Annotated in this window: 44 protein-coding genes; 28 read left to right on the top strand and 16 right to left on the bottom strand. The window is 72.4% G+C overall.

The genetic code is table 11. The features are described 5' to 3' along the window. Positions 1-2: 2 nt before the first annotated feature. Positions 3-1,232 (bottom strand): acyl-CoA dehydrogenase family protein, encoded by a 1,230-nt coding sequence (locus tag ACWGDE_RS07950; RefSeq protein ID WP_453388128.1) that lies wholly within the window; start codon positions 1,230-1,232, stop codon positions 3-5. 183 nt (positions 1,233-1,415) lie between these two features. Between ACWGDE_RS07950 and ACWGDE_RS07945 the strand changes: the two genes are divergently transcribed. Then, entirely contained in the window at positions 1,416-2,060 is a 645-nt protein-coding gene (locus tag ACWGDE_RS07945) for a TetR family transcriptional regulator (RefSeq protein ID WP_453388127.1), read from the top strand. A gap of 74 nt (positions 2,061-2,134) precedes the next feature. Here the strand turns inward: ACWGDE_RS07945 and def are convergent, their stop codons facing one another. Then, positions 2,135-2,698 (bottom strand): peptide deformylase, encoded by a 564-nt coding sequence (def, locus tag ACWGDE_RS07940; RefSeq protein ID WP_453388126.1) that lies wholly within the window; start codon positions 2,696-2,698, stop codon positions 2,135-2,137. Positions 2,699-2,821: 123 nt separating this feature from the next. On the opposite strand from def, the gene ACWGDE_RS07935 reads away from it, so the two are divergent. From ACWGDE_RS07935 to ACWGDE_RS07910, 6 genes are all read left to right on the top strand, one after another. Continuing rightward, complete coding sequence (locus tag ACWGDE_RS07935) at positions 2,822-4,060, top strand: MurT ligase domain-containing protein (protein WP_453388125.1); 1,239 nt, start codon at positions 2,822-2,824, stop codon at positions 4,058-4,060. Between the two features lie 19 nt (positions 4,061-4,079). Next, positions 4,080-4,808 carry a type 1 glutamine amidotransferase gene (locus tag ACWGDE_RS07930; protein ID WP_453388124.1) on the top strand — a complete coding sequence of 243 codons (729 nt, stop codon included), beginning with the start codon at positions 4,080-4,082 and terminating at the stop codon, positions 4,806-4,808. 190 nt (positions 4,809-4,998) lie between these two features. Beyond that, the gene (locus ACWGDE_RS07925; RefSeq protein WP_453388123.1) at positions 4,999-6,027 is read left to right on the top strand and encodes a 6-phosphofructokinase; all 1,029 of its coding nucleotides are present in this window, start codon (positions 4,999-5,001) and stop codon (positions 6,025-6,027) included. A gap of 138 nt (positions 6,028-6,165) precedes the next feature. Next, complete coding sequence (locus tag ACWGDE_RS07920) at positions 6,166-7,095, top strand: cytochrome c oxidase assembly protein (RefSeq protein ID WP_453388131.1); 930 nt, start codon at positions 6,166-6,168, stop codon at positions 7,093-7,095. A gap of 32 nt (positions 7,096-7,127) precedes the next feature. After that, the gene (locus ACWGDE_RS07915) at positions 7,128-7,286 is read left to right on the top strand and encodes a hypothetical protein (RefSeq protein ID WP_453388122.1); all 159 of its coding nucleotides are present in this window, start codon (positions 7,128-7,130) and stop codon (positions 7,284-7,286) included. 110 nt (positions 7,287-7,396) lie between these two features. Beyond that, positions 7,397-8,107: a lysophospholipid acyltransferase family protein gene (locus ACWGDE_RS07910; RefSeq protein ID WP_453388121.1), complete on the top strand. Its 711-nt coding sequence runs from the start codon at positions 7,397-7,399 to the stop codon at positions 8,105-8,107. Between the two features lie 66 nt (positions 8,108-8,173). On the opposite strand, the gene ACWGDE_RS07905 is transcribed toward ACWGDE_RS07910, so the two are convergent. The 7 genes from ACWGDE_RS07905 to ACWGDE_RS07875 all read right to left on the bottom strand — a co-directional run bounded on the left by ACWGDE_RS07905 (position 8,174) and on the right by ACWGDE_RS07875 (position 14,719). Further along, positions 8,174-9,856: an alpha/beta hydrolase gene (locus tag ACWGDE_RS07905; protein ID WP_453388120.1), complete on the bottom strand. Its 1,683-nt coding sequence runs from the start codon at positions 9,854-9,856 to the stop codon at positions 8,174-8,176. A 208-nt stretch (positions 9,857-10,064) separates the two neighbouring features. Further along, positions 10,065-10,883, bottom strand: coding sequence for an urease accessory protein UreD (locus tag ACWGDE_RS07900; protein WP_453388119.1), 819 nt, complete (start codon positions 10,881-10,883; stop codon positions 10,065-10,067). Beyond that, positions 10,880-11,575 (bottom strand): urease accessory protein UreG, encoded by a 696-nt coding sequence (gene ureG / locus ACWGDE_RS07895; RefSeq protein WP_453388118.1) that lies wholly within the window; start codon positions 11,573-11,575, stop codon positions 10,880-10,882. The genes ACWGDE_RS07900 and ureG overlap by 4 nt, the downstream gene beginning before the upstream one ends. A 109-nt stretch (positions 11,576-11,684) precedes the next feature. After that, on the bottom strand, positions 11,685-12,359 hold the full coding sequence (locus ACWGDE_RS07890) for an urease accessory protein UreF (RefSeq protein WP_453388117.1): 675 nt from the start codon (positions 12,357-12,359) through the stop codon (positions 11,685-11,687). Positions 12,360-12,375: 16 nt separating this feature from the next. Then, positions 12,376-14,097, bottom strand: coding sequence for an urease subunit alpha (locus ACWGDE_RS07885; protein ID WP_453388116.1), 1,722 nt, complete (start codon positions 14,095-14,097; stop codon positions 12,376-12,378). Continuing rightward, positions 14,090-14,401 carry an urease subunit beta gene (locus ACWGDE_RS07880; RefSeq protein WP_453388115.1) on the bottom strand — a complete coding sequence of 104 codons (312 nt, stop codon included), beginning with the start codon at positions 14,399-14,401 and terminating at the stop codon, positions 14,090-14,092. The genes ACWGDE_RS07885 and ACWGDE_RS07880 overlap by 8 nt, the downstream gene beginning before the upstream one ends. A 15-nt stretch (positions 14,402-14,416) precedes the next feature. Further along, positions 14,417-14,719 carry an urease subunit gamma gene (locus ACWGDE_RS07875; protein WP_453388114.1) on the bottom strand — a complete coding sequence of 101 codons (303 nt, stop codon included), beginning with the start codon at positions 14,717-14,719 and terminating at the stop codon, positions 14,417-14,419. A 305-nt stretch (positions 14,720-15,024) separates the two neighbouring features. Between ACWGDE_RS07875 and ACWGDE_RS07870 the strand changes: the two genes are divergently transcribed. Further along, positions 15,025-15,414, top strand: a complete 390-nt coding sequence (locus ACWGDE_RS07870) for a VOC family protein (RefSeq protein WP_453388113.1) — start codon at positions 15,025-15,027, stop codon at positions 15,412-15,414. 6 nt (positions 15,415-15,420) lie between these two features. Here the strand turns inward: ACWGDE_RS07870 and ACWGDE_RS07865 are convergent, their stop codons facing one another. Further along, positions 15,421-15,876, bottom strand: a complete 456-nt coding sequence (locus tag ACWGDE_RS07865) for an ATP-binding protein (protein WP_453388112.1) — start codon at positions 15,874-15,876, stop codon at positions 15,421-15,423. A 196-nt stretch (positions 15,877-16,072) separates the two neighbouring features. Between ACWGDE_RS07865 and ACWGDE_RS07860 the strand changes: the two genes are divergently transcribed. Beyond that, entirely contained in the window at positions 16,073-16,957 is an 885-nt protein-coding gene (locus ACWGDE_RS07860; protein ID WP_453388111.1) for a helix-turn-helix domain-containing protein, read from the top strand. A gap of 12 nt (positions 16,958-16,969) precedes the next feature. Next, complete coding sequence (locus ACWGDE_RS07855) at positions 16,970-17,200, top strand: DUF397 domain-containing protein (RefSeq protein ID WP_453388110.1); 231 nt, start codon at positions 16,970-16,972, stop codon at positions 17,198-17,200. Positions 17,201-17,246: 46 nt separating this feature from the next. On the opposite strand, the gene ACWGDE_RS07850 is transcribed toward ACWGDE_RS07855, so the two are convergent. Next, complete coding sequence (locus tag ACWGDE_RS07850; protein ID WP_453388109.1) at positions 17,247-18,419, bottom strand: 8-amino-7-oxononanoate synthase; 1,173 nt, start codon at positions 18,417-18,419, stop codon at positions 17,247-17,249. Positions 18,420-18,574: 155 nt separating this feature from the next. Between ACWGDE_RS07850 and bioB the strand changes: the two genes are divergently transcribed. Genes bioB through bioD form a run of 3 tightly spaced genes read left to right on the top strand, consistent with a single transcriptional unit; the run spans position 18,575 to position 21,855 of the window. Further along, positions 18,575-19,810 (top strand): biotin synthase BioB, encoded by a 1,236-nt coding sequence (gene bioB, locus ACWGDE_RS07845; RefSeq protein ID WP_453388130.1) that lies wholly within the window; start codon positions 18,575-18,577, stop codon positions 19,808-19,810. After that, positions 19,803-21,125 (top strand): adenosylmethionine--8-amino-7-oxononanoate transaminase, encoded by a 1,323-nt coding sequence (locus tag ACWGDE_RS07840; RefSeq protein ID WP_453388108.1) that lies wholly within the window; start codon positions 19,803-19,805, stop codon positions 21,123-21,125. Before bioB ends, ACWGDE_RS07840 begins: the two co-directional genes overlap by 8 nt. Position 21,126: 1 nt before the next feature. Further along, positions 21,127-21,855, top strand: coding sequence for a dethiobiotin synthase (gene bioD / locus ACWGDE_RS07835; protein ID WP_453388107.1), 729 nt, complete (start codon positions 21,127-21,129; stop codon positions 21,853-21,855). A 59-nt stretch (positions 21,856-21,914) separates the two neighbouring features. Here the strand turns inward: bioD and ACWGDE_RS07830 are convergent, their stop codons facing one another. Then, positions 21,915-22,340 carry a GNAT family N-acetyltransferase gene (locus tag ACWGDE_RS07830; RefSeq protein ID WP_453388106.1) on the bottom strand — a complete coding sequence of 142 codons (426 nt, stop codon included), beginning with the start codon at positions 22,338-22,340 and terminating at the stop codon, positions 21,915-21,917. Positions 22,341-22,548: 208 nt separating this feature from the next. Between ACWGDE_RS07830 and ACWGDE_RS07825 the strand changes: the two genes are divergently transcribed. The 8 genes from ACWGDE_RS07825 to ACWGDE_RS07790 all read left to right on the top strand — a co-directional run bounded on the left by ACWGDE_RS07825 (position 22,549) and on the right by ACWGDE_RS07790 (position 29,614). Next, positions 22,549-23,889: a hemolysin family protein gene (locus ACWGDE_RS07825; protein WP_453388105.1), complete on the top strand. Its 1,341-nt coding sequence runs from the start codon at positions 22,549-22,551 to the stop codon at positions 23,887-23,889. Next, positions 23,886-24,905, top strand: a complete 1,020-nt coding sequence (locus ACWGDE_RS07820) for a hemolysin family protein (protein WP_453388104.1) — start codon at positions 23,886-23,888, stop codon at positions 24,903-24,905. Before ACWGDE_RS07825 ends, ACWGDE_RS07820 begins: the two co-directional genes overlap by 4 nt. A gap of 72 nt (positions 24,906-24,977) precedes the next feature. After that, complete coding sequence (locus ACWGDE_RS07815) at positions 24,978-25,769, top strand: SGNH/GDSL hydrolase family protein (protein ID WP_453388103.1); 792 nt, start codon at positions 24,978-24,980, stop codon at positions 25,767-25,769. 132 nt (positions 25,770-25,901) lie between these two features. Then, entirely contained in the window at positions 25,902-27,335 is a 1,434-nt protein-coding gene (purB, locus tag ACWGDE_RS07810) for an adenylosuccinate lyase (RefSeq protein WP_453388102.1), read from the top strand. Next, positions 27,332-27,871, top strand: a complete 540-nt coding sequence (gene mug, locus ACWGDE_RS07805) for a G/U mismatch-specific DNA glycosylase (RefSeq protein ID WP_453388129.1) — start codon at positions 27,332-27,334, stop codon at positions 27,869-27,871. Before purB ends, mug begins: the two co-directional genes overlap by 4 nt. Before the next feature lie 122 nt (positions 27,872-27,993). Then, complete coding sequence (locus ACWGDE_RS07800; protein ID WP_453388101.1) at positions 27,994-28,347, top strand: hypothetical protein; 354 nt, start codon at positions 27,994-27,996, stop codon at positions 28,345-28,347. A gap of 169 nt (positions 28,348-28,516) precedes the next feature. Next, positions 28,517-28,840 (top strand): hypothetical protein, encoded by a 324-nt coding sequence (locus ACWGDE_RS07795; RefSeq protein ID WP_453388100.1) that lies wholly within the window; start codon positions 28,517-28,519, stop codon positions 28,838-28,840. A 123-nt stretch (positions 28,841-28,963) separates the two neighbouring features. Then, positions 28,964-29,614, top strand: coding sequence for an HAD family hydrolase (locus ACWGDE_RS07790; RefSeq protein WP_453388099.1), 651 nt, complete (start codon positions 28,964-28,966; stop codon positions 29,612-29,614). Positions 29,615-29,650: 36 nt separating this feature from the next. Here the strand turns inward: ACWGDE_RS07790 and ACWGDE_RS07785 are convergent, their stop codons facing one another. Then, positions 29,651-30,400: an ABC transporter permease subunit gene (locus ACWGDE_RS07785; protein WP_453388098.1), complete on the bottom strand. Its 750-nt coding sequence runs from the start codon at positions 30,398-30,400 to the stop codon at positions 29,651-29,653. A gap of 27 nt (positions 30,401-30,427) precedes the next feature. Beyond that, entirely contained in the window at positions 30,428-31,339 is a 912-nt protein-coding gene (locus ACWGDE_RS07780) for an ATP-binding cassette domain-containing protein (RefSeq protein WP_453388097.1), read from the bottom strand. Between the two features lie 108 nt (positions 31,340-31,447). On the opposite strand from ACWGDE_RS07780, the gene ACWGDE_RS07775 reads away from it, so the two are divergent. The 3 genes from ACWGDE_RS07775 to ACWGDE_RS07765 all read left to right on the top strand — a co-directional run bounded on the left by ACWGDE_RS07775 (position 31,448) and on the right by ACWGDE_RS07765 (position 34,559). Beyond that, positions 31,448-32,626 (top strand): sensor histidine kinase, encoded by a 1,179-nt coding sequence (locus ACWGDE_RS07775; RefSeq protein ID WP_453388096.1) that lies wholly within the window; start codon positions 31,448-31,450, stop codon positions 32,624-32,626. 4 nt (positions 32,627-32,630) lie between these two features. After that, complete coding sequence (locus ACWGDE_RS07770; protein WP_453388095.1) at positions 32,631-33,281, top strand: response regulator; 651 nt, start codon at positions 32,631-32,633, stop codon at positions 33,279-33,281. 120 nt (positions 33,282-33,401) lie between these two features. Next, positions 33,402-34,559: an ROK family transcriptional regulator gene (locus tag ACWGDE_RS07765; RefSeq protein WP_453388094.1), complete on the top strand. Its 1,158-nt coding sequence runs from the start codon at positions 33,402-33,404 to the stop codon at positions 34,557-34,559. Positions 34,560-34,773: 214 nt separating this feature from the next. Here ACWGDE_RS07765 and ACWGDE_RS07760 read toward each other — a convergent pair whose 3' ends face one another. Then, the gene (locus tag ACWGDE_RS07760; RefSeq protein WP_453388093.1) at positions 34,774-35,535 is read right to left on the bottom strand and encodes a GntR family transcriptional regulator; all 762 of its coding nucleotides are present in this window, start codon (positions 35,533-35,535) and stop codon (positions 34,774-34,776) included. Positions 35,536-35,833: 298 nt separating this feature from the next. Between ACWGDE_RS07760 and ACWGDE_RS07755 the strand changes: the two genes are divergently transcribed. The 4 genes from ACWGDE_RS07755 to ACWGDE_RS07740 all read left to right on the top strand — a co-directional run bounded on the left by ACWGDE_RS07755 (position 35,834) and on the right by ACWGDE_RS07740 (position 41,914). Next, a complete protein-coding gene (locus ACWGDE_RS07755; RefSeq protein WP_453388092.1) occupies positions 35,834-36,673 on the top strand; it encodes an alpha/beta fold hydrolase in 840 nt (279 codons plus the stop codon). 138 nt (positions 36,674-36,811) lie between these two features. Next, entirely contained in the window at positions 36,812-38,413 is a 1,602-nt protein-coding gene (locus tag ACWGDE_RS07750; RefSeq protein WP_453388091.1) for an alkaline phosphatase D family protein, read from the top strand. A gap of 139 nt (positions 38,414-38,552) precedes the next feature. Then, positions 38,553-40,001 (top strand): GNAT family N-acetyltransferase, encoded by a 1,449-nt coding sequence (locus ACWGDE_RS07745; protein WP_453388090.1) that lies wholly within the window; start codon positions 38,553-38,555, stop codon positions 39,999-40,001. Between the two features lie 194 nt (positions 40,002-40,195). Further along, positions 40,196-41,914, top strand: coding sequence for a DUF885 domain-containing protein (locus ACWGDE_RS07740; RefSeq protein ID WP_453388089.1), 1,719 nt, complete (start codon positions 40,196-40,198; stop codon positions 41,912-41,914). A gap of 62 nt (positions 41,915-41,976) precedes the next feature. On the opposite strand, the gene ACWGDE_RS07735 is transcribed toward ACWGDE_RS07740, so the two are convergent. After that, positions 41,977-43,677 (bottom strand): SbcC/MukB-like Walker B domain-containing protein (locus ACWGDE_RS07735; protein ID WP_453388088.1); only part of this gene is annotated, 1,701 nt, incomplete at its 5' end.

The raw sequence follows: 43,677 nt of genomic DNA, 5'->3' as shown, positions 1-43,677 counted from the left end.
CCCTAGCGGATCGGCATCCCGGAGAGGGTCCGGGCGATCACCAGGCGCTGGATCTCGCTGGTTCCCTCGAAGATCGTGTAAATGGCGCTGTCACGGTGCATGCGCTCCACCGGGTACTCGCGGGTGAAGCCGTTGCCGCCGAGGATCTGCACGGCCTGGGCGGTGACCTTCTTGGCGACCTCGCTCGCGAACAGCTTCGACATCGAGCCCTCCGCCGAGGTGAAGGGCTTGCCCGCGACCGCCATCCAGGAGGCGCGCCACACCAGCAGCCGGGCCGCGTCGATGGAGGTCCGCATGTCGGCGAGCTGGAAGGCGACGCCCTGGTTGTCGATGATCGGCCGGCCGAACTGCGTCCGGGTCTTCGCGTAGTCCAGCGCCACCTCGTACGCGGCGCGCGCCGTACCGACCGCCATGGCACCGACGGCCGGCCGGGAGGCCTCGAAGGTGGCCATGGCCGCGTTCTTCACCCGCTCGCCGCCACCGGCCCTGGCCCGCTCGTGGGCCCGCGCGAGGCGCTCGTCGAGCTTCTCCTTGCCGCCCAGCAGGCAGGAGCCGGGCACGCGCACGTCCTCCAGGACCACCTCGGCGGTGTGGGAGGCGCGGATGCCGTGCTTCTTGAACTTCTGGCCCTGGGAGAGGCCCGGGGTGTTCGGCGGCACGATGAAGGAGGCGTGGCCCTTGGTGCCGAGCTCGGGGTCGACGACGGCCACGACGATGTGGACGTTGGCGATGCCGCCGTTGGTCGCCCAGGTCTTGGTGCCGTTGAGGACCCACTCGTCCTTGGCCTGGTCGTAGACGGCGCGGGTGCGCATGGCGCCGACGTCGGAGCCGGCGTCCGGCTCGGAGGAGCAGAAGGCGGCGACCTTCACGTCGTCGGGGGTCCCGTACATCTGCGGGATCCAGGTGCCGATCTGCTCCTCGGTGCCGTTGGCGACCACGCCGATGGCGGCGAGCCCGGTGCCGACGATGGACAGCGCGATGCCCGCGTCGCCCCAGAACAGCTCCTCCATGGCCATCGGGATGCCGAGGCCGGTGGGGTCGAAGAACTGCTGGGCGTAGAAGTCCAGCGAGTAGATCCCGACCTTGGCGGCCTCCTGGATGACGGGCCACGGAGTCTCTTCGCGCTCGTCCCATTCCGCGGCGGCGGGACGGATCACGTCGGCGGCGAAGCCGTGGATCCAGTCGCGTACCTGCTTCTGGTCGTCGTTGAGCTCCATGGTGAACTCCGCCATGTCCCCTCCAGCTTTCGTGCAGATGGTTACTGCTGGTAACCCCAACAGCGACACAGTCTGTTACCGGCCGGTAAGCACTGTCAAGCAGCACCGATGCGGGCCGCCGGTGAGATCGCCCGAGTGCGCGGAGTGTTACGTTGCGTGGGCGTCAGGACATCGCAAGGGCGGGGAGTGAGACACGTCATGGAGACCACACAGCAGACGGGCGAGCCGGGAGCGGCCGAGCGCCGGCGGCGCGAGCTGCTGGAGGCGGCCGACCGGGTCGTCCTCAGGGACGGCCCCAAGGCGTCCATGAACGCCATCGCGGCCGAAGCGGGCATCACCAAGCCGATCCTCTACCGCCACTTCGGCGACAAGGCCGGCCTCTACCAGGCCCTCGCCGTCCGGCACACGGACGCCCTGCTCGACTCGCTGCGCGCGGCGCTCGACGCCCCGGCGGAGCGGCGCAGCCGGGTCGAGGCCACCCTGGACACCTATCTCGCCGCCATCGAGGCCCGGCCGCAGGTCTACCGCTTCCTCATGCACCCCGCCGAGGACTCCCAGGCCACCGAGCGCGGCTTCGACGTGGGCCTGCACTCGGCCCCGCTGCTGCGCCGCCTCGGCGAGGAGCTGGCGCAGGTGATCGGCGAGCGCGTGGACCTCGGCCCCGGCGGCGAACGCCTGGCCCGCGTGTGGGGCCACGGCATCGTCGGCATGATGCACGCGGCGGGCGACTGGTGGCTCGGCGAGCGCCCCTGCGAACGCGCCGAACTCGTCAGCGGCCTGACCGACCTCCTGTGGGGCCGCCTGGCCACGGCGGGCAACCGCCTGGACGGCCCGGGCTTCTGAGCAATTACAGCCCCGCCGGCGTTTGAGGCGCGGGGTCCGGGGCGGAGCCCCAGGTACCCCGGCCCCGCCGGGCCTCACTCCCCCAGCGCGTGGATCCCGGCAGCACCCCAGTCCGTCTTGCGGATCTGCTTGCGCAGCTTGCGCGCACGCAGCCCCGTAACCCGCTCCGCGTAAACGACACCGTCCAGATGATCGCACTCGTGCTGCAAGCAACGGGCGAAGAACCCGGTCCCCGAAACCCGCACCGGCGCCCCGTCCGAGGTGACCCCTTCCACGACGGCCTCGTCGAAGCGGGCCGTCGACGCCTCCAGCCCCGGCAGGGACAGGCATCCCTCGGGCCCGGCGAACTCCTCCCCCTCGGCGGAGACCAGCCGCGGGTTGACGATGTGCCCGACGTGGCGGACGTCCTCGTCGTCGGGGCAGTCGTAGACGAACACCCGCTGCCCGACGCCGATCTGGTTCGCGGCGAGGCCGACGCCCTGGGCCGCGTACATCGTGGCGAACATGTCCTCGATGAGCCGGTCGAGGGCCGGGCCGAACTCGGTGACCTCCGCGCAAGCGGAATGGAGCACCGGGTCGCCCAGCAGGCTCATGGTGCGGACGATGCCGGAGGTACCGGGGATGGGGCGCTGTCGCATGGCCGTAAGGGTACGACGGGCGACTATATGAGGAGATCTTCGGCGGACCGGGGGCGCCGCGGTCGGGGCGCGGGCAGGTACTGGATAGGCTGGGGGCGACCGACGCAAGGAGGACAAGGGACGATGGCAGGCAACACAGAGCCGCTTTCGCCGCGGGCCAAGCTGGCCGTGACGGCGGGCAAGGCCGCGGCGGCGGTGTCGCGGGCCGCGGGACGCGGAAGCGGATCGGTGATCGGAGGCAAGGTCGCGCTCAAGCTCGACCCCGATCTTCTCGGCGCGCTGGCGCAGCATCTCGACGTCGTCCTCGTCTCGGCGACGAACGGCAAGACCACGACGACCCGGCTGATCGCGGAGGCCCTGCGGGCCAGCGGTCCGGTCGTCTCCAACGCGCTGGGCGCGAACATGCCTGCGGGCATCACCTCCGCCCTGGCGGGCGGTTCGGACGCCCGTTACGGCGTCATCGAGGTGGACGAGAAGTACCTGGCCGGAGTGGCCCGGGACGTCACCCCCAAGGTGATCGCCCTGCTCAACCTCTCCCGCGACCAGCTGGACCGCGCCGCCGAGACCCGCATGCTCGCGGAGAAGTGGCGCGAGGGCCTCTCGGGCTCCAAGGCGGTCGTCGTCGCGAACGCGGACGACCCGCTGATCGTCTGGGCCGCCTCGTCCTCGCAGAACGTGGTGTGGGTCGCGGCCGGCCAGGAGTGGAAGGACGACGCCTGGTCGTGCCCCTCCTGCGGTGGCGTCATGCAGCGCCCGGGCGACGACTGGTACTGCGGCGAGTGCGGTTTCCGGCGTCCCACCCCCAGTTGGGTGCTCTCCGGCGACCACGTGCTCGACCCGCACGGCAGCGCCTGGCCGATCAACCTGCAGCTGCCGGGCCGCGCCAACAAGGCGAACGCCGCCACCTCGGCCGCCGTGGCCGCCGTCTTCGGCGTTCCGCCGCAGGTCGCCCTGGAGCGGATGTACCAGGTGCAGGCCGTCGCCGGACGCTACGACGTGGTGGGCTTCCAGGGCCGCGAACTGCGGCTGCTGCTCGCGAAGAACCCGGCGGGCTGGCTCGAGACGTTCTCCCTGATCGATCCCCCGCCGACCCCGGTGATCCTGTCGGTGAACGCGCGCGGCGCGGACGGCACCGACACCTCCTGGCTCTGGGACGTGGACTACACGCGCCTGGCCGGCCACCCGATCTTCGTGATCGGCGACCGCAAGCTGGACCTCGCGGTCCGCCTCGAGGTCGCGGGCCTGGACTTCCGGGTGTGCGAGACCCTCGACGAGGCCGTGCAGCTGGCGCCGCCCGGCCAGATCGAGCTGATCGCCAACTACACCGCCTTCCAGGACGTGCGCCGCCGCGTCGGCAACTAGTACCCATAAGGACAAGAGCATGAGCGACAACAGCCTGCGTCTGGTGTGGGTCTACCCCGACCTGCTCAGCACGTACGGAGACCAGGGCAACGCCCTCGTCGTGGAGCGCCGGGCCCGTCGGCGCGGCCTGGACGTGCAGCGCGTGGACGTGCGCAGCGACCAGCCGATCCCGACCTCCGGCGACATCTACCTGATCGGCGGCGGCGAGGACCGGCCGCAGCGCCTGGCCGCGGAGCGGCTGCTGCGCGACGGCGGTCTGGAGCGTGCCGTCGCGAACGGGGCGATCGTCTTCTCCGTCTGCGCCGGCTACCAGATCCTGGGCCGGGAGTTCGTCAACGACGTCGGCCAGCGCCAGGAGGGCCTCGGCCTGCTGGACGTGGTGACCGTGCGCGGCGAGGGCGAGCGGTGCGTCGGCGACGTCCTCGCGGACATCGACCCGCAGCTCGGCCTGCCGCAGCTGACCGGGTTCGAGAACCACCAGGGCGTCACGCACCTCGGCCCGACGGCCAAGCCGTTCGCGCACACCCGGCTCGGCCGGGGCAACGGCACCGGCGACGGCACCGAAGGCGCGTACAACGACACGGTGTTCGGCACGTACATGCACGGCCCCGTGATGGCGCGCAACCCGCAGATCGCGGACCTGCTGCTGAAGCTGGCGCTCGACGTGAACGCCCTGCCGCCCATCGACGACCGCTGGTACGAGGCGCTGCGCGCCGAGCGGATCGCGGCGGCGACCCAGCCGGCTTGATCTCCCGGCCCGCTGCCGTCCGGCCCGGATTCCCCGAGGGGATCCGGGCCGACGTGTTTTCGTACGACTGACCTGACCAGCATGTGGAGGATGGTTCAGTCCACCGGGGATCGACTTGTAGGGTGCAGGGTAGTTCCAACCGGACGACGTGGTCCGGTCGTCGGCCCACGTTGCAAAGGTCCTTCCTGCCATGCGCATAGGTGTGCTCACTTCCGGAGGCGACTGCCCCGGCCTCAATGCCGTCATCCGCTCCGTCGTGCACCGTGCCGTCGTCGACCACGGCGACGAGGTCATCGGTTTCCACGACGGCTGGCGCGGCCTGCTGGAGTGCGATTACCGCAAGCTCGACCTGGACGCCGTGAGCGGCATCCTGGCCCGGGGCGGAACCATCCTGGGCTCTTCCCGGGTCCAGCCCGCCCATCTGCGCGACGGCGTGGAGCGGGCCCGCGGGCACGTCGCGGACCTCGGTCTGGACGCCATCATCCCGATCGGCGGCGAGGGCACCCTCAAGGCCGCCAACCTGCTCTCGCAGGGCGGGCTGCCGATCGTCGGCGTCCCGAAGACCATCGACAACGATATCGCCTCGACCGACGTCACCTTCGGCTTCGACACCGCCGTCGGCGTCGCCACCGAGGCACTGGACCGGCTGAAGACCACCGCCGAGTCCCACCAGCGCGTGATGGTGGTGGAGGTCATGGGCCGCCACACCGGCTGGATCGCCCTGCACTCGGGCATGGCGGCCGGCGCGCACGCGATCGTCGTACCGGAGCGCCCCTTCGACATCGAGGAACTGACGGCGATCGTCGGCGAGCGCTTCTCGCAGGGCAAGCGGTTCGCGATCGTCGTGGTCGCCGAGGGCGCCAAGCCCGCCGAGGGCAGCTCGATGGCCCTCGAGGAGGGCGGCACCGACATGTACGGCCACGAGCGGTTCGCCGGCATCGGCAACCGGCTCGCCGTCGAGCTGGAGGACCGGCTCGGCAAGGAGGCCCGTCCGGTCATCCTGGGCCACGTCCAGCGCGGCGGCACGCCCACCGCGTACGACCGGGTCCTCGCCACGCGCTTCGGCTGGCACGCGGTCGAGGCGGCGCACCGCGGCGAGTTCGGGATGCTGACGGCGCTGCGCGGCACCGACATCCGGATGGTGCCGCTCGACGAGGCGGTTCAGACGCTCAAGACGGTCCCGGCCGAGCGGTACGCCGAGGCGCAGAACGTTCTGTGATCTTTCCCCCCTTTTGCGTGTCACTCCCTTAATGGACGCCCCCGGACGATTTCCCGTCCGGGGGCGGCATTACTGTGGTGGAGCACCGCAGTCAAGGGAGTGAAGAGATTGAGTTACCTCGCGCACGCCGGCATGGACATGGACATGGACCTGCCTCCCTTCACCCTCGGGCGCGGGCTGGAGTTCTCCTTCGACGCCTTCTTCCTGATCGGCTCGCTCGCGGGTCTCGCCCTGTACGGGTGGGGCGTGCTGCGGCTGCGCCGGCGCGGGGACTCCTGGCCGGTCGGCCGGACGGTCGCCTTCACCATCGGCGTGCTGAGCGTGGCCCTGGTGATGTGCACCAAGCTGAACGACTACGGCATGGTCATGTTCAGCGTGCACATGATCCAGCACATGGTGATCAGCATGCTCAGCCCGATCCTGCTGCTGCTGGGCGCGCCCGTGACGCTGGCGCTGCGCGCGCTGCCGCCGGCCGCCCGCGGCCACAGGGGGCCGCGCGAACTGCTGCTGATGCTGCTGCACAGCCGCTACATGAAGGTGGTCACCCATCCGGTGTTCACCATCCCCATGTTCATCGCGAGCCTGTACGGCCTCTACTTCACCCCGCTCTTCGACTTCCTGATGGAGTCCAGGACCGGGCACATCGCGATGATGGTGCACTTCCTCGCCGTCGGCCTCTTCTTCTTCTGGCCGATCATGGGCGTGGACCCCGGTCCGCACCGCCCCGGCTACGTGATGCGCATGCTGGAGCTGTTCGCCGGAATGCCCTTCCACGCCTTCTTCGGCATCGCGCTGATGATGGCGAGCGAGCCGATGATCAAGACGTACGCGAACCCGCCGGCCTCCCTCGGCATCGACCCGCTGCTCGACCAGCAGTGGGGCGGCGGCATCGCCTGGGCCTTCAGCGAGATCCCCTCGGTGCTGGTGCTCATCGCGCTGGTCTACCAGTGGTACCACTCCGAGCAGCGGGCCGCGAAGCGCTCCGACCGCTCCGAGGAGCGCAGCGGGGACCAGGAGCTGGCGGCGTACAACGCATATCTCGCCTCGCTCCAGGCGCGTGGCCAGTAGCGCCGGAGCCCCTTCCCGCGCCACCATGGGGTATGACCGGATCCGTGAAGGCGATGGCAGTGATGACCTTCGCCGCTCTGGTGGCGATCGCCACGTACTCGGTGGCCCTGGGCAGTAACGGCTGGCTGTGGTTCGGCTGGGTCGTGCTGGGGCTGCTGACCGCCGGAATGGCGGCTTCGCGCAGCGCCTGAGTTTCGCGCGGCGTCCGGGGCCTTCCCGCAGCGTCCGGGCCCGGAGGCCCCACCGGGCCTGACCGTCCGTAAGATGTCCGTGACAACGGGATGTCGACGGGAGCGGCCTGGTGTTCTACCACTTGCTCAAGCACGTGATCCTGGGGCCGCTGCTGCGGCTGCTGTTCCGGCCCCGGATCGAAGGACTCGAGAACATCCCCGAAGAAGGGGCCGCGATCATCGCGGGCAACCACCTGTCCTTCTCCGACCATTTCCTGATGCCCGCGATCCTCAAGCGGCGCATCACCTTCCTCGCCAAGGCCGAGTACTTCACCGGTCCCGGCGTGAAGGGGCGGCTCACGGCCGCCTTCTTCCGCAGCGCCGGGCAGATCCCGGTCGACCGCTCCGGCAAGGACGCGGGTCAGGCCGCGCTCCGCGAGGGGCTCGGGGTGCTGGCCGAGGGCGAGCTGCTCGGCATCTACCCGGAGGGCACCCGCTCGCACGACGGGCGGCTTTACAAAGGGAAGGTCGGAGTAGCAGCGATGGCGCTGGGCGCCAAGGTGCCCGTGGTGCCGTGCGCGATGGTCGGCACCTTCGAGATCCAGCCGCCCGGTCAGAAGATCCCCAGCATCCGCCGGGTCACGATCCGCTTCGGCCGGCCGCTGGACTTCTCCCGGTACGAGGGGATGGAGGGCGAACGGTCCGTGCTGCGGGCCGTCACCGACGAGATCATGTACGAGATCCTCGCGCTGTCCGGCCAGGAGTACGTGGACCGGTACGCGGGCGAGGTCAAGGCGGAGGAGGAGGAAGCACGGAAGAAGGCCCGGCGCAGGACGCGCTGAGCCTTCTCCCGTGCGGTGTGGCGCGTGCGGTGTGCGGCACTGAGCCGCACACCGCGCCGGCCGGATCTAGCGGATGGCCGGGAGCTCCTCGGCGACCCCGAGCGCGTCGGCCGGAGCCTCGGCGGTGAGGGCCTTCGCGGCGACCGGGGCCGGCGCGACCGGAGTGGCGTGCGGAGCGCACTTCACGTCCTGGGCGTCGACCTTGCCGGTCAGCAGGTAGGTGTCCACCCGGGTGTTGATGCAGGGGTTCACCAGGCTGGTGACACCGTGCGAGCCGGCGTTCTGCTCGGTGATCAGACGCGAGCCGGCGAGGCGGTTGTGCAGGGAGACCCCGCCCTTGTACGGCGTGGCCGCGTCACGCTCGGACTGGACGATCAGGACCGGCGGCAGACCGCGCTTGGGTCCGACCCCGACCTCGATCGCGTTGCTCTGCTTGGACTTCCAGGTCGCGCAGGGCAGGTTCATCCACGCGTTGGCCCAGGTCATGAACGGGTACTTGGCGTGCAGCTTGGTGTTGTCCCGGTCCCACTTGTTCCAGCTGGTCGGCCACTTGGCGTCGGCGCACTCGACCGCGGTGTAGACGGCGTTGCCGTTCTCCGAGGCGATGTTGCCCTTGATGTCGCTCATGTCCGGGGCGATGGCGTCGATCAGAGCCTGCTCGTCGCCGGCCACGTACGCGGCCCAGGTCTGGGCGACGGGCACCCAGGAGGAGTCGTAGTACGGGGCGCTCTGGAAGAACCCGATGAGCTCGGCCGGACCGACGACCCCGCCGAGCGGGTTGGCCTTGGCCTTGGCGCGCAGCTCCAGCCACTTGGCCTGGACCTTGGCGCGGGTGTCTCCGATGTGGAAGACCGCGTCGTTCTTGGCGACCCAGTCCTGCCAGTCGTTCCAGCGGGTCTCGAAGGCGACGTCCTGACCGAGGTTGGCCTCGTACCAGATGTTGTCGCGGTCCGGGTCCACCACGCTGTCGACGATCATGCGGCGCACGTGGTTCGGGAACAGGGTCGCGTAGACCCCGCCGATGTAGGTGCCGTAGGAGACTCCGAGGAAGTTGAGCTTCTGCTCCCCGAGGGCCGCACGCATGACGTCCAGGTCACGCGCGATGTTCGGCGTGGTCATGAACGGCAGCATCTCGCCGCTGCGCTCCTTGCAGCCGTCCGCGTACTCGGCCGCCAGCTTGCGCTGGGCGCGCTTGTCGGCCTCGTTGTCCGGGACCGGGTCGGCCTTGGGGACCTTGACGTACTCCTGCGGGTCGATGCAGGAGATCGGCGCGGAGTGGCCGACGCCGCGGGGGTCGAAGCCCACGAAGTCGTACGCCTTGGAGGTGTTGACCCACAGCGGGCTCTTGGTGGTGACACGGCGCGGGAAGCGCATGCCGGAGCCGCCGGGACCACCGGGGTTGTAGATGAGCGCGCCCTGGCGCTCCTCCTTGGTTCCGGTGCTGACCGCCCGGTCGAGCGCGATGTCGATCGTCTTGCCGAAGGGCTTGCTGTAGTCCAGCGGGACCTTCACATAGCCGCACTGGATGGGCGGGGCGAAGCCCCAGTCGGCCGGACAGTCCTTCCAGTCGATCCCGGTGCGTGCCGCGCGGGCGGCGGCGATCTGCGTGCCGATCGCCTCGGCGACCCCGTTGTCCCGTCCGGACGGAAGGGTCTGGGAGGCCGACGCGGACGGGGCGAGCAGCAGGCTCGCCGCCAGCGTGCCGGTGATCAGGGTGGCGGCGCTCCCCAGCGCCGCGTTGCGTATCACGTGGTTGTTCCCCCTGCGTCATATGCCGCCATGGGCGGCGTGGTTCTTGCGGGTTGGGTGTCGTCGGCGTGCAGGGGGATACTTTCGCCTGACCGAGAGCGTGCGACAGAGCGCGGGGCGGTTCTTTGCCAACCCGATATCCGGAAATGGGTGTACCGCTGAGCGGTGCCCCGGTTCGTCCCGGGTTCGGCGTCCGTCCGCGCGGGCGTCACCAACCGTACGTGCGGCAGGCCTCGTCGAGCAGTTCGCGCAGCCTGAGGGCGTCCGGGGCCAGGGCGGTGACCAGGACCGCGGGCCCGGCCAGCGGGGTGGCCGCCGCGAACTCCCCCAGCATCCGGGCCGTTGGCGCAGCCGCCTCGAACCGCGGGTCCACCACGAGGAGCTGGCCGACCGCCCGGTGGCCCGCGAGCCCCGCCGGGCCGTCCCAGCCGCCCGGTGCGCCGGGGCCGCAGGACAGCTCCTGGTCCAGCAGCGGCCGCCCGTCCCGGTGCACGGTCAGGCGGCTGCGCAGCAGGCCGGGAACCTCTCCGGTGCGTCCCAGGACCTGTTCCTCGCGCAGCACGAGGCAGGCGGTGGGGGCGAGTTCGGCGCGGGTCCGCACCCGCAGGTCGCTGCCGCGCACGCAGACGAGCTGCTCGGGCAGCCAGCGCACCGCCGACCCGCCGGCCAGCGCGAGCCGTACGTCGTACCGCGCGGGCTCGCCGCTCCGACCGGGCAGGGCCAGGGTGGCGGCCGCCGAGCGCAGCAGCAGCCGGGCCCCGGGTCCCGCCTCGGCTTCGACCGCGAGGTGGTCGCCGCCGAGGGGTGCGCTCATGGCGCCGACCAGCATGACCCCGGCCTCGGCGCCCCCGCCCCGGGTGCGGCGCAGGGCGAGCGGGCCCTCACCGGCCAGCAGCGGCAGGGCGGTGGAGCCGCGCCCGTCGGCCTCGGCCCGGATCCGGGCGGTGGCGCGCAGTCCGGCCGGGCCCGTCCACGGAGCCCGGGCCGGGGCCTGGGCGGGGGCCGTGCCGGTCCCCGTACGGCTCATGCCGCTGCCCAGGCGGCGATCCGCTCGCGCACCCACGCCGCCACCGGGGCGACGCCTTCGCCGCCGCGCAGCGACTGGAAGGCGACGGGCAGTTCGCCGCGCTGCTCCGCGGCGTCGCGGGCCATCCGGTCCAGGTCGGAGCCGACGTGGGGGGCGAGGTCGGTCTTGTTGACGACGAGGAGGTCGGCGGTGGTGACGCCGGGGCCGCCCTTGCGCGGGATGTCGTCGCCGCCCGCCACGTCGATGACGAAGATCTGGGCGTCGACGAGGCCCCGGGAGAAGGTGGCGGTGAGGTTGTCGCCGCCGGACTCGACGAGGATCAGGTCGAGCGGCCCGCTCTCCCGGAAGGCCTCCTCCAGTTCCTCGACGGCCTCCAGGTTGGCCGAGATGTCGTCGCGGATGGCGGTGTGCGGGCAGGCTCCCGTTTCGACGGCGCTGATCCGCTCGGGCGGCAGGACGGCCTCGCGGAGCAGGAACTCGGCGTCCTCGCGGGTGTAGATGTCGTTGGTGACGACGGCCATGGACAGTTCGGCGCGCAGGGCCCGGCAGAGGGCGGCGACGGTGGCGGTCTTGCCGGAACCCACGGGGCCGCCGAGGCCGATGCGCAGGGCGCGGCGGCTGCCGTCCGCCCGTACGGGAGCGGCGCCGTGGGTGTGGCGCTGCGGGAAGGCCGTGCCGTGGTCGAGGTGCATGGGGTCTCCTTGGGGGGGGTGGCTCGGGAAGCGGCCCGGGGGCGGGGGGCCGCGGCCGCTTCGGGTGCTGCGGCTGCTGCGGGTGCCGCGGCTGCTTCGGTTCGGTGCTTCAGGAGGCGAAGAGGCGTACCGGCCAGTCGGCATGGGCCTGCGCCGCGATGTCCAGCAGGGGCGAGGAGGCCGCGGGCAGGACCCCCGGTCCTTCCAGCCGGGCCCGCAGGGCAGCGCCGCGGGCCCGCTCCGCGACGGAGTCGAGCTCGGGGGCCAGCCGGGCCAGCACCCCGCTCGCCTCGAAGGGGTCCAGCCCGAGCAGCCGTACGGTGGCGGTCGCCGGCCCGCTCACGCTCTCGTACGCCGCCACGTGCGCGGCCTCGATCGGCCCGAGTCCCGCCGCCCGGGCCGTGACTCCGAGCACCACCGGCTGGTGCGCCCCGCGCGGGAACGCCTCGGCCAGTGCGTCGAGTTCGGCGGCGGGCCAGGTGGCCCGGGCGGCCCGCATCAGCTGCCGGCCGAGCCTGCGCGCGGCGGTGCGCAGCGCCGGCGTCGGGGTCCGGGCGTCGGCGGCCTCGTCGAGGGCCGACGGATCGAGCCCGAGGGCGGCCGCCGCGGCGAGGGCGGCCGCGACGAGTCCGGCCGTGTGCAGCCTGCCCCGGCAGAACTCCTCCAGGGTGGCGGCGTCGTGGATCCGGCCCGCCCTGCAGGCGGCTTCGGCCCCGCCGGAGTGCGCGTGGCCTCCGGCGGGGAACCGTCCGTCGGCGAGGACGAGGAGGGCGGCGAGGCTCATCGGGCGGCCCCTCCCATCAGAAGAGGAAATAGCGCTGGGCCATGGGCAGTTCCGTGGCGGGCGCCGGTTCCACGACTTCGCCGTCGATGGTGACGGTGAAGGTGTCGGCGTCGACCTCGACCCTCGGCATGGCGTCGTTGTTCCGCATGTCGGCCTTGGTGACCTTGCGGGTGCTCTCGATGGCGACGAACTCCCTGCCGAGTCCGAGCCGTTCGGGCAACCCGTCGTCGAGGGCCGCCTGCGCGGTGAAGTTGACCGAGTTGAGGCCGGGTGCGCGGCCGCGGGCCCCGAACATCGGGCGGGGCAGCACCGGCTGCGGGGTGGGGATCGAGGCGTTGGCGTCGCCCATCTGCGCGTAGGCGATCTGGCCGCCCTTGATGACGAGTTCGGGCTTGACCCCGAAGAAGGCGGGGTTCCAGAGCACGAGGTCGGCGAGTTTCCCGGTCTCCACCGAGCCGATCTCGCGGGCCAGGCCCTGGGCGACAGCTGGGTTGATCGTGTACTTGGCGACGTAGCGGCGGACCCGGTGGTTGTCGGCCGGTCCGTCCCCCGGCAGGGATCCGCGCCGCTTCTTCATCACGTGGGCGGTCTGCCAGGTGCGCAGGATCACCTCGCCGACGCGGCCCATGGCCTGGGCGTCGGAGGAGATGATCGAGATGGCTCCGAGGTCGTGCAGGACGTCCTCGGCGGCGATGGTGGAGGGCCTGATCCGGGACTCGGCGAAGGCGAGGTCCTCGGGGACGGCGGGGTTGAGGTGGTGGCAGACCATCAGCATGTCGAGGTGTTCCTCGACGGTGTTGACGGTGTGCGGGCGGGTCGGGTTGGTGGAGCTGGGCAGGATGTTCGGCTCGGACACCACGGTGATGATGTCGGGGGCGTGCCCGCCGCCCGCGCCTTCGGTGTGGTACGAGTGGATGGTCCGTCCGCCGATGGCGGCGAGCGTGTCGGCGACGAATCCGGCCTCGTTGAGGGTGTCGGTGTGGATGGCGGCCTGGGCGCCGGTCTCCTCGCAGACGGTGAGGCAGGCGTCGATGACGGCCGGGGTGGTCCCCCAGTCCTCGTGCAGCTTGAAGCCGAGGGCTCCACCGCGCAGTTGGGAGTACATGGACTCGCGGGACATGGTGTTGCCCTTGCCGAGCAGGCCGATGTTGACCGGGTAGGCCTCCAGCGCGGCGAACATCCGGGCCAGGTGCCAGGGCCCGGGGGTGACGGTGGTGGCCTTGGTCCCCTCGGCGGGTCCGGTGCCGCCGCCGACGAGGGTGGTGATGCCGGAGGCGAGGGCCTCCTCGATCACGGTCGGGGAGATGAAGTGCACGTGCGCGTCGATGGCCCCGGCGGTGACGATCTTCCCGTTGCCCGCGATGATCTCGGTCTCGGGGCCGATGACGAGGGTCGGCTCCACCCCGTCCATGGTGTCCGGGTTGCCGGCCTTGCCGATGCCGCAGATCCGGCCGTCGCGGATGCCGAGGTCGGCCTTGACGATGCCCCAGTGGTCGATGATCACCACGCCGGTGACGACGGTGTCGGGGGCGCCCTCGGCGCGGGTGGTGCGGGCCTGGCCCATGGATTCGCGGATGACCTTGCCGCCGCCGAAGACGGCCTCGTCCCCGGCCCGTCCGGGGCCGCCGGCGAGGTCCCTCTCGATCTCGACGAAGAGGTCGGTGTCGGCGAGGCGGATGCGGTCGCCGGTGGTGGGCCCGAAGAGGTCGGCGTACGTCCGGCGCGATATCTCAGCCATCGAGCGGCCCTCCGGTCTCTCCGCGCAGTCCCGGTACGGTGCGCAGTCCGCCCAGCGGTACGAGGTCCACGGCGACCGGGATGCCCGGTTCGAAGCGCACGGCGGTGCCCGCGGCGATGTCGAGCCGCAGCCCGTGGGCGGCGGCCCGGTCGAAGTCGAGGCCGGGGTTGGCCTCCGCGAAGTGGTAGTGGGAGCCGACCTGGACGGGCCGGTCGGCGGCGTTGAGGACGGTGAGACGGGTGACGGGCCGGCCTTCGTTGAGGCGCACCGGGCCGTCCCCGTAGGCGATCTCGCCGGGGATCATGCGGGGTACCCCTTCTCAGACGATCGGGTCGTGGACGGTGACGAGCTTGGTGCCGTCCGGGAAGGTCGCCTCGACCTGGACGTCGTGGATCATCTCGGGGATCCCCTCCATGACCTCCTCGCGGGAGAGCACGGTGCGCCCCGAGGCCATCAGCTCGGCCACGCTCCGGCCGTCGCGGGCGCCTTCGAGGATGTGGCAGGTGATCAGGGCGACGGCCTCCGGATGGTTGAGGAGGACGCCGCGCGCCTTGCGTCTCGCGGCCACGTCGGCGGCCACGTGGATGAGCAGTCTTTCCTGCTCGTGTGGTGTCAACTGCACAGCAAATCACCAAGCTTCCGGGACATGACCAACATCGCGCCGAGCCGACCCTACGGTCCGTCAACACTTTGTTGACCTGCGCATATCCGAGCCAAGCGTGTCTTGCCCAACGCAGAGAAAGGCTTGCCGTCCCGACCACCGCCGCTTTACCGGGTCATGGGTGATCATTGGCGGAAGGAACGTGGCCGCCACGCTAGGTGCCGCGTTTTTCCGCTGAGTTAACCCACGTTTCGGGGAGGTACCCGGTTCAACTCCGGGCGCGCCCCTGTCGGGTTCCGTATACGGAGCCGCCCACGAGGAGCAGCATGTTTCTGAACCCCGTCCACCACATCACCTTCGACGCGCACGAGCCGTACGCGCTGGCGCAGTTCTGGTCCGCGGTCACCGGTTTCACGATCCACCCGGACGACCGCGCGGACGATCCCGAGATCCTGCTGGTGCCGGGCCAGGAGGGAGTTCCCGGAATCCTCTTCATCCGGGTGCCCGACGAAAAGTCGGCGAAGAACCGGGTCCACTTGGACATCATGCCGACCACCGGCACCCGCGACGAGAACGTCGAGCGGCTCCTGGGGCTCGGCGCGAAGCTGCAGGGCGACCACCGCCGGGAGGACGGCACCGGCTGGGTCACGCTGACCGACCCCGAGGGCAACGAACTGTGCATAGAGCGCAGCGTCTCGGAGCGCGCCGGGGCCTGACCGGCCTCAGCAGCCGGTGGCCGTCCTCGCCGGAGCCGCGGCCTCGGCAGCCCAGGGCAGGGCGATCCACACGGTCTTGCCGCCGTCCTCGGTCGGGCTGACCGAGAGCCGGCCGCCCGCCTCGGCGGTGAGCCAGCGGATGATGACCATCCCCCGGCCGTTGTCCTGCTGGACCGCCGCCGGGAGGCGCTTGGGCCAGCGCGGGTGGCTGTCGGTGACTCCGATGCGCAGCCACTCCTCGCGCTCGAGGCGGATGTCCACGGTGAAGGTGGGCGACTGGCCGAACGTGTGCTGCACGGCGTTGGTGGCGAGCTCCGAGACGATCAGCCGGACGCTGTCGGCGGCGTCGGTGCCCTCGGTCAGTCCCCACCCGTCCAGCACCTCCGCGACGTACCGACGGGCGGCCGCGACCGAAGCGGGATCGCTCGGCAGAGTGACGGATGCTTCCTGGTGATCTGCCATGGCGACGGTCCCTTTCCCACCGGGGCGAATCGTCCCGGATCTGTGCTGGACGCCAGAGTGCCACCCATCGTCCCGCCGTTTCTGCCGATCCCCCAAGATATGCATATATCTGTCGCTCGATGCAGTGAACTCTGCTACGGAAGAGCGTATTTGGACGGCAGACTGGTGCGAGCTGTGCCGGTGGAAGGAGGCGGGTGTGCAGCACGGTCCCGCGGTGCGCCGACGCAAGCTCGGCGAGGAACTGCGTGCCCTTCGCGACCGGTCCGGACTCACCAGTGGTGAGGCGGCCCGGCTCGTGGGATGGCACCAGTCGAAGATCAGCCGTATCGAGACGGGTCGCAGCGGGGTCAAGGTGGAGGACATCCGGCTGCTGCTCGACGCCTACGGGGACGTCGTGCGCCCGCAGCAGCGCGCGCTGCTCGAAGCCCTCTCGGCCTCGGCGGCGGGTCCCGCCCCGGGAGCCGACACCGGGCGCGGGCGCGAGTGGTGGCACGACTACCGGGGGCTGCTGCCGCAGGAGTACCGCGACTTCATCAGCCTGGAGGCGGGCGCCCGGTCCGCCCGGACGGTCGAACTCTCCGTGGTGCCGGGTTTGTTGCAGACCCCGGAGTACGCGCGGGCGGTGACCCGGGCCGCGCTGGGCGGGCTGCCGGAGCCGAAGGTCGACGCGCTGGTCGACGTACGGCTGGCGCGTCAGTGCGTCCTGCGGGCGGATCCGCCGCTGGAGCTGAGCGCCGTCCTGGACGAGGCGGTGCTGCGGCGGAAGATCGGCGGGCCGGGGGTGATGGCGGAGCAGCTGCGCCATCTCGTGGAGGTGGCGCGCATGCCCCAAGTGCGTTTGCAGGTACTTCCGTTCAGCGTGGGGGGACATCTCGGCCTGACCGGACCGTTCGTTATTTTCTCATTTCCGAACATCGCCGATCTGGATGTGGTGGTACTCGACCACTTGACGAGTAGCCTCTATCTGGAGCGGAAGGAAGACCTTGAGGCGTACAGCGCCGCGTTCCGCACCATCCAGGCGCACGCCCTCCCGCCCCGCGACTCGTCGGATCTGATCAGCGCCCTCGCTGACGACGCGTAAGGAGGCACCCCCGTGTCCGCAACCCCCTTATCCACCCGCGGACTTCTGAACAGCGCGCGGTGGCTGCGGAGCAGCCGCAGTACCGGAATGAACAACTGTGTGGAAACGGCCGTCCTCGGTGGCGGCCTGCTGGCCGTCCGCGATTCCAAATGCGCGGACGGCCCGGCCGTGCTCTTCACCGGGCCGGCCTGGGAGGGCTTCCTCGTCTGCGTCCGCGCGGACGTGGGGACCTCTGCACCGTGAACCCGGGCGGGCGGACGTACGGGCGCACCCGCTCCCGTCGCTCCGCCTAGCGGTCCGTGGCTCCGGCCGGAGCGGTTTTCAGGATCGTCCCGACGGCACGGCTGATCTCGTCCCCCGTGAGATCGGCCCGCGCGGTCAGCCGCAGCCGGGAAATGCCGTCCGGCACCGACGGCGGCCGGAAGCACCCCACGGACAGACCCGCCTCGCGGCAGTCGGCGGCCCAGCGCAGCGCCGCCGACGCCGACGGGGCCCGTACCGACACCACGGCCGCGTCCGGCCGGGCCGCGGTCAGGCCGGACGCGGTGAGCCGCTCGTACAGTTCGGTGGCCACCTCGCGGGCCCGGCCGCCACGCTCCGGCTCCCGCTGGAGCAGGCGCAGGGCTGCCAGCGCCGCGCCCGTCGCGGCCGGGGCGAGCCCGGTGTCGAAGATGAAGGTCCGGGCCGTGTTGACCAGGTGGCGGATCACCTTGGCCGGGCCGAGCACGGCCCCGCCCTGGCTGCCCAGGGACTTCGAGAGGGTCATCGTCACGACCACCCCGGGCGCGCCCGCGAGCCCGACGGCGTGCAGTGCGCCGCGGCCGCCCTCGCCGAGTACGCCGAGCCCGTGCGCGTCGTCCACGAGCAGGGCCGCGCCGGCCGACCGGCAGACCTCGGCGTAGTCGGCGAGCGGTGCCGCGTCCCCGTCGACGGAGAACACCGAGTCGGTGACCAGCAGCGCCCGGCCCTCGTGACCGGCGAGCGTCTTGCGCGCGGTGTCCGGATCGGAGTGCGGGACGACGGCGGTCTCCGCGCGCGACAGCCGGCAGCCGTCCACGATCGAGGCGTGGTTGCCCGCGTCGGAGACGACCAGGGTGCCCCGGTCGCTGAGCGCGGTGACGACGGCGAGGTTGGCCGCGTATCCGGAGGAGAGCACCAGCGCGGCCTCGAACCCGCAGAAGGCGGCCAGCTCGCGCTCCAGCTCCTCGTGCAGTTCGGTCGTCCCGGTGACCAGCCGCGACCCGGTGGCCCCGGCGCCCCAGCGCTCGGCCGCCTCCCGCGCGCCCCTGATCGTCTCGGGGTGCCGGGACAGTCCGAGGTAGTCGTTGCTCGCGAGGTCGAGCAGCGGCGAGGAGGCCGGGCGCGGACGCAGCGTCCGGACGAGTCCGGCCTGTTCCCGGGCCAGCTCCGCGTCGTCGATCCAGGAGAAGACGTCCACGGGGGCGGGGGTGTTCTGGGGCATCGGCGGTCCTCGCGTTTTGTCGGCAGTCCACAGACCTGCCCGACCCTAGCCGCCGTGACTCGAGTGCCAGGTGTGGCGATACACACACTCCGTTCCGGCCATGTTGTTCGATCCCTCCTTGGCCGGGAGTGGTCATGTGGTCCAGGATCGGCGTCATGGACCTGCTGAACACCCTCGTGGACAAGGGGCTGCGGCGCGAGCTGCCGACCCGCGAAGAGGCACTCGCCGTGCTGGCGACCTCGGACGACGAACTGCTCGACGTGGTGGCCGCGGCCGGCAAGGTGCGCCGCCAGTGGTTCGGGCGCCGGGTCAAGCTGAACTACCTGGTCAACCTGAAATCCGGGCTCTGTCCCGAGGACTGCTCGTACTGCTCCCAGCGGCTGGGGTCGAAGGCCGAGATCCTCAAGTACACCTGGCTGAAGCCCGAGGAGGCCTCCCAGGCGGCGGCCGCGGGCGTGGCCGGCGGCGCGAAGCGCGTCTGCCTGGTGGCGAGCGGGCGCGGTCCGACGGACCGTGACGTGGACCGCGTCGGCAAGACCATCGAGGCCATCAAGGAGCAGAACGAGGGCGTCGAGGTGTGCGCCTGCCTCGGTCTGCTGTCGGACGGCCAGGCGGAGCGGCTGAAGGACGCGGGCGCGGACGCCTACAACCACAACCTCAACACCTCCGAGGCCACGTACGGCGCCATCACCAAGACCCACACCTACGCGGACCGGGTCGACACGGTGCAGAAGGCCCACGCCGCGGGCCTGTCGGCCTGCTCCGGGCTGATCGCGGGAATGGGCGAGAGCGACGAGGACCTGGTCGACGTCGTCTACGCGCTGCGCGAGCTCGACAGCGACTCGGTGCCGGTCAACTTCCTGATCCCCTTCGAGGGCACCCCGCTCGCCAAGGAGTGGAACCTCACCCCGCAGCGGGCCCTGCGCATCCTCGCGATGGTCCGCTTCGTCTGCCCCGACGTCGAGGTCCGGATCGCGGGCGGCCGCGAGGTGCACCTGCGCACCATGCAGCCGCTGGCGCTGCACATCGCGAACTCCATCTTCCTGGGCGACTACCTGACCAGCGAGGGCCAGGCCGGACAGGCCGACCTCGACATGATCGCGGACGCCGGCTTCGAGGTGGAGGGCGCCGGTACGACGACCCTGCCCGCGCACCGCTCCGAGGTCGCGGCGGCCGGCGGGGGCTGCGGCTCCCAGGGCTCCGGCGCCTCCGTCTGCGGCTCCTCCGCCACGGCGGAGGAGGCCGGCTGCGGTTCGGCGTGCGGCGGCTGCTCGGGTCACGCCGGGCACGAGGCCCCCGTACCGGTCCAGGCGGAGGCGGGCGAGGTCCGGCCCGACCTGGTGGCGGTACGCCGTCGCGGAGCGGGAACGGACCTCGCCCCCAATGCCTGACCAGCACCACAAGCCCGACGCGCTGCCGGCCGCCGAACTGCTCGCGCTGGACCGGCAGCACGTCTGGCACCCCTACGGGCCGATGCCCGGGCGCCAGGAGCCGCTGGTCGTCGCCTCCGCCTCGGGGGTCCGGCTGCGGCTCGCCGAACCCTCCGAGGGCCGGAACGAGCTCGTCGACGGCATGTCCTCCTGGTGGTCGGCGATCCACGGCTACAACCACCCCGTCCTGAACGAGGCGGTGACCGGCCAGCTCGGCCGCATGGCGCACGTGATGTTCGGCGGGCTCACCCACGAGCCCGCCGTCCGGCTCGCCGCGAAGCTCGTCGAGATCACCCCGGCCGGCCTGGAGCACGTCTTCCTCGCCGACTCGGGCTCGGTCTCGGTCGAGGTCGCGGTGAAGATGTGCCTCCAGTACTGGCGTTCGGTGGGCCGGCCCGGGAAGACCCGCCTGCTCACCTGGCGCGGCGGCTACCACGGGGACACCTGGCAGCCGATGGCCGTCTGCGACCCCGAGGGCGGCATGCACGAGCTGTGGTCGGGCGTCCTGCCCCGCCAGCTCTTCGCCGACGCCCCGCCGAGCGGGTTCTCCACCCCGGTCGACCCCGCGTACGTCGCCCACCTGCGCTCCCTCGTCGAGGCGCACGCGGACGAGCTGGCGGCGGTCATCGTGGAGCCGGTGGTCCAGGGCGCCGGGGGCATGCGCTTCCACAACCCGGGCTACCTGCGCGTCCTGCGCGAGCTGTGCGACGAGTTCGGGGTCCTGCTGATCCTGGACGAGATCGCCACGGGCTTCGGCCGCACGGGCACCCTGTTCGCGGCGGACCACGCGGGGATCACCCCGGACGTGATGTGCCTGGGCAAATCGCTGACCGGCGGCTACCTCACCCTCTCCGCCACCCTCTGCACGGAGCGCGTGGCGGACGGCATCTCCCAGGGCGAAGTCCCGGTCCTGGCCCACGGGCCGACCTTCATGGGCAACCCGCTCGCCACGGCGGTCGCCCTGGCCTCCATCGACCTGCTCCTCGGCCAGGACTGGGAGCTGGAGGTCAAGCGCATCGAGGCGGGGCTCCTCGAAGGGCTCGCCCCGGCGGCCGCCCTGCCCGGGGTCAAGGACGTGCGCGTCCTCGGCGCGATCGGCGTGATCCAGCTGGATCACCAAGTCGACATGTCGAGCGCCACCCGGGCCGCGGTCCGGGAGGGCGTCTGGCTGCGCCCGTTCCGGGACCTGATCTACACGATGCCGCCGTTCGTCACGGGCGACGCCGACGTGGCCCGCATCTGCCGGGCCGTCGTCGCGGCCGCGAAGGAGGGCTGACGTGCCCGAGTCCTCGGTACTGGTGATCTCGGGCACGGGCACGGAGATCGGCAAGACGGTCGTCACCTCGGCCGTCGCGGCGGCGGCGCTCGCCGCGGGCCGCTCGGTGGCCGTGCTCAAACCCGCCCAGACGGGCGTCGGTCCGCAGGAGCCCGGGGATGCGGCCGAGGCCGTCCGGCTGGCCGGCTCCGCCGTCACGGCGGTGGAACTGGCCCGCTACCCCGAGCCGTTGGCCCCCGACACGGCGGCCCGCCGCTCCGGCCTGGCCACGCTCTCCCCGGCGCGGATCGCGGAAGCCGCGGAGCGTCTCTCCCTCACCCACGACCTGGTCCTGGTCGAGGGCGCGGGCGGTCTCCTGGTCCGCTTCGACGAGGCCGGCCACACCCTGGCCGACGCGGCCCGGCTCCTCGGCGCCCCGACGCTGATCGTGGCCCCGGCGGGTCTGGGCGCGCTGAACTCCACGGCCCTGACCGCGGAAGCCCTCCGGGCCCGGGAGCTCGACGCGCTCGGCGTGGTGATCGGCAGCTGGCCCGCCGACCCCGGCCTGGCGGCCCGGTGCAACCTGGCGGACCTCCCCTCGGTCTCCGCCCTGCCCCTCCTGGGCGCGGTCCCCTCGGGCGCGGCCTCGTGGGACCCGGCCGCCTTCCGCGCCGCGGCCCCCTCCTGGCTGGCCCCGGCCCTGGCGGGCACCTGGTCGGCCGAGTCCTTCCTGGCCGACTGGCCGGCGTAGACGAGGAAGCGGGCGGGGCGGCCTCGGCGGCCCCGCCCTGCCCCGCCCCGCCTGTCGGATCACCCGTTCAGCGGCTTGACCCAGCGGGTCCAGTGATCCTCGGGGTGATAGCCGCCGGCCTCCCACGCCCGCCGCCCGCGCTCGTTCCGGTCGAGCACCATCGCGTCGGCCCGCCGCCCGCCGAGCGCCACGAACCGCTCCTCGGCGGCGGCCAGCAGGGCCGATCCGATCCCCTGCCGGCGCCGGTCCGGGTGCACCGCGAGCCGGTACAGGTGGCAGCGCCAGCCGTCGAACCCGGCGATGACCGTCCCCACCAGTTCGCCGTCGCGGCGGGCGAGCAACAGGGCCTGCGGGTCGCGCGCGTGGAGGCGCTCGACGCCGTCGAGGTCGTCGCTGATACTCGCGCCCTCGGCAGCGGACTTCCAGAAGTCGAGGACGGCGGCGAGGTCGGACGCCGAGGCGGGCTCGATGCAAAGATCATTCATATGCGGATCCCATCACGGCCGAACAGGGACCATCAAAAGAATAATCCGATCGCTTTGCCCTTCCTTTACCATGGAGGCACATGTTCCTCCCGATCGAAAGGTGTGAGCGTCCGCCCATGGGCGAGCCTCCCAGTCCCCGTGATCCCCGTGCCCGACACCGCGCGGCACCCCTCCTCCTGGCCGATCATGGGACGGAGGTGAACGACCGATGACCGAAGTGCTCCTGCTCGTCGTGGCGCTGCTGCTCTGCCTTGCCTGCGGACTCTTCGTCGCGGCCGAGTTCTCGCTGACCACCATCGAGCGCAGCGAACTGGAACGGGCCGTCGAGCGGGGCGAGCGCGGCGCCGACAGCGCCATGGCCGCCGTCCGCAGCCTGACCTTCCAGCTCTCCGGCGCCCAGCTGGGCATCACCGTGACCGGCCTGGTCATCGGCATGATCTCCAAGCCCTCGATCGCCGCCCTGCTCCAGGGCCCCTTCGAGGCCATGGGCCTGTCCGCCGGCGCCGCGTCCTCGACCGCGCTGGTCCTCGGCACCGTGCTGTCGACCGTCGTCCTGATGGTCGTCGGCGAGCTGGTGCCCAAGAACTGGGCGATCTCCTCGCCGCTGGCCGTCGCCAAGCGCGTGGCCACCGCGCAGCGGGTCTTCAGCCGCGCCTTCAGGCCCCTGATCAGCCATCTGAACACCACGGCGAACCACATGGTCCGCCGGTTCGGCATGGAACCCGCCGAGGAGCTCGCCTCGGCGCGCACCCCGCAGGAGCTGGTGGCCCTGGCCCGGCACTCCGCGAAGGCGGGCGCCCTGGAGAAGGACACCGCCGAGCTGTTCGTGCGGACCCTGAACCTGGCCGACCTGACCGCGGAGAACGTCATGACACCGCGCGTCCAGGTCACCGCCCTCGACGTGCAGACCACCGCCGAGGACGTGGCCAACGCGACGCTCGCCACCGGCCTCTCCCGCTTCCCCGTCTACCGGGGCAGCCTCGACACCGTCGTCGGCACCGTCCACATCAAGGACGTACTGGCGCTGCCCGCCGAGGAGCGCCACCGCCACCCGGTGTCGCAGCTGCTGCGCGAACCCCTCCTCGTACCGGAGTCGCTGACCGTGGACCGGCTGCTGGACCGGCTGTCCGGCAAGCAGACGATGGCCGTCGTCATCGACGAGTACGGCGGCACGGCCGGTGTGGCCACGCTGGAGGACATCGTGGAGGAGGTCGTCGGCGAGGTCCGCGACGAACACGACCCGCACGAGACCCCCGACCTGGCCGGCGCCGGGGAGGACGCCTCCGGGCGCGCGCTGTACTCCGCGGACGGCTCGGCGCGCACCGACCAGCTCCAGCGGATCGGACTGCGCGTGCCGGACGGCCCGTACGAGACCCTGGCCGGACTGATAGCGACCGAACTGGGGCGGATCCCGGTGGTGGGCGACAGCCTGGAGCTGGACGGCTGGCGCCTGGACGTGGTGGACGCGAGCGGGCGCAGGGCCGCGCGGGTGCTGTTGCACGTGCCGGTCGAGCCCAGCGGTGACCACGGTGCGGAGGGGACCCGATGACCGCCGTCCAGTTGCTGATCGGCCTGGCGACCCTGGTCGTCAACGCCTTCTTCGTCGGCGCGGAGTTCGCTCTGATCTCGGTCCGGCGCAGCCAGATCGAACCGTACGCCGAGCAGGGCGACCGCAGGGCGCGGTCCGTGCTGTGGGGCCTGGAGCACGTGTCGGCGCTGATGGCGGCGGCCCAGCTGGGCATCACGCTGTGCACCCTGGTCCTGGGCGTGGTGGCCGAACCGGCCATCGCGCACCTGCTGACCCCCTTGTTCGACCTCCTCGGGGTACCGGCCGGGCTGACGCACGCGATCTCCTTCGTCGTGGCGCTGGCGCTGGCCACCTACCTGCACATGCTCTTCGGCGAGATGGTCCCGAAGAACGTGGCGCTGGCCGAGCCGGTACGGACCGCGCTGCTGCTGGGCCCGCCGCTGGTGGCCCTGACCCGGGCGCTGAAGCCGGTGATCTTCGCGATCAACGCCTTCGCCAACACCCTGCTGCGCCTGCTGCGGGTGGAGGTCAAGGACGAGGTCGCGGCGACCTTCTCGGAGGCCGGGCTGGCCCGCATCGTCAAGGACTCCAGTGACGCGGGGCTCATCGACGACCGGGCGAGCGAGCGGCTGCACGACGCCCTGGAGCTGGGGCGGCGGCCGGTGACCGATGTGGTGCTGCCGGCGGACCGGGTGATCTCGGCCCGTGAGGGCATCACCCCGACCGGGCTGGAGCAGCTGTCGGCGCAGTCGGGGTACTCCCGTTTCCCGATGATCGACGCACAGCACCGGATCCTGGGATACCTGCACGTCAAGGACGCCCTGGACGTGGCCGAGCGGGACGAGCCGTTCCCGGTCTCCGCGCTGCGGCCGATCGCCCAGGTGCGGGCGGAGACCCCGCTGGACGACGTGCTGACCGCGATGCGGCGCAGCCGGACGCACCTGGCGGCGGTCCTCGGGCCCGACGGCGCCATGACGGGCCTGGTCACGATGGAGGACGTCCTGCGCGAGCTGTTCGGCAGGCCGGCCTCGGCGTAGCCGCCGGCCGTCGCCTGGTACCCCTGTCCCGACTGCGGGACAGGGGTACCAGGCGGTAGCATCGCTCCCGCCATGGAGATGAATGCCTCTTACACCAGTTTCGTCGCGGTCGGCGACTCCTTCACCGAGGGCATGTCGGACCTGCTCCCCGACGGCTCCTACCGGGGCTGGGCCGATCTGCTGGCCGACCGGCTGGCCGCGCGCGAGCCCGGCTTCCGCTACGCGAACCTCGCGGTCCGCGGCAAGCTCATCGGGCAGATCGCCGAGGAGCAGGCCCCGGCGGCCGCCGCGATGGGCGCCGACGTGGTGACCCTGGTCGGCGGGCTGAACGACGCGCTGCGGCCCAAGGTCGACATGGGACGGGTCCGCGGGCACCTGGAGGAGGCCGTCGGCCTGCTGGCGCCCTCCTGCGGAACGCTGGTCCTGATGCGCTCCCCGGGCCGTGACGGGCCGGTGATGGATCGTTTCCGCCCGCGCATGGAGGAGGTCTTCGCCATCGTCGAGGAACTCGCCGCGCGGCACGGCGCCGTCGTGGTGGACCTGTACGGGGCCTCCGTGCTCGGCGATCCCCGGATGTGGGACGTGGACCGGCTGCACCTGACGCCCGAGGGCCACCGCAGGGTCGCGGAGGCCGTCTGGCAGGCGCTGGGGCTGCCGCCCGAGGAGGACTGGCGCGCCGCTCTGCCCGCGGCCGTCCCGCCGGGCTGGGCCGCGCGCCGCGCACAGGACCTCAGCTTCGCGCGACGCCACCTGCTCCCGTGGGTCGGCCGCCGCCTGACGGGCCGCTCCAGCGGGGACGGCCGCCCGGCCAAGCGCCCGGAGCTGCTGCCGTACGGGGCTCCGGCGGGCGAGCGGCTCCCGTAGCCCGCAGGGCCCGCGGGCCCCCGGCGCTTCCCGGCCGGGTTCCCCTCGCGGACTCTCGTAGCAAGCCACAATCCCGGGTGGGGCCCCTACCTGCGTAAACGCACAGCGGCGGCCCAAGTAGAATCCCTCCACGTGACTGCCAAGCCCCGCATCCCCAATGTCCTGGCCGGCCGCTACGCCTCCGCGGAGCTCGCCGTCCTGTGGTCCCCCGAGTACAAGGTGACGCTGGAGCGGCGGCTGTGGCTCGCCGTGCTCCGCGCCCAGAAGGACCTCGGTATCGAGGTCCCGGACGAGGCCCTCGCCGACTACGAGCGCGTCCTGGAAACCGTCGACCTCGCCTCCATCTCGGAGCGCGAGAAGGTCACCCGGCACGACGTGAAGGCCCGCATCGAGGAGTTCAACGCCCTCGCCGGCCACGAGCACGTCCACAAGGGCATGACCTCCCGCGACCTCACCGAGAACGTCGAGCAGCTCCAGATCCGGCTCTCGCTGGAGCTGGCCCGCGACCGCACGGTCGCCGTCCTCGCCCGCCTGGGCAAGCTGGCCGGCGAGCACGCCGAGCTGGTCATGGCCGGCCGCTCCCACAACGTCGCCGCGCAGGCGACGACCCTGGGCAAGCGCTTCGCCACCGCGGCCGACGAGCTGCTGGTCGCCTACGACCGCCTGGAGAACCTCCTCGCCCGCTACCCGCTGCGCGGCATCAAGGGCCCGGTGGGCACCGCCCAGGACATGCTCGACCTGCTGGGCGGCGACGCCTCGAAGCTCGCCGACCTCGAGCAGCGGATCGCCGCCCACCTCGGCTTCGGCCAGGCCTTCACCTCGGTCGGCCAGGTCTACCCGCGCTCGCTCGACTACGACGTGGTCACCGCCCTGGTGCAGCTGGCCGCCGCCCCGTCCTCGGTCGCCAAGACGATCCGCCTGATGGCCGGCCACGAGCTGGTCACCGAGGGCTTCAAGCCCGGCCAGGTCGGCTCCTCCGCGATGCCCCACAAGATGAACACCCGCTCCTGCGAGCGCGTGAACGGCCTCATGGTCATCCTGCGCGGCTACGCGTCGATGACCGGCGAGCTGGCCGGCGACCAGTGGAACGAGGGCGACGTCTCCTGCTCCGTGGTCCGCCGGGTCGCCCTGCCCGACGCGTTCTTCGCCCTCGACGGCCTGATGGAGACCTTCCTGACGGTTCTCGACGAGTTCGGCGCCTTCCCGGCCGTCGTGGCCCGCGAGCTGGACCGCTACCTCCCCTTCCTGGCCACCACCAAGGTCCTCATGGGCGCCGTGCGGGCCGGGGTGGGCCGCGAGGCCGCCCACGAGGTCATCAAGGAGCACGCGGTGGCCTCCGCCCTGGCCATGCGCGAGCAGGGCGCCGAGCGCAACGAGCTGCTCGACAAGCTGGCCGCCGACGAGCGGATGCCGCTGGACCGGGCACAGCTCGACGCCCTGATGGCCGACAAGCTGTCCTTCACCGGCGCCGCGGGCGACCAGGTCGCCGTGGTGGTCTCGCGCATCGAGGAGATCACCAAGGAGCACCCGCAGGCCGCGGCCTACACCCCCGGGTCGATCCTCTGACCCCCGAGGAACTGAACGCCGCCCGCGACCGCGTCCTCCCGGACGTGGTCGCGGGCGGTCTTCGCGTGCTCTTCTGCGGGATCAACCCGGGCCTCCTGTCCGCCGCGACGGGCCACCACTTCGCCCGCCCGGGCAACCGCTTCTGGCCCGTCCTGCACCTGTCGGGCTTCACCCCGCACCGCCTGGCTCCCTCGGAGCAGGAGGAGCTGCTGACCTACCTCCTCGGCATCACGAACGTCGTGGCCCGCGCCACGGCCCGCGCCGACGAGCTGAGCGCCGAGGAGTTCCGCGAGGGCGGCCGCATCCTGACCGCCAAGGTCGAACTCCTGCGCCCCCAGTGGCTGGCCGTGGTCGGAGTCACCGCCTACCGCACCGCGTTCGGCGAGCGGAAGGCGCAGATCGGTCCGCAGGACCGCACCATCGGAGACACGCGCATCTGGGCGCTGCCCAACCCCAGCGGCCTCAACGCCCACTGGACCGCCGAATCCATGGCCCACGAGTACGCCCGCCTCCGCGCGGCCGCCGAATCCGCGTAGGCCGTCGTCCCGCGACCGCCCCGGAACCACCCGGCCATCTGAGTATCCGCACTCATACCGCCGGGCCGTCGACCGGCGAGGATGTACCCGTCCCGACCTCGATTCCCCGACGGAGGCCCCCGATGCGTCCCACGCACCCGGCCCATGTGGTGCCGCCCGCGCATCCGTACGGTCCGCCGGCGCCCCGGCGCAGCCCGCACGGCGCGTGGTACGCCGCACCCGCCTTCATGGCCTTCGGCGCGCTGGCGTTCTCCGCCTACGGGTTCCTGTGGGGCCTGATCGCACGGGCGGGCAAGCACATCGTGTGCGACTCGACCACGGCCTGCGCCGCCACCCCGTACGAGGCGGGCTACGTCGCCCCCGGGTGGCCCGTCTGGCCCTTCGTCACGGCCGCGACCCTGTTCGTCCTGGCCCTCCTGATATCCGCGGGCCTGATCACGGCCCGCCGCAACACCGCCTCACGGGTGACTCCGTGAGCCTCATCGCCGGCTGACTCCTGCTCCTCACCTGCGCGATCCTCCTCGCCATCGGTCTCGCCGTCATGGACGGACTCGGAACGCTTCTGGAGCGGACCTAGGGCTGTGACCGCATACGTTCACCGGCTCGGGTGTCGGTGGCTCGGTCGGGCCTGAGTACCCTCGGCCCGTGGAAGATCGCGAGCAGTATGTGAGGTATCAGCAGGATCGGACCGTGCTGGCAACGATCGGGGCTCATCTCGATCCCCAGATCGGTCAGATCAGCGTGCGGTTGCCTCGGGCCGTGGCCGAGTCGGCAGTCGCTGCCTGGGATCGCGAGGAACTGGGCGGGATCGGCGAGGAGAGCCGCGAAGAGTACGAACTGCGTGACGATGCTGCCGAGCTGGCTTTCATCGGCCTGGCGATCTCCTCGCACGGCGTGTGGGCCGGTGAGGAGGTCGTCGTGGACCTGGATGTCGTCCAGATCGCGGCGGCGTTGCGGGCTGCACGGTAGATCAGGCTGCAACAGCGGGGATCTTCCTCACAGCACTGGCGGAGTCACTGCGGCCGGCCGGCCTTCCCCTCGCGGTGCGGGCGGCTGCTACCGCGTGATCATGGAGCCCTCTATGCTCCCTGGATGATCAAGCCGATTGAACTCGTGATATTCGACTGCGACGGGGTTCTGGTCGACAGCGAACGGATCGCCGTCCGTGTCCAGGTCGGCCTGGGAGCGGAGTTCGGGTGGCCGCTGACCGAGGACGAGGTCGTCGACCGGTTCATCGGGCGGTCCGGTGACTCCATCCGCGAGCAGATCACCGCACGGCTCGGCGCGGAGACGGCCACCCTCTGGTGGGAGCGGTTCGAAGAGCTCCACCGGGAGGCGGTGGACACCGGGCTGTCCCCCGTCGACGGGCTTCCCGAGGCGCTCGACGCGCTCGCTCTGCCCACCTGTGTCGCCTCCAGCGGCTCGCACGAGAAGATGCGCCACACCCTCGGCCGCACCGGCCTCTACGAACGCTTCGAGGGCCGCATTCACAGCGCCACGGAGGTCTCCCGCGGAAAACCCGCCCCGGACCTGTTCCTGCACGCCGCCCGGCGGATGGGCGTCGACCCCGCCGCCTGTGCGGTCGTCGAGGACAGCAGGCCCGGCGTCGAGGCGGCCCGCGCCGCCGGCATGCGGGCCTTCGGCTACGCCGGCGGGCTGACCCGCGCCGATCAGCTCGAAGGCCCCGGCACCGTCGTCTTCCACGACATGCGCGCACTCCCCGCGCTCATCGCCGAGTCCTGACCACCGCCCGGCCGCCCCGGCCGGCTCGGCACGGCGTCAGGCGTCCCGGCGCCGCATCGCCAGCCATCCGCCGGCCACCGCGGCCAGCGCCCACAGGGCCAGTACCCCGAGACCGGTCCACGGGCCGAGGCCGGCCGACGACTCCAGCCGCATCACCATCTGGCCCGCCCGGTCCGGCAGGAACCGGGCTATGCCCTCGGAGGCCTCGCCGAGCACGAACGACACCATCAGCACGAAGGGTATGAGCAGGCTCAGTACGGCCGTCGCACTGCGCAGCACCGCGGTCAGTCCGGCGGCCAGCAGGGCCATCAGCGTGAGGTACAGGCCGCACCCGAAGACCCCACGGTAGGTACCCGTGCTGCCCAGCTCCAGCGCGTTGGGCCCCATGAACGCCTGCCCGCCGGCGAAGGCGGCCAGGGCGGCGAGCTGGCCGGCCAGGAAGGCCAGTCCGCCGACCACCGCCATCTTCGACAGGTAGAGCCGCGCACGGCTCGGCACCGCGGTCAACGACGTGCGCAGGGCACCGTTGTGGAATTCGGAGGACAGCGCCGTCGCGCCGAACGCGAAGGCGGCGATCTGCCCGAAGTTGACTCCGTAGAAGGCCGCGAGGAGCGGATCGCTCCCCAAGCTGCCGGGCTCCCCGTCCCCGATCAGCGCGGCCGTCAGGGTCTGTATCCCGGCGGTGGCGACGAGGACGGCTATCAGCGCCCCGAAGGTACCGCGCAGGGACCGTATCTTGATCCATTCCGAGTGCAGGACGGGGACGGTGGGCAGAGCGGTGCTCATGGCGAAGCCTCCTTGAAGGGGTTCACGTCAGCGGGTGGCGGCGAACTGGGCGTGTTCGGCGGTCAGATCGAGATAGGCCTGCTCCAGCGAGGCCCGCTCGTCCACCAGTTCCAGCATCGGAATGCCTTCACGGGCGGCCACGGCGCCGAGCTGCTCGGCCCGTATGCCCTCGACCGTCCACCGCCCGCCCTCGGCGGTGACCAGCTCCAGGCCCTCGCGGGCGAGGACCGATCCCAGCCGGACCGGGTCGCTGGTGCGCAGCCGGACCCTCGGGGTGCTGCGGGCGTCGATGAAGTCCTCCATCGACATGTCGGCCAGCAGCCTGCCCTGCCCGAGTACGACCAGGTGGTCGGCGAGGGCGGCGGTCTCGGTCATCAGGTGGCTGGAGACGAGGACCGTGCGCCCCTCGGCGGCCAGGGAGCGCATGAGCTCGCGGATCCAGATGATGCCCTCGGGGTCGAGCCCGTTGGTCGGCTCGTCGAGCAGCAGCACACCGGGGTCTCCGAGCAGCGCCGCCGCTATGCCCAGGCGCTGACGCATGCCCAGTGAGAAGGTCTTGATCCGCCGCTTGGCCGCGGCGGCGATCCCCGCCTGCTCCAGGACCGCTTCCACCCGGCTCTTCGGGAGACGTCCGGCCGCCGCGAGGAGGCGGAGGTGGTCCCTGGCCGTGCGGCCGCCGTGCGCCGACTGCGCGTCGAGCAGGGCTCCCACGTGGTGGAGGGGGTCGGACAGCTCGGCGAACCGGCGGCCCCCGATGGTGGCCGTTCCGGAGGTGATCCGGTCCAGCCCCAGCAGCAGCCTCATCGTGGTGGACTTGCCGGCGCCGTTGGGTCCCAGGAACCCGGTGACGCGGCCGGGCAGGACATCGAAGGTGAGGTGGTCCACGGCCCGGGTGCGGCCGAACTCCTTGGTCAGTTCTCGGATCTCGATGCTGTTCATGCCTCAAGGTTCGCCGTCGCCCCCACCCCTCCTCCTCCCCCGAGCGAGGGTTTCGCCTCCCCCACGTGGGGGAGCCGCCACCCCGCCGTGAGCTGCCACGATGAGGGGATGCACCGTCTGATCCGCGCCGCTCTACGACCCGTGACCTACTCACGCTGGGTGCACCTGTGTGTGCCCATGCTCATGCTGGCCGTGTGGATGTTCATAGGGCCCGAGGCTCCGTGGATGCCACTGCTCCTCGTCATACCGCTGGGGCTGCTGCCCTGGATGCGGCTGGCCGAAGGGCTCCAGGCCCAGTTCCTGCTGACTCCGCACGACCGGGGCGACGTCGAGGGCGCGGGCTTCAGCACCGTGGCGTCAAAGAAGTGGAGTGACCGCTGGCGGACCCTGTTGTGGCTGGAGACACGGCTCGTCCTCGCGACGGTCACCGTCGCCGCCAGCGTGAAGCTGCCCGTCCTGACGGTCGATCTGATCAGCTTCGCGATCGGGGGCACGCACATCGAGGACAGCTTCCTGCCCTTCGACCTTCCGTCCTGGGCGGCTTGGCTGCTGGCTCCGGTGCCCCTGGTGCTGCTGATCGTCATCGTGGTCCTGCTCGGCGATCTGGTCACCGTCATCGCCCGTCGCCTGCTCGGCCCTTCGGCCGCCGAGCGGCTCACCGCCCTGGAGGCGCGTACCGAGCAGCTGCTGGAACGGACCCGCATCGCACGGGAGCTGCACGATTCGATCGGCCACGCGCTGACCGTGGCCGTGGTCCAGGCGGGGGCCGCGCGGGCGGCCGGCGACCCGGAGTTCACCGACCGCGCGCTGAGCGCGATCGAGGAGACGGGCAGGGCGGCGCTGGAGGACCTGGAGCGGGTCCTGCTGGTCCTGCGCGAGTCCGGTCAACGGCCCTCCCAGCGGCCGACGCTGGCGGAGGCGGACCGGCTCCTCGAATCCGCGCGGGCCTCCGGCTCGGAAGTCGACGCGGAACTGGTCGGCCCCCTGGAGCAGTTGCCGGGGCCCGTCACCCAGGAGGGGTACCGCATCCTCCAGGAGGCGCTCACCAACGTGCTGCGGCACTGCGGCCCCGTACCGGTGCGGGTGAGGATCGCCGTGGTCGCCGACCGGCTGGACCTGGAGGTGACCAATCCGGTGCCGGAGCGGCCGACCGTCATGGCCGGCAGCGGGAGCGGACTGCGCGGAATGCGGGAGCGGGCCGCGCTGCTCGGCGGGAACGTCGAGACCGGTCTGCACAAGGGGGGTTGGCGGGTGCGCGCGCGGCTTCCGCTGGAACGAATACGCTGACCGGATGCCGGTTACCGTTCTGCTCGTCGACGACGAACCCCTGGTGCGCGCGGGTCTGCGCGCCGTCCTGGACGCCCAGCCCGACATCGAGGTGGTCGGTGAGGCCGCCGACGGCGCCTCGGTGGTCCCCCTCGTGCGGCAACTGCGCCCGGACGTGGTGGCGATGGACGTCCGGATGCCGCTGCTCGACGGGATCGAGGCGACGAAGGCCGTCCTGCGGACGGTGGACTCGCCGCCGAAGATCCTCGTGGTCACCACCTTCGAGAACGACGAGTACGTCTACCAGGCGCTGCGGGCCGGGGCGGACGGGTTCCTGCTGAAGCGGGCGCGCCCGTCGGAGATCGTGCACGCGGTCCGGCTGGTGGCGGAGGGCGAGACCCTGCTGTTCCCCGCGGCGGTACGGGCGCTCGCGGCCGAGTACGGGAACCGGCAGGCCCGCAAGGTTCTGGACCGGGCCGCCCTGACCGAGCGCGAGGAGGCCGTCCTGCGGCTGATGGCGAAGGGCCTGACCAACATCGAGATCGCCCGCGAGCTGATCGTCGGGACCGAGACGGTCAAGACGCACGTGAGCGCGGTCCTGGGAAAGCTGGGCGCTCGGGACCGGACCCAGGCCGTGATCACCGCCTACGAGTCGGGGTTCGTCGCCCCTGCGTGACCGTCGGTGGCACGCAGTAGGGGAAGGGCGGGTTCCGGCCGATGGGGGGCTGCTTCTCGCCGTTGCCCCGGGTCCGCAGTACGATCCGGCTGACAAGCTCGCTAGCTGGGAGGACACACGTTGGGGCAGCTGACCGGCGGGGACCCCTCTCTGCTCCGGCGGATCAACTCCGCCGTGGTGCTGCGTGCACTGCGCGCGGCCGAATCGCCGACCCTCACCGACCTCACTCGGGTGACCGGGCTTTCCCGGCCGACCGTCGAGGGCGTGGTCGAGGGGCTCATCGGCACCGGGCTCGTCGTCGAGGCCGGTGCGGAGGAGGGCGCTCGACGTCAGGGGCGGCCCGCGAGACGGTTCAGGTTCCGCACCGAGGCCGGGCACCTGCTCGGCGTGGAGATCGGCTCGCACCGGATCGCGGTGCTGCTGTCCGGGCTGGACGGACGGGTCATCGGCGCCGGCACCAAGGACGTCGCCGAGACGGCGTCCGCAGACGAACGGCTGGACCGGGTCCGCAGCGCGGTGGCCGACCTGCTGCGCAAGGCCGGGGTACCCAGGGACTCCCTGCGGGCGGTCGGCGTGGGCAGCCCCGGCATCGTCGAGGCGGACGGCACCGTCCGGCTCGGCACGGCCCTGCCCGGCTGGACCGGGCTGCCGCTGGGCGAACGGCTGCGACGCTCCTTCCGCTGCCCGGTCCAGGTGGAGAACGACGCCAATGCCGCGGCGGTCGCCGAGCACTGGAAGGGCGCCGCGACGGACACCGACGACATGGTCTTCGTGATGGCCGGGCTCAGCCCCGGCGCGGGCTCCCTGATCGGCGGCCGCCTGCACCGCGGCTTCGGCGGGGCGGCCGGCGAGATCGGCGCGCTGCACCTGCTGGGGCGCGAGGTCACGCCCGAGAAGCTGCTGTCGACCACCGGCGAACCGCTGCACCCGCTGGACGAGCGGGCCGTGGCGGAGGTCTTCGCGATGGCCAAGCGGGGAGACGAGCGGGCGGTGGCCGCGGTGGAGCGGTTCATCCAGCGGCTGGTCCACGACGTGGCCGCGCTGGTCCTGGCGATGGATCCGGAGCTGGTCGTGGTGGGCGGCTGGGCCGCCGGGATGGACGGGGTACTGGACCCCCTGCGGCGGGAACTGGAGCGGTACTGCCTGCGCCCGCCGCGCGTGGCACTGTCCCTGCTGGGCGAGGCGGCGGTGGCCACGGGAGCGCTGCGACTGGCGCTGGACCACGTGGAGGAAGAACTGTTCGCCGTGGAGAAGACGGTCACGACCCGCCGCCGCTGATCCCCCGCGGGGCGCTGCGCGTTCGGTGCCGACCCGGCACCGGCGCCGGCCGCCGGGGACCCCGTCACACCGGTGACCCGGCCCGCCGCCGGCCCGGCGGACCACCGACCCGGCGACACCGCCCCCGCCAACGCCGAACGGGCCGCCGCTGTGCGACGGCCCGGGGTCAGCGGATCAATGGACCAGCGGATCAGCGGATCAGCGGATCAGCGGATCAGGATGCGACGCGCGCGTCGTGCGTTATCTGGACGTCGCCCGAGTCGCCGAAAGTGAGGCGGCAGGTGTCCGCACGGTAGGTGGCCACCGAGACGGCCGCCGTGCCCTGCACCGTGAAGTAGCGGGTGGTGACCAGGAGGACCGGGGCGCCGGGCAGGCGGTCCAGTTCCTTCGCGTCGTCGGCGCGGGCCGAGCCGAGCTCCACCGAGCGGTCCTGCCCGTCGAGGGGAAGCCGCTGCAGCTCGCGCATGACGGCCCGGGCGCGCGCCGGACCGGCCGGGGCGTCGATCGCGGAGAGGCCGGGCACCGAGGCGGCCGGCACGTACAGCAGCTCGGCGGCGACGGCCTGCCCCTGCTCGACGCGGGTCCGGCGCACCGCGAGGACGATCTCGCCGGCGGCGGTGCCGAGCAGCTTCAGGACGGCGGCGCTCGGCGCGGCCTCCGCCGCGTCCACGGGCTCCCAGCCGTCGGTGCTCTCGCCGGGCCAGCCGTGCTGCGACGCGCTGCCGACGGCGACGCCCACGCGCGGCGGGGCGACGGTGGTGCCGACTCCGCGCCGGCGCTGCAGGCGGCCTTCGAGTTCCAGCTGCTCCAGGGCCTGGCGCAGGGTCGCGCGGGCCACGCCGAAGCGGGCGGCGAGCTCACGCTCGTTCGGCAGGACCTCGCCCACGGCGAAGTCCTGGTCGAGCGCCTCACTGAGGACGGTCTTGAGGTGCCAGTACTTCGGCTCCGGCACCGATTCGAGCTGCGTGGTCCCCACCCTGACTCCTCCTGCAATCGCCGCAATCGCCGTGTTCCAGCGGCAGTTCCGCGCCTTTGTTTATTAAAGGTTCCTGCACTATCCCTGCGACGATAGGACGGCGCCACCCCTTGGTCAAGACCAATGCTCGCCCCTTTGTCGGGCAGATCGGGCATATGTAGCAACCCGTTCACGGGATGTTCGCGGGCCGCGGGAAAGATGAAGTCTTGTCGCCAGGGGCTACCGGACGGTAACGATGGCGGGCGAGACTACTGACAACCTGTCTCACACGTGCCGCCCGACCCCGACGAGGAGCAGCATGACCGCCACGGTCTCCTTCACGATCGATACGCCGCTGGGCCCCCGCACCGCCACCGCCGCCTACGAGCGCAAGGGCGCGGGCGAGCCCCTCCTCCTGCTCCACGGCATCGGCCACCACCTCCAGGCCTGGCACCCGGTGTCCGACGTGCTGGCCGCCGAGCACGACGTGATCGCCGTCGACCTGCCCGGCTTCGGCGTCTCGGAGCCCCTGCCGCACGGGGTTCCGTACGATCTCGGCACCGTCGCCCCGGCGCTCGGCGCGCTCTGCGCCGCGCTCGGGATCGAGCGCCCGCACGTGGCCGGCAACTCACTCGGCGGGCTGCTCGCCCTCGAGATGGGCCGGGTCGGGCTGGTCCGCTCGGTCACCGCCCTCTCCCCGGCCGGCTTCTGGACCGAGGGCGAACGCCGCTACGCCTTCGCCGCGCTCCGCGCGATGCGCGTCGGAGCGAGCGCGCTGCCCCGCTCCGCCGTGGAGCGCCTCTCCCGCAGCGCCGCCGGCCGTACGGCGCTCACCAGCACCATCTACGCGCACCCGGGCCGCCGCTCCCCCGACGCCGTCGTCGCCGAGACCCTCGCGCTGCGCGACGCCACCGGTTTCGAGGCGACCCTGACCGCGGGCGGTTCCGTACGGTTCACCGAGGACGTGCCCGGCCTGCCGGTCACCATCGCCTGGGGCAGCCGCGACCGGCTGCTCCTGCGCCGCCAGGGCGTCCGCGCCAAGCACACCATCCCCGGCGCACGCCTGGTACGGCTCCCCGGCTGCGGACACGTCCCGATGCACGACGACCCGGCGCTCGTCGCCCGCGTCATCCAGGACACGACTCGCCTGGCACGGTGATCCGCTGACGGACGCTCAAGGGGCGCGCACGAGTGTTCACGCATGGTTCGCGTGCGCGACGCGGGCGGTCCGGTGTGCGGCCGGTGTACGGCGGCACACTGGTCCGGCCCGTCCCCGCCGGCCTCTGGAGACGCACCGATGGCACCCCTGCCGCACACCCGACGCTCCCTGCTCGGCGGATCGCTCGCCGTTCCGGTGGGCTTCGCCCTGTCCAGCGCCCTCTCGGGCGCCCTCACCACCCCGGCGCATGCGGCGGCCGCCCCCGCCTTCGTCCGCTCGGGCCGCCCGGGCGCCCTCTGGGGCGTCCAGTCCGGCGAGATCACCGCCCACTCGGCCACCGTCTGGACGCGCTCCGACCGGCCCGCGCGGATGTACGTCGAGACCTCCCCGAGCGAGTCGTTCCGCTACGCGGTGCGCCGCCACCGCGGCCCACTGCTCGGTCCCGGCACCGATTTCACCGGGACCACCACCCTGCGCGAGCTCCCGCCGGGCCGGCAGGTCCACTACCGGGTCGTCCTCGCCGACCCCGACGACCCGCGCCGCACGGGCGAGCCGGTGTGCGGCACCTTCCGCACCACCCCCGTCTCCCGCCGCCGCGACGTGCGCTTCCTGTGGTCCGGGGACCTCGCCGGTCAGGGCTGGGGCATCAACCCGGACCTCGGCGGCTACCGCGTCTTCGACGAAATGCGGCTGCGCGACCCGGACTTCTTCCTCTTCAGCGGGGACACCATCTACGCCGACGGGCCGATCCAGGCCTCCGTCCCGCTGCGCGACGGCACCCTCTGGAACAACGTCACGACCGAGGAGAAGGCGAAGGTCGCCGAGACCCTGGCCGAGTACCGGGGCAATTTCCGCTACAACCTCCTCGACCGCAACCTGCGCGAGTTCAACGCCCAGGTCCCGGTCCTCGCCCAGTGGGACGACCACGAGGTCCGCAACAACTGGTACCCCGGGCAGATCCTCGAGGACCCCCGCTACACCGTGAAGGACGTCGACACCCTCGCCCGCCGGGCCCGCCAGGCCTTCGGCGAATACTTCCCCGTCACCGACCTGCGCGGCGGCCGCGCCGAGGGCCGGATGTACCGGGTGATGCGCTACGGCCCGCTGCTCGACGTGTTCGTCCTCGACATGCGCACCCACCGCAACGCCAACTCGCCCGGCCGCCGGACCGACGACCCCATCGGCATCCTCGGTGCCGAGCAGCTGGCCTGGCTCAAGCGCGAACTGTCGCGTTCCCGGGCCACCTGGAAGGTCATCGCCGCCGACATGCCGCTGGGCATCGTCGTGGCGGACGGGCCGGTGAACTTCGAGGCCGTCGCCCAGGGCGATCCCGGCGCCCCGCTCGGCCGCGAGCTGCAGATCGTCGAACTGCTGCGCCACATCAAGCACCAGCGCATCACGGGCACCCTCTGGCTCACCGCCGACGTCCACTACACGGCGGCGAACCACTACGCGCCCGAGCGGGCCGCCTTCACCGACTTCGCGCCGTTCTGGGAGTTCGTCTCCGGCCCGATCGGGGCGGGCGGCTTCCCGGCGGGGCGGCTCGACGCCACCTTCGGCCCGAAGACGGAGTACGTCCAGTCCGCGCCCTTCGCCAACATGTCGCCGTCCGAGAACCCCCCGTACTACGGCGAGGTGGAGATCGACGGGGACGGCGGTGAGCTCACCGTGCGGCTGCGGCGCCAGGGCGGCGGCGTACTGTTCACGCGGACGCTCCAGCCCGGACGGGTGGGGCAGTAGCGGGTGACCCCGAAACCGCCTCTGACCCCTCCACCTGAAATCAGCCGGAAAACAGGGCGAAATCGGCCAGATGGATCCTTAACCAGTCGGTCACAGATCGTTCGTGATCACGCAACACCCCTGGGTCACAGTGGTCTGCATGACTGAGCGTATTCCTGCCTCCTCCCAGCGTTCCCACCGCCACCACTGGCGCCGGGACGTCGTCGAGCTCGCCGCCCTCTTCTGCGCCGTCGCCGTGGCCGACGGCATCGCCAATCTCGTCGTGCACGGTCCGCGCGGCCCGATCCTGCTCGTCGCCTCGGCCGTCGCGCTCCTGGTGACGGCGGCGTTCCACACTTGGTGGGCACGGCGCCACAGCCATGCGCCGCCGCCCACGGACACCGGGCCCTCCCATCCGGGCGCGGCCGAGGCCGCAACGACGGACGGCACCCAGCCCGCGGACACCGCGCTCACCACCTCCCTGTGGCGGATGCGGACCACCGTGCGCGACCAGCCCGGCAGCCTCGCCGCGATCTGCACGGCCCTCGCCCGCGCCGGGGTCGACATCCTGACCCTCCAGACGCACCCGCTCCCCGAGGGCGGCACGGTCGACGAGTTCCTGCTGCGCGCCCCGCAGCAGCTGGCCTCCGCCGACATCACCCGGGCCATCTCCGGCGCCGGCGGCCACAGCACCTGGATCGAGCGGGCCGACGCCCACGACCTCGTCGACACCCCGACCCGCGTCCTGGGCCTGGCCACGCGCACCGCACTGGACGCCGCCGAGCTGCCGCTCGCGCTGCGCCAGCTGCTCGGCCGCTGCACCATCCACTCCATCCCGGCGACCACCCTGTCGGGCCGGCCCAACGCCGGCGCCGACGCGCCGGTCGAGGGGGTCCTCGAGGCCACGGTCATGCGGCTGCGCGACCCCTCCGGCGGTGCGATCACCATCGAGCGGCCCTACCTGCCGTTCACCCCGACCGAGTTCGCCCGCGCCCGGGCGCTCGTCGAGCTCGACGCCCGGCTCGGGCCGCGCGTCCCGCGCAGCCAGGACGTACTGACCCTGCCCGAGGGCAACGAGATCACCGTCCGCCGCGCCGACGGCTCCGACCTGGCCGCCGCCCGCGCGATGCACGACCGCTGCTCGGAGCGCACCCTGGGCCTGCGCTACCACGGGCCCGTCGCCGACGCCGACCGCTACCTCGGCCACCTGCTGAGCCCGCGCTTCGGCCGCACCCTCGCCGCGACCACCGCCTCCGGCAAGCTCGTCGCCCTGGGCCACCTGCTCTGGGACGGCGACGAGACCGAGGTGGCCCTGCTCATCGAGGACGACTGGCAGCGCCGCGGCATCGGTACCGAGCTGCTGGGCCGGCTGATCGCGATGGCCGTCGAGGCCGGATGCGACAGCGTCTACGCCGTCACCCAGGCCTCGAACACCGGCATGGTCGCCGCCATGCGCGGTCTCGGCCTCCCCCTCGACTACCAGATCGAGGAGGGCACGCTGGTGATCACGGCCCGGCTGGACGCGACCCCGGTCAGCTCCCGGCTGCCGTACGAGCTCCCGCGCGAGACCCACGGCCTGCCGGGCTCGCAGCCCCGTAACCAGCGCTGAGCCCCGGTCCGGCCGCGGGCCGGTGAGCGGGCACCGCCCGAACTGTCGTACGCCGGCCATGCCCTACGTCAGTTCGAGCGGTGCGCCCGCTCCCGGCCCTGCCGCACGCCCGCGCCCCCCTGCACCCCCCTACGTCAGCAGGCTGAGCCCCTTTGGTGATGACGCGGACCCCTCCCGCGTAAGAAGATGTCCGCATGTCAGACATCCTCACGAGTAACGGTTCCGCTCGGCTGCCCCGTCAGGTCGCCGACGCCTACGTCGACGCGCTCATCGCCATCGACCCGATCACGGGCACCTACCTGGGTGTCGCCGAATGCTCCGGCAAGCTCCCGGACCTCTCCCCGGCGGGCCGCGCCGCGGCAGCCGAACTCTCCCGTACCACCCTCGCCCTCCTCGACGCCGCCGAGCGCCTGCCGGGCGCCGACAGCGATGTCGAGCGCCGCTGCGCCCGCCTGCTGCGCGAGCGGCTCACCGCCGAACTCGCGGTCCACGAAGCCGACGAGGAACTGCGCGCGGTCAGCAACATCCACTCCCCCGTGCACGCCGTCCGCGAGGTCTTCACGCTGACCCCGGCCGACACGGACGAGGACTGGGCCGCCATCGCCGAGCGCCTGCGCGCCGTCCCGGCCGCCTTCGCCGGCTACCGCGAGTGCCTCGCGCTCGGCCTGGACCGCGGCCTGTACGGCAGCCCGCGCCCCACCGCCACCTTCGTCGAGCAGCTCACGGGCTGGGCCGGCGAGGACGCCGGCGCCGAGGGTGACGCGAGCGGCGGCTTCTTCGCCGAGTTCGCCGCGGGCGGCCCCGAGGCCCTGCGCGCCGAGCTCGACGAGGCGGCCGCCGCCGCGACCGGCGCCGTCGTGGAACTGCGCGACTGGATGCGCGACGTGTACGCCCCGGCCGTCCAGGGACAGCCCGACCCGGTGGGCCGCGAGCGCTACGCCCGCTGGTCGCGCTACTTCAACGGCACCGACCTGGACCTGGACGAGGCGTACGCCTACGGCTGGTCCGAGTACCACCGGCTGCTCGCCGAGATGAAGGAAGAGGCGGCCAAGATCCTGCCGGGCGCGGGCCCCTGGGAGGCGCTGCGCCACCTGGACGAGCACGGCACCCACATCGAGGGCGTGGACGAGGTCCAGGCCTGGCTGCAGGGCCTGATGGACGAGGCCATCGAGAACCTCGACGGCACCCACTTCGAGCTCGCCGAGCGGGTCAAGCGGGTGGAGTCGCGGATCGCCCCTCCGGGCGGCGCCGCGGCCCCGTACTACACGAACCCGTCGGAGGACTTCTCCCGTCCGGGCCGCACCTGGCTGCCGACGATGGGCCAGACCCGCTTCCCCGTCTACGACCTGGTCTCCACCTGGTACCACGAGGGCGTTCCGGGCCACCACCTCCAGCTGGCGCAGTGGACGCACGTCGCGGACCAGCTCTCCCGCTACCAGGCCAGCGTCGGCCTCGTCAGCGCCAACGCCGAGGGCTGGGCGCTGTACGCGGAGCGCCTGATGGACGAGCTGGGCTACCTCAAGGACGCCGAGCAGCGGCTCGGTTACCTGGACTGCCAGATGATGCGCGCCGCGCGGGTCATCGTGGACATCGGCATGCACCTGGGTCTGGAGATCCCGGCGGACTCCCCGTTCCACCCGGGCGAGCACTGGACGGTGGACCTGGCGCAGGAGTTCTTCGGCCTGCACAGCGGCCGCCCGGCGGACTTCGTCGAGAGCGAGCTGACCCGCTACCTGTCGATGCCGGGCCAGGCCATCGGCTACAAGCTGGGCGAGCGCGCCTGGCTGCTGGGCCGCGACAACGCGCGCGCCGCGCACGGCGACTCCTTCGACCTGAAGGCGTGGCACATGGCGGCGCTGTCGCAGGGCTCGCTGGGCCTCGACGACCTGGTGGACGAGCTGTCGAAGCTCTGATCCGCGGGCCTGAGCCCGGGCACGGTCCCGGGCTCAGCCCCTCCCCGGGCACCGCCCCGGGCTCAGTCCGTCCCGGCCACCGCGCGGTGGCGCACCACGGAGCCGCCGCGCTGTTTGACGATCTCCAGCTGGGCCTGCACCCGGGTCCGCAGGTCGGCGACGTGGCTCACGATGCCGACGCTGCGGTCGCGTTCGCGCAGCGAGTCCAGTACGTCGAGCACCTCGTCCAGCGCCTGGTCGTCGAGGCTGCCGAAGCCCTCGTCGATGAAGAGGGTGTCCAGGCGCATGCCGCCCGCCTCGTCGGTGACCACGTCGGCCAGCCCCAGCGCCAGCGCCAGCGAGGCGAAGAAGGTCTCGCCGCCGGACAGGGTGGCGGTGTCCCGCTCGCTGCCGGTCCAGGCGTCGACCACGTGCAGCCCGAGCCCGGACCGCCCGCGCCCGCTCGCCCGGGCGTCGGAGTGGACCAGCGTGTAGCGGCCGCCCGACATCCGCAGCAGCCGTACCGTCGCGGCGGCGGCCACCTGCTCCAGCCGGGCCGCGAGCACGTACGCCTCCAGCCGCATCTTGCGCTCGTTGTCGGCGGAGGTGCCCGCGGTGAGTCCGGCGAGCCGGGCCACGCGTTCGTAGGCCTCGCGCAGCGGGCCCAGGGCGCGCAGTTCCTGCTCGGCCTGGCGGGAGAGCCCGTCGAGGTCCTTGCACCGCACGCGGGCCGCGTCCACGGCCGATCCTGCGGTACGAAGCTTCGCGGCGGCCCGGGCCGCGTACGCCTCGGCCTCCTCCGGCGCGGCCGGGGGCAGGGCCGCCGCGGCGGCGGTGTCGCCCTCGCCGAGGCGGTCGGCCAGCATGGCCTCCTCCGCCTGCCAGGCGTCCATCCGGTGTTGGAGGGCGGTGCGTTCGTACTCCGGGAGCACGGCGTCGGCCGCTTCCTCAGTGGTGTCGAAGCCGGCCTTGAAGGCGGCGTCGGCCAGCTGGTCGTCGGCCTCCTTCAGCCGGGCGGCGGTGGCCTCGGCCCGGCGCAGCGAGGCCGCGGCCGCGGTGACCATGCGGACCCGGTCCTCCAGCACCCCGGCGCGGGCCGCGACGCTGGGCGCGTCCGCCCGGACCAGGGCCAGCCCCGCCTCCAGCGAGGCCTGTTCCTGGTCGAGGGCCTCCCGGCGGGAAGCCCTCGCTCCGGCCCGGACCTCCGCCTCCAGCCGGTCGGAGCTGCGCACGGCGTGCTCCCTCTCGGCGCGGTCGAGCCGCTCGCGGGCGGTGTGCAGTCCGGCGGCCGCGGCGTGGGCCTCGGCGTGCCGGGAGCTCAGCTCGGAGGTGAGTTCCAGGAGTTCGGCGGTGGTGGCGTCCCCGGCGGCGGCAGCGGCCTCGGCGCGGGCCTGCCGGACGGCGGCCAGCCTGCGCTCGACCTCCGCCCTGCGCTCCTCGGCCCGCTCGAAGCGGGCGTGCGCCGCGTCCTCGGCGGCCCGGTCGACGTGGCCGGGGGCCGGGCGGGCGGGCGCGGGGTGCTCCTCGGCTCCGCACACCGTGCACGGCTCGCCCGCGACCAGGGCCGAGGCGAGTTCGGCGGCGATCCCGCGCAGCCGGGTCTCCTTGAGCTCCAGCCAGCTCTCCCGGGCCGCGGTCGACTCCTCGCGGGCGGTGAGCAGTTCGCCCGAGGCCCGTTCGGCGTCGGCGTCGAGGGCGTCGCGCCGGCGGGCGGCGTTCAGGTGCATCCGGGCGGGCTCCAGCTTCCCGGCGAGCTGCTCGGCCAGGGTCGCGGCCTGCTGGGC

The sequence above is a fragment of the Streptomyces sp. NPDC054956 genome (assembly GCF_053609185.1).
The sequence above is the reverse complement of the archived record's forward strand: the minus strand, read 5'-3'. Positions and strand labels throughout refer to the sequence as shown.

Excerpts from the sequence above, each read along its gene's own strand:
- ACWGDE_RS07820 (WP_453388104.1), top strand. The coding sequence starts at position 23,886 with ATGACCGCCGTCCAGTTGCTGATCGGCCTGGCGACCCTGGTCGTCAAC.
- ACWGDE_RS07740 (WP_453388089.1), top strand. The coding sequence starts at position 40,196 with ATGTCAGACATCCTCACGAGTAACGGTTCCGCTCGGCTGCCCCGTCAG.
- ACWGDE_RS07870 (WP_453388113.1), top strand. The coding sequence starts at position 15,025 with ATGTTTCTGAACCCCGTCCACCACATCACCTTCGACGCGCACGAGCCG.
- ureG (WP_453388118.1), bottom strand. The coding sequence starts at position 11,575 with ATGCACCTCGACCACGGCACGGCCTTCCCGCAGCGCCACACCCACGGC.
- ACWGDE_RS07755 (WP_453388092.1), top strand. The coding sequence starts at position 35,834 with ATGACCGCCACGGTCTCCTTCACGATCGATACGCCGCTGGGCCCCCGC.
- ACWGDE_RS07920 (WP_453388131.1), top strand. The coding sequence starts at position 6,166 with ATGGACATGGACCTGCCTCCCTTCACCCTCGGGCGCGGGCTGGAGTTC.
- ACWGDE_RS07815 (WP_453388103.1), top strand. The coding sequence starts at position 24,978 with ATGGAGATGAATGCCTCTTACACCAGTTTCGTCGCGGTCGGCGACTCC.
- ACWGDE_RS07840 (WP_453388108.1), top strand. The coding sequence starts at position 19,803 with ATGCCTGACCAGCACCACAAGCCCGACGCGCTGCCGGCCGCCGAACTG.
- ACWGDE_RS07865 (WP_453388112.1), bottom strand. The coding sequence starts at position 15,876 with ATGGCAGATCACCAGGAAGCATCCGTCACTCTGCCGAGCGATCCCGCT.
- ACWGDE_RS07950 (WP_453388128.1), bottom strand. The coding sequence starts at position 1,232 with ATGGCGGAGTTCACCATGGAGCTCAACGACGACCAGAAGCAGGTACGC.
- ACWGDE_RS07790 (WP_453388099.1), top strand. The coding sequence starts at position 28,964 with ATGATCAAGCCGATTGAACTCGTGATATTCGACTGCGACGGGGTTCTG.
- ACWGDE_RS07915 (WP_453388122.1), top strand. The coding sequence starts at position 7,128 with ATGACCGGATCCGTGAAGGCGATGGCAGTGATGACCTTCGCCGCTCTG.
- ACWGDE_RS07775 (WP_453388096.1), top strand. The coding sequence starts at position 31,448 with ATGCACCGTCTGATCCGCGCCGCTCTACGACCCGTGACCTACTCACGC.
- ACWGDE_RS07770 (WP_453388095.1), top strand. The coding sequence starts at position 32,631 with ATGCCGGTTACCGTTCTGCTCGTCGACGACGAACCCCTGGTGCGCGCG.
- ACWGDE_RS07750 (WP_453388091.1), top strand. The coding sequence starts at position 36,812 with ATGGCACCCCTGCCGCACACCCGACGCTCCCTGCTCGGCGGATCGCTC.
- ACWGDE_RS07930 (WP_453388124.1), top strand. The coding sequence starts at position 4,080 with ATGAGCGACAACAGCCTGCGTCTGGTGTGGGTCTACCCCGACCTGCTC.
- ACWGDE_RS07885 (WP_453388116.1), bottom strand. The coding sequence starts at position 14,097 with ATGGCTGAGATATCGCGCCGGACGTACGCCGACCTCTTCGGGCCCACC.
- ACWGDE_RS07850 (WP_453388109.1), bottom strand. The coding sequence starts at position 18,419 with ATGCCCCAGAACACCCCCGCCCCCGTGGACGTCTTCTCCTGGATCGAC.
- bioB (WP_453388130.1), top strand. The coding sequence starts at position 18,575 with ATGGACCTGCTGAACACCCTCGTGGACAAGGGGCTGCGGCGCGAGCTG.
- ACWGDE_RS07890 (WP_453388117.1), bottom strand. The coding sequence starts at position 12,359 with ATGAGCCTCGCCGCCCTCCTCGTCCTCGCCGACGGACGGTTCCCCGCC.
- ACWGDE_RS07935 (WP_453388125.1), top strand. The coding sequence starts at position 2,822 with ATGGCAGGCAACACAGAGCCGCTTTCGCCGCGGGCCAAGCTGGCCGTG.
- ACWGDE_RS07785 (WP_453388098.1), bottom strand. The coding sequence starts at position 30,400 with ATGAGCACCGCTCTGCCCACCGTCCCCGTCCTGCACTCGGAATGGATC.
- ACWGDE_RS07945 (WP_453388127.1), top strand. The coding sequence starts at position 1,416 with ATGGAGACCACACAGCAGACGGGCGAGCCGGGAGCGGCCGAGCGCCGG.
- ACWGDE_RS07780 (WP_453388097.1), bottom strand. The coding sequence starts at position 31,339 with ATGAACAGCATCGAGATCCGAGAACTGACCAAGGAGTTCGGCCGCACC.
- ACWGDE_RS07830 (WP_453388106.1), bottom strand. The coding sequence starts at position 22,340 with ATGAATGATCTTTGCATCGAGCCCGCCTCGGCGTCCGACCTCGCCGCC.
- ACWGDE_RS07825 (WP_453388105.1), top strand. The coding sequence starts at position 22,549 with ATGACCGAAGTGCTCCTGCTCGTCGTGGCGCTGCTGCTCTGCCTTGCC.
- ACWGDE_RS07745 (WP_453388090.1), top strand. The coding sequence starts at position 38,553 with ATGACTGAGCGTATTCCTGCCTCCTCCCAGCGTTCCCACCGCCACCAC.
- def (WP_453388126.1), bottom strand. The coding sequence starts at position 2,698 with ATGCGACAGCGCCCCATCCCCGGTACCTCCGGCATCGTCCGCACCATG.
- ACWGDE_RS07800 (WP_453388101.1), top strand. The coding sequence starts at position 27,994 with ATGCGTCCCACGCACCCGGCCCATGTGGTGCCGCCCGCGCATCCGTAC.
- ACWGDE_RS07925 (WP_453388123.1), top strand. The coding sequence starts at position 4,999 with ATGCGCATAGGTGTGCTCACTTCCGGAGGCGACTGCCCCGGCCTCAAT.
- ACWGDE_RS07900 (WP_453388119.1), bottom strand. The coding sequence starts at position 10,883 with ATGAGCCGTACGGGGACCGGCACGGCCCCCGCCCAGGCCCCGGCCCGG.
- ACWGDE_RS07880 (WP_453388115.1), bottom strand. The coding sequence starts at position 14,401 with ATGATCCCCGGCGAGATCGCCTACGGGGACGGCCCGGTGCGCCTCAAC.